At 72.0% G+C, this 57235-nt stretch carries 47 protein-coding genes and 2 pseudogenes (2 of these 49 running past the window's edge); 18 read left to right on the forward strand and 31 right to left on the reverse strand.

Annotation, left to right across the window (positions count from 1 at the left end):
* The 7 genes from LCH29_RS07110 to LCH29_RS07140 all read right to left on the reverse strand — a co-directional run.
* Positions 1 to 1429, reverse strand: the 5' portion of a protein-coding gene (locus LCH29_RS07110; RefSeq protein WP_446460839.1) for a sugar ABC transporter ATP-binding protein. Its footprint begins 59 nt before the window's first position; 1429 of the gene's 1488 nt are visible here — the first part of the coding sequence; the start codon lies at positions 1427 to 1429; the stop codon falls past the left edge of the window.
* A 34-nt stretch (positions 1430 to 1463) separates the two neighbouring features.
* Positions 1464 to 2441: a substrate-binding domain-containing protein gene (locus LCH29_RS07115; RefSeq protein ID WP_446460840.1), complete on the reverse strand. Its 978-nt coding sequence runs from the start codon at positions 2439 to 2441 to the stop codon at positions 1464 to 1466.
* Positions 2442 to 2505: 64 nt separating this feature from the next.
* Positions 2506 to 3528: an ABC transporter permease gene (locus tag LCH29_RS07120; RefSeq protein WP_446460841.1), complete on the reverse strand. Its 1023-nt coding sequence runs from the start codon at positions 3526 to 3528 to the stop codon at positions 2506 to 2508.
* A 34-nt stretch (positions 3529 to 3562) separates the two neighbouring features.
* A complete protein-coding gene (locus LCH29_RS07125) occupies positions 3563 to 4351 on the reverse strand; it encodes an SDR family oxidoreductase (RefSeq protein WP_446460842.1) in 789 nt (262 codons plus the stop codon).
* Entirely contained in the window at positions 4348 to 5910 is a 1563-nt protein-coding gene (locus tag LCH29_RS07130; RefSeq protein ID WP_446460843.1) for an FGGY family carbohydrate kinase, read from the reverse strand. Before LCH29_RS07130 ends, LCH29_RS07125 begins: the two co-directional genes overlap by 4 nt.
* Positions 5897 to 6868 (reverse strand): transketolase family protein, encoded by a 972-nt coding sequence (locus tag LCH29_RS07135; RefSeq protein ID WP_446460844.1) that lies wholly within the window; start codon positions 6866 to 6868, stop codon positions 5897 to 5899. The genes LCH29_RS07130 and LCH29_RS07135 overlap by 14 nt, the downstream gene beginning before the upstream one ends.
* Positions 6865 to 7746, reverse strand: a complete 882-nt coding sequence (locus LCH29_RS07140; RefSeq protein ID WP_446460845.1) for a transketolase — start codon at positions 7744 to 7746, stop codon at positions 6865 to 6867. Before LCH29_RS07140 ends, LCH29_RS07135 begins: the two co-directional genes overlap by 4 nt.
* A 175-nt stretch (positions 7747 to 7921) precedes the next feature.
* Here LCH29_RS07140 and LCH29_RS07145 point away from each other — a divergent pair, with 175 nt between their 5' ends.
* Positions 7922 to 8749, forward strand: a complete 828-nt coding sequence (locus tag LCH29_RS07145; protein WP_446460846.1) for an inositol monophosphatase family protein — start codon at positions 7922 to 7924, stop codon at positions 8747 to 8749.
* Between the two features lie 77 nt (positions 8750 to 8826).
* Positions 8827 to 10233 (forward strand): phytoene desaturase family protein, encoded by a 1407-nt coding sequence (locus LCH29_RS07150; protein WP_446461273.1) that lies wholly within the window; start codon positions 8827 to 8829, stop codon positions 10231 to 10233.
* Between the two features lie 31 nt (positions 10234 to 10264).
* On the opposite strand, the gene LCH29_RS07155 is transcribed toward LCH29_RS07150, so the two are convergent.
* The 6 genes from LCH29_RS07155 to LCH29_RS07180 form a co-directional block, all read right to left on the reverse strand.
* Positions 10265 to 10723, reverse strand: coding sequence for a hypothetical protein (locus LCH29_RS07155; protein WP_446460847.1), 459 nt, complete (start codon positions 10721 to 10723; stop codon positions 10265 to 10267).
* Between the two features lie 173 nt (positions 10724 to 10896).
* The gene (hemC, locus tag LCH29_RS07160; protein WP_446460848.1) at positions 10897 to 11832 is read right to left on the reverse strand and encodes a hydroxymethylbilane synthase; all 936 of its coding nucleotides are present in this window, start codon (positions 11830 to 11832) and stop codon (positions 10897 to 10899) included.
* Positions 11833 to 11862: 30 nt separating this feature from the next.
* Positions 11863 to 16095 (reverse strand): SAV_2336 N-terminal domain-related protein, encoded by a 4233-nt coding sequence (locus LCH29_RS07165; protein WP_446460849.1) that lies wholly within the window; start codon positions 16093 to 16095, stop codon positions 11863 to 11865.
* Between the two features lie 3 nt (positions 16096 to 16098).
* Positions 16099 to 17076, reverse strand: a complete 978-nt coding sequence (locus LCH29_RS07170; RefSeq protein WP_446460850.1) for an AAA family ATPase — start codon at positions 17074 to 17076, stop codon at positions 16099 to 16101.
* 52 nt (positions 17077 to 17128) lie between these two features.
* Positions 17129 to 19333 carry a VMAP-C domain-containing protein gene (locus LCH29_RS07175; RefSeq protein WP_446460851.1) on the reverse strand — a complete coding sequence of 735 codons (2205 nt, stop codon included), beginning with the start codon at positions 19331 to 19333 and terminating at the stop codon, positions 17129 to 17131.
* A 3-nt stretch (positions 19334 to 19336) separates the two neighbouring features.
* Positions 19337 to 19792 (reverse strand): CU044_2847 family protein, encoded by a 456-nt coding sequence (locus LCH29_RS07180; RefSeq protein WP_446460852.1) that lies wholly within the window; start codon positions 19790 to 19792, stop codon positions 19337 to 19339.
* 150 nt (positions 19793 to 19942) lie between these two features.
* Here LCH29_RS07180 and LCH29_RS07185 point away from each other — a divergent pair, with 150 nt between their 5' ends.
* The 4 genes from LCH29_RS07185 (at position 19943) to LCH29_RS07200 (ending at position 23771) form a co-directional block, all read left to right on the forward strand.
* On the forward strand, positions 19943 to 21415 hold the full coding sequence (locus LCH29_RS07185; RefSeq protein WP_446460853.1) for an AlkA N-terminal domain-containing protein: 1473 nt from the start codon (positions 19943 to 19945) through the stop codon (positions 21413 to 21415).
* Positions 21416 to 21456: 41 nt separating this feature from the next.
* On the forward strand, positions 21457 to 22008 hold the full coding sequence (locus LCH29_RS07190) for a methylated-DNA--[protein]-cysteine S-methyltransferase (RefSeq protein WP_446460854.1): 552 nt from the start codon (positions 21457 to 21459) through the stop codon (positions 22006 to 22008).
* 66 nt (positions 22009 to 22074) lie between these two features.
* A complete protein-coding gene (locus tag LCH29_RS07195; protein WP_446460855.1) occupies positions 22075 to 22620 on the forward strand; it encodes a SigE family RNA polymerase sigma factor in 546 nt (181 codons plus the stop codon).
* Positions 22617 to 23771 carry a WD40 repeat domain-containing protein gene (locus LCH29_RS07200; protein ID WP_446460856.1) on the forward strand — a complete coding sequence of 385 codons (1155 nt, stop codon included), beginning with the start codon at positions 22617 to 22619 and terminating at the stop codon, positions 23769 to 23771. The genes LCH29_RS07195 and LCH29_RS07200 overlap by 4 nt, the downstream gene beginning before the upstream one ends.
* A gap of 15 nt (positions 23772 to 23786) precedes the next feature.
* On the opposite strand, the gene LCH29_RS07205 is transcribed toward LCH29_RS07200, so the two are convergent.
* Positions 23787 to 24533: an SIR2 family NAD-dependent protein deacylase gene (locus LCH29_RS07205; RefSeq protein WP_446460857.1), complete on the reverse strand. Its 747-nt coding sequence runs from the start codon at positions 24531 to 24533 to the stop codon at positions 23787 to 23789.
* A 107-nt stretch (positions 24534 to 24640) separates the two neighbouring features.
* Here LCH29_RS07205 and LCH29_RS07210 point away from each other — a divergent pair, with 107 nt between their 5' ends.
* Positions 24641 to 25345, forward strand: coding sequence for a hypothetical protein (locus LCH29_RS07210; RefSeq protein WP_446460858.1), 705 nt, complete (start codon positions 24641 to 24643; stop codon positions 25343 to 25345).
* A gap of 107 nt (positions 25346 to 25452) precedes the next feature.
* A complete protein-coding gene (locus LCH29_RS07215; protein WP_446460859.1) occupies positions 25453 to 26181 on the forward strand; it encodes a hypothetical protein in 729 nt (242 codons plus the stop codon).
* A gap of 51 nt (positions 26182 to 26232) precedes the next feature.
* On the opposite strand, the gene LCH29_RS07220 is transcribed toward LCH29_RS07215, so the two are convergent.
* Positions 26233 to 27336: an ADP-ribosylglycohydrolase family protein gene (locus tag LCH29_RS07220; RefSeq protein WP_446460860.1), complete on the reverse strand. Its 1104-nt coding sequence runs from the start codon at positions 27334 to 27336 to the stop codon at positions 26233 to 26235.
* Positions 27337 to 27492: 156 nt separating this feature from the next.
* Here LCH29_RS07220 and LCH29_RS07225 point away from each other — a divergent pair, with 156 nt between their 5' ends.
* The 3 genes from LCH29_RS07225 to LCH29_RS07235 all read left to right on the forward strand — a co-directional run bounded on the left by LCH29_RS07225 (position 27493) and on the right by LCH29_RS07235 (position 29498).
* Positions 27493 to 28626 (forward strand): glycerate kinase, encoded by a 1134-nt coding sequence (locus tag LCH29_RS07225; protein WP_446461274.1) that lies wholly within the window; start codon positions 27493 to 27495, stop codon positions 28624 to 28626.
* Positions 28627 to 28860: 234 nt separating this feature from the next.
* A complete protein-coding gene (locus tag LCH29_RS07230) occupies positions 28861 to 29118 on the forward strand; it encodes a hypothetical protein (protein ID WP_063730730.1) in 258 nt (85 codons plus the stop codon).
* Positions 29115 to 29498: a hypothetical protein gene (locus tag LCH29_RS07235; RefSeq protein ID WP_446460861.1), complete on the forward strand. Its 384-nt coding sequence runs from the start codon at positions 29115 to 29117 to the stop codon at positions 29496 to 29498. Before LCH29_RS07230 ends, LCH29_RS07235 begins: the two co-directional genes overlap by 4 nt.
* 71 nt (positions 29499 to 29569) lie before the next feature.
* On the opposite strand, the gene pssA is transcribed toward LCH29_RS07235, so the two are convergent.
* The 8 genes from pssA to LCH29_RS07275 all read right to left on the reverse strand — a co-directional run bounded on the left by pssA (position 29570) and on the right by LCH29_RS07275 (position 40547).
* Complete coding sequence (gene pssA, locus LCH29_RS07240) at positions 29570 to 30424, reverse strand: CDP-diacylglycerol--serine O-phosphatidyltransferase (RefSeq protein WP_446460862.1); 855 nt, start codon at positions 30422 to 30424, stop codon at positions 29570 to 29572.
* Positions 30411 to 31058 (reverse strand): phosphatidylserine decarboxylase, encoded by a 648-nt coding sequence (locus LCH29_RS07245; protein ID WP_009714172.1) that lies wholly within the window; start codon positions 31056 to 31058, stop codon positions 30411 to 30413. The genes pssA and LCH29_RS07245 overlap by 14 nt, the downstream gene beginning before the upstream one ends.
* A gap of 179 nt (positions 31059 to 31237) precedes the next feature.
* A complete protein-coding gene (locus LCH29_RS07250; protein WP_446460863.1) occupies positions 31238 to 32440 on the reverse strand; it encodes an acyl-CoA dehydrogenase family protein in 1203 nt (400 codons plus the stop codon).
* A gap of 1 nt (position 32441) precedes the next feature.
* Positions 32442 to 32948 (reverse strand): MaoC family dehydratase, encoded by a 507-nt coding sequence (locus tag LCH29_RS07255; RefSeq protein ID WP_446461275.1) that lies wholly within the window; start codon positions 32946 to 32948, stop codon positions 32442 to 32444.
* Between the two features lie 5 nt (positions 32949 to 32953).
* Positions 32954 to 33928, reverse strand: coding sequence for an HpcH/HpaI aldolase/citrate lyase family protein (locus LCH29_RS07260; RefSeq protein ID WP_446460864.1), 975 nt, complete (start codon positions 33926 to 33928; stop codon positions 32954 to 32956).
* Positions 33925 to 35943, reverse strand: coding sequence for a protein meaA (locus LCH29_RS07265; RefSeq protein ID WP_446460865.1), 2019 nt, complete (start codon positions 35941 to 35943; stop codon positions 33925 to 33927). Before LCH29_RS07265 ends, LCH29_RS07260 begins: the two co-directional genes overlap by 4 nt.
* Complete coding sequence (gene ccrA, locus LCH29_RS07270) at positions 35943 to 37280, reverse strand: crotonyl-CoA carboxylase/reductase (protein WP_123107391.1); 1338 nt, start codon at positions 37278 to 37280, stop codon at positions 35943 to 35945. The genes LCH29_RS07265 and ccrA overlap by 1 nt, the downstream gene beginning before the upstream one ends.
* 390 nt (positions 37281 to 37670) lie before the next feature.
* Complete coding sequence (locus tag LCH29_RS07275) at positions 37671 to 40547, reverse strand: glycosyl hydrolase family 95 catalytic domain-containing protein (protein WP_446460866.1); 2877 nt, start codon at positions 40545 to 40547, stop codon at positions 37671 to 37673.
* Between the two features lie 161 nt (positions 40548 to 40708).
* On the opposite strand from LCH29_RS07275, the gene LCH29_RS07280 reads away from it, so the two are divergent.
* Complete coding sequence (locus LCH29_RS07280) at positions 40709 to 42568, forward strand: glycoside hydrolase family 97 catalytic domain-containing protein (RefSeq protein ID WP_446460867.1); 1860 nt, start codon at positions 40709 to 40711, stop codon at positions 42566 to 42568.
* 401 nt (positions 42569 to 42969) lie between these two features.
* On the opposite strand, the gene LCH29_RS07285 is transcribed toward LCH29_RS07280, so the two are convergent.
* The gene (locus LCH29_RS07285) at positions 42970 to 43776 is read right to left on the reverse strand and encodes a TetR family transcriptional regulator (RefSeq protein WP_446460868.1); all 807 of its coding nucleotides are present in this window, start codon (positions 43774 to 43776) and stop codon (positions 42970 to 42972) included.
* Between the two features lie 85 nt (positions 43777 to 43861).
* On the reverse strand, positions 43862 to 45697 hold the full coding sequence (locus LCH29_RS07290; protein WP_446460869.1) for a 3-hydroxyacyl-CoA dehydrogenase family protein: 1836 nt from the start codon (positions 45695 to 45697) through the stop codon (positions 43862 to 43864).
* A gap of 431 nt (positions 45698 to 46128) precedes the next feature.
* Here LCH29_RS07290 and LCH29_RS07295 point away from each other — a divergent pair, with 431 nt between their 5' ends.
* Positions 46129 to 46806: a HEAT repeat domain-containing protein gene (locus LCH29_RS07295; RefSeq protein WP_446460870.1), complete on the forward strand. Its 678-nt coding sequence runs from the start codon at positions 46129 to 46131 to the stop codon at positions 46804 to 46806.
* 25 nt (positions 46807 to 46831) lie between these two features.
* On the opposite strand, the gene LCH29_RS07300 is transcribed toward LCH29_RS07295, so the two are convergent.
* Positions 46832 to 47338 carry an N-acetyltransferase family protein gene (locus LCH29_RS07300; protein ID WP_446460871.1) on the reverse strand — a complete coding sequence of 169 codons (507 nt, stop codon included), beginning with the start codon at positions 47336 to 47338 and terminating at the stop codon, positions 46832 to 46834.
* A 68-nt stretch (positions 47339 to 47406) separates the two neighbouring features.
* Positions 47407 to 48243, reverse strand: a pseudogene (locus LCH29_RS07305) (radical SAM protein); the annotation flags it as partial.
* A 363-nt stretch (positions 48244 to 48606) separates the two neighbouring features.
* Between LCH29_RS07305 and LCH29_RS07310 the strand changes: the two are divergent.
* Positions 48607 to 49445 (forward strand): IS5 family transposase gene (locus LCH29_RS07310; RefSeq protein ID WP_446461276.1). Its coding sequence is split into 2 segments (ribosomal slippage): positions 48607 to 48985 and positions 48985 to 49445, totalling 840 coding nucleotides; the frame shifts between segments, so codons are not numbered across the junction.
* A gap of 81 nt (positions 49446 to 49526) precedes the next feature.
* On the opposite strand, the gene LCH29_RS07315 is transcribed toward LCH29_RS07310, so the two are convergent.
* The 3 genes from LCH29_RS07315 to LCH29_RS07325 form a co-directional block, all read right to left on the reverse strand.
* Positions 49527 to 49916 carry a hypothetical protein gene (locus LCH29_RS07315; RefSeq protein ID WP_446460872.1) on the reverse strand — a complete coding sequence of 130 codons (390 nt, stop codon included), beginning with the start codon at positions 49914 to 49916 and terminating at the stop codon, positions 49527 to 49529.
* Entirely contained in the window at positions 49913 to 50164 is a 252-nt protein-coding gene (locus tag LCH29_RS07320; RefSeq protein ID WP_446460873.1) for a hypothetical protein, read from the reverse strand. Before LCH29_RS07320 ends, LCH29_RS07315 begins: the two co-directional genes overlap by 4 nt.
* A gap of 452 nt (positions 50165 to 50616) precedes the next feature.
* A complete protein-coding gene (locus LCH29_RS07325) occupies positions 50617 to 50838 on the reverse strand; it encodes a hypothetical protein (RefSeq protein ID WP_446460874.1) in 222 nt (73 codons plus the stop codon).
* Between the two features lie 573 nt (positions 50839 to 51411).
* Here LCH29_RS07325 and LCH29_RS07330 point away from each other — a divergent pair.
* On the forward strand, positions 51412 to 52116 hold the full coding sequence (locus LCH29_RS07330; RefSeq protein ID WP_446460875.1) for a PE-PGRS family protein: 705 nt from the start codon (positions 51412 to 51414) through the stop codon (positions 52114 to 52116).
* 833 nt (positions 52117 to 52949) lie between these two features.
* Here the strand turns inward: LCH29_RS07330 and LCH29_RS07335 are convergent.
* Positions 52950 to 53171, reverse strand: a pseudogene (locus tag LCH29_RS07335) (Rv2578c family radical SAM protein); the annotation flags it as partial.
* Between the two features lie 165 nt (positions 53172 to 53336).
* Here LCH29_RS07335 and LCH29_RS07340 point away from each other — a divergent pair.
* The 3 genes from LCH29_RS07340 to LCH29_RS07350 form a co-directional block, all read left to right on the forward strand.
* Positions 53337 to 53792 (forward strand): SRPBCC family protein, encoded by a 456-nt coding sequence (locus LCH29_RS07340; RefSeq protein ID WP_123099541.1) that lies wholly within the window; start codon positions 53337 to 53339, stop codon positions 53790 to 53792.
* A 214-nt stretch (positions 53793 to 54006) separates the two neighbouring features.
* A complete protein-coding gene (locus LCH29_RS07345; protein ID WP_446460876.1) occupies positions 54007 to 56523 on the forward strand; it encodes an MFS transporter in 2517 nt (838 codons plus the stop codon).
* Positions 56524 to 56705: 182 nt separating this feature from the next.
* Positions 56706 to 57235 carry the start of a SpoIIE family protein phosphatase gene (locus LCH29_RS07350; protein ID WP_446460877.1) on the forward strand. 1912 nt of this gene lie beyond the right edge of the window, so 530 of the gene's 2442 nt are visible here — the first part of the coding sequence; the start codon lies at positions 56706 to 56708; the stop codon falls past the right edge of the window.

Genomic DNA, 57235 nt, shown 5'->3' on the forward strand with positions numbered 1-57235 from the left:
CGCGCTGCCGCCCCCGGCTGAGCACGAGCACCCGGTGGGACAGGCCCAGGACCTCGTCGAGGTCGGAGCTGACCACGATGACGGCCATGCCGGAGCGGGCCAGGTCCGCGATCACCTCGTAGATCGCGGCACGCGCCCCGACGTCGATGCCGCGGGTCGGCTCGTCCAGGATGACCACCTTGGGCTTGCGCTCCAGCCACTTGGCGATGACGACCTTCTGCTGGTTGCCGCCGGACAGCGTCCGCACCGGCTGCCCGGCCCGCCCCTTGACGGTCATCAGGTTGATCGCCTCACCGGCGACCGCCGCCACCCGGCGCGGGCTGAGCCAGCCGCGGTGGGAGATGCGGTCGAGGTTGGGCAGGGCCACGTTGTCGCCGATCGACAGGTCCAGGACGGCGCCCTGGCCCTTGCGGTCCTCGGGCACCAGCACCACACCCGCCTCGATGGCCTCCTTGGGCCCGCGCAGCCGCAGGGTCCGGCCCTCGACGGCCACCGTGCCCCCGGTCACCGGATCGACGCCCGCGACGGCCCGTACCAGTTCGGTGCGGCCCGCTCCCACGATGCCCGCGATGCCGAGGACTTCGCTCTCGTGGACGCTGAACGACACGTCCTGGAAGGAGGGCCCGGTCAGGTTCCGCACCCGGAGCACTTCCCGGGCGCCCGCGGTTCCGGTGTCGGGGAAGATGCGCTCGATGCTGCGCCCGACCATCTCCTCCACCAGCTGGACCACCGGCACCTGCGCGGTGTCGTGGGTGGCGACGAGCTGTCCGTCGCGCATCACCACGACGCGGTCGCAGATGCGGGCGATCTCCTCCAGCCGGTGGCTCACATAGATGAAGGACATGCCCTCACCGCGGAGGGCGTCGATCCGCTCGAAGAGGTGATCGGTCTCCTCGCCGCCGAGGGCGGCCGTGGGCTCGTCGAGGATCAGCAGGCGCGCGTCCAGGGTCAGCGCCTTGGCGATCTCGACCTGCTGCTGTTCGGCCACCCGCAGGGTGCGCACCAGCCGGGTCGGGGAGATGTCGAGGCCCAGCCGCCGCAGCTGCTCCCGCGCCCGCCGGTTCATCTCGCCGCGGTCGATCCGCCCGCCCCGGCGCAGCAGCCGCCCGAGGAACACGTTCTCGGCCACGGACAGGTCCGGCAGCAGGCGCATCTCCTGGTGGATCAGGCCGATGCCGTGGCTGATGGCGTCCCCGGGGGACTTCGGTTCGTACGGCTGTCCCTGCCAGGTCATCTCGCCGGTGTCGGAGGGGAAGGTGCCCGCGATGACGTTGGACACGGTGGACTTGCCCGCGCCGTTCTCGCCGAGCAGCGCCACCACTTCCCCGGGGCGCACTTCCAGGTCGAACCGGTCGAGCGCCTGGGTGACCCCGAACCGCTTGGATATCCCCCGGACGACCAGGCCCGGGTGCTTTCCGGCGTTCGTCATCGCCGCGGCTCCTCTCTGCCGTCCCTGCCGTCGTTTACGGGTGGGTGTTGATGAACTGGGTGGCCTTCTTCTTGTCCTTGCTGGTCAGGAGGAAGGCGGGCTGGAGCTGTTGGGCCGGGACCTTCTTGCCCTTGATGATGTCCACGGCGGTGTTGACCGACATCCGGCCCATCTTGCGCGTCTGCTGCACCATGGTGGCGTCGATGGTGCCCCGGCGGACGGCCTTGAGCCCGGCGATGTCGCCGTCGAAGCCGACGATGAGGTGCTTCTTCTTCGAGCCGGACGCCTTGACGGCCTGGGCGGCGCCGAGTGCCATCGCGTCGGCCTGGCCCCACAGGATGTCGATGCCGGGGTGGGCCTGGAGCATGTCCTGGGCGACGGAGTACGCCTTGTCCTGGGCCCAGTCGGCGGGCTGCTGGGACACCACCTTGATGCCGGGCGCGTTCTTCAGGGCCTGCCCGAATCCCTTCTGCCGGTCCACCTGCGGGGTGGTGCCGATCTGGCCCTGGAGGATGGCGAGCTGACCCTTGCCGCCGGACTCCTTGACCACGTAGTCCCCCAGCGTCCGCGCGGCCGCGACGCTGTCGCTGGCGATGAACGACTTGCCGGGCTCACCGGGTGGGTTGCGGTCCACGGTGACCACGGGGATCTTGGCGCGGTTGGCGGCCTTCACGGGGACGCCCGCCGCCGTGGCGCCGGCGGGGATGTAGATGATGGCGCTGACCTGACGGCTGATGAAGTCCTGGATCTGGTTGACCTGGGTGGCCGCGTCGCCGCGTGCGTCCGAGACGATGACCTTGATGCCCTTCTTCTTGGCCTCGGCGGTCACGGACTGTTTGATCTGGTTGAAGAAGTCGGCCTGGAGGTTGGCCACGGCCAGCCCGATGGTGATCTGCTTGCCGTCGGCGGTCTTCGCACCGTTGCCACCGCGTCCGCAGGCGGTGACGCCGACCACCATGGTGGCCGCGACTCCGGTGGCTATCACGATGCGTGTCGTCGCTCGTGTCTTCATGGGAACCAACTCCTTGGCGTGTGCCCGGGGGAGGAAGAGAGGGGGAGGGAAAAGAGGAGAAGAGTCAGCGCGCTTCGCGACGACGGAGCACGTCGAGCATGACGGCCAGCGCGATCACCAGGCCGATGACGATCTGCTGGATGAACGGCGAGACCCCCAGCAGGTTGAGGCCGTTGCGCAGAACCCCGATGATCAGCACGCCGATCAGGGTTCCGGTGATGGAGCCGACGCCACCGCTGAGGCTGGCCCCGCCGATCACCACCGCGGCGATGGTGTCGAGTTCGTAGCCGGTTCCCGCGCTCGGCTGGGAGGAGTCCAGGCGCATGGTCAGAAAGACCCCGGCCAGGCCCGCCAGCAGGCCGGTGACGGTGTAGACGAGCACGGTCCGCTGCTTGACCTTGATCCCGGCGAGCCGGGCGACCTCGGCGCTGCCGCCGATCGCGTACAGGGCGCGGCCGCCGCTCCGATAGCGCATGTACGCCCACCCCGCCACGTACAGCGCGGCGAGCACGGCGGTGCACGCGGTGAAGATGCCGACGTACCGGATGGTGGACAGGTTGTCGAACCAGTCGGGGAACCCGACGATCTGCTGGCCGTCGGTGATGACGTTGGCCAGGCCGCGGGCGATCGACATCATGGCCAGCGTGGCGATGAACGGTGGCAGCTTGGTGTAGGTGATGCCCAGCCCGTTGGCGAGCCCGCACGCACCCGCGACGCCGATCGCGGCCACCGCGCTCAGCCACAGCGGCCATCCCTGGTCGTGCGAGAGCCAGCCGACCACCATGGTGGCGAGGGCCAGCACGGCGCCGACCGAGAGGTCGATGCCGCCCATCACGATGACCGCGGTCATGCCGAGCGCGAGCAGACCGAGGACGGCCGTCTGGTCGACGATGTTGAGCAGATTGCTCTGGGTGAGGAAGTACGGCGTCGCGATGAAGAAGACGACGCACATGGCGAGCAGGCCGAGGGCGGGGCCGCGCGATCCGGTGAGGATGCCCGTCACCCAGGACGGCAGGCGGGCGCGGTCGGCGTCCGAGGGGGGTGGTGGTGCGTCAACGGCCGTTGCGGCGTTGCCGGTCGTGCTCATCGAAACCTCCGAGTGGTCTCCGACGTCGTCGGAGCTAGTTCATGAACATCCCGCCGTCGACGTTGATCGTCTGGCCGGTGATGTACTCCGCCTCCCGCGAGGCGAGGAAGAGCAGCAGGTTGGCGATGTCGTCATGGGTTCCGGCGCGCCCGAGGGGGATTCCCGCGATCCACTCGGCCATCAGTTCCCCGGGCGCGTAGTCGCCCAGCAGCCGGCCCCACGCGCGGTCGTTGTAGTCCCACATCTCGCTGCCGACGATCCCGGGGCAGTAGGCGTTGACGGTGATCCCGTCCCCGGCCAGCTCCTTGGCCAGGGACTGGGTGAGGCCGACCACCCCGAACTTGCTGGCCGCGTAGTGCGGTGTGTAGAGGAAGCCCTGCCGTGCCTGTCCGGAGGCCGCGTTGAGGATGCGTCCGCCGCGCCCGTACCGCCGCATGGCGGCCGCGGCGGCCTGGGCGCACAGGAAGGTGCCGGTGGTGTTGACCGCGAGGACCTTCTGCCAGTCGTCGTGGGTCAGGTCTTCGAGCCTGCTGATGGTGATGACGCCCGCGTTGTTGACCAGGACGTCCAGCCGTCCCCAGGTGGATTCGGCGAGCCCGACGGCGCGGGCCACGTCCTCGGGGGAGGTGACGTCCGCCCGGACGCCGAGGGTGTGGGTGCCGCTGTCGTCGGCCAGCTCCCGGGCGGTGTCCTCGACGGAGGCGTCCGTGTCCACCAGCAGTACGTCCGCGCCCTCACCGGCGAACCGGGCGGCGATGCCCCGGCCGATGCCGCGCGCGGCCCCGGTGACCATGACACCTTGTCCCGCGTATCGCGCTGTCATGACGCTCCTTGGACGGTCGAGGGTTCGGGAGTGCGGTGCGGTACGGCGGCGGTCCGCGGCGGGGGTTCCGGGGCCGGGACGCCGTCGCCGGAGGCGGGCTGGAGGCGGGCGCGGCGTACCGCCGTGTGCCAGTGCGCGAGCCTGCGGGCCCGGGTGGTCTCGTCGCCGTCCGGCGCGTAGCTCTCGCGGGGCCGGCCCAGCCGTTCCAGGGCGGCCCGGTCCCACACCCCGCGGGTCAGTCCCGCGAGATGGGCGGCGCCGAGGGCCGACAGGTCGCGGGCCAGGGCCCGTTCGACGAGCCGCCCGCTGGTGTCGGCCTGGAGCCGCATCAGCACCGGGTTGCCGGTCGGCCCGCCGTCCGCGAGCAGCCGGGTGACTGGGCCCGTCTCCCGCTCGACCGCCGCCACCACGTCCTCGACCTGGAACGCGATCGACTCCAGCGCGGCCCGTGCGAGGTGCCCGGCCCGGGTGCCCAGGGTGAGCCCGCTGATCAGCCCCACCGCGTTCTCGTCCCACCAGGGGGCGCCAAGCCCGCCGAAGGCGGGGACGACGACCACGCCCTCGCTGCTGTCGGCGGCCAGTTCCGCCAGTTCGGCGGGGCCGCGGCCGAGCACGCCCGCCAGCCAGTTCACGGTGGCACCGGTGGACCGGACGTTCCCCTCCACCGCCCAGGTCGGGTTCGCGCCGGTCTGCCAGGCGACGGTCAGGCACAGCCCGGAGGCGACCCGGGCCGCCGACGGGACCACCGCCATCACCGACGACCCGGTGCCGTACGTCGCCTTGACCGTCCCCGGAGCCCAGCCCGCGTGGGCGAACAGCGCCGCGTGGGAGTCACCGAGCACCGCGGTGACCGGCACCCCGTCGGCCAGCGGCGCCAGTCCGCGGGCGCTGGGGAACGGACCCTGCGACGGTACGACCTGGGGCAGCACCTCCAGCGGTACGTCGAAGATCTGGGTCAGCCGCCGGTCCCAGGCACACCGGCGCACATCGAGCAGCTGGGTGCGCGCCGCGTTGCCGACCTCGATGAGATGAGCGCCGCCGAGCTTGAACAGCAGCCAGGAGTCGACCGTGCCCAGGCACAGCTCGCCGGCGCGGCTGCGGCGGCGATCGGGGTCGTACCGGTCCAGCAGCCAGGCGGCCTTCGGGGCCGAGAACATCGGGTCCAGCGGCAGCCCGCTGACCTCGCGGACCAGCTCCGCGCGGGGCACGGCCCGCAGCAGCGCCGGATCGCCCGCGGTGCGCTTGTCCAGCCAGCTCACCAGCGGACTCAGCGGTTCCCCGGTCGCCCGGTCCCACAGCAGCAGCGATTCGCGCTGGGTGCTCAGGCCGATGGCGGCGACGCGCGAGGCGTCCCGGCCGTCGAGGCATGCGGCGACGGCCCGCCCGCAGCTCGCCCAGATCTCCTCCGCCGACTGTTCGACCCACCCCGGGGCGGGGGTGGACAGCTCCAGGGGGACCGAGCCGTGGGCGACGATGTCCCCGCGCCGGTCGACCAGGATCGCCTTGGTCGCGCTGGTGCCCTGGTCGATGGCGAGGACGAGCGGTTCAGCGGTGCTCATGGGACAGCAGCTCCCGGACGGCGACGGCGATGCCGTCGGCGGTCAGGCCGAAGTGTTCCAACAGGAAGGAGGCGCTGCCGGTGGGCGCGAACCTGCGGTGCACCCCCAGGATCCGCATGGGCACCGGACGGTTCTGGGCGACGACGGTGGCCACCGCCGCGCCGAGCCCGCCCGTGGTGGTCGCCTCCTCGGCGGTGACGATGCCGCGGGTCTCGCGGGCGGCCCGCAGCACCGCGCCTGTGTCCATCGGCTCGACGAAGGTCATGTTCAGCACGCGGACGCCGATGCCCTCGGTGCGCAGCGTCTCCGCGGCGGCGAGCGCCCGGGACACCATCGTGCCGACGGCCATCACGGTGATGTCGTCCCCGTCGGTCAGCTGGAGGGAGCGCCCGGGCTGGAACGGCGCCTCCTCCGGGGTGACGGCGGGGATCTTGAACCGGGGGATGCGCAGATAGACCGGGCCGTCGTGGGAGGCGGCCCAGCGGACGGCGGCGCGCGTCTGGGCCGGGTCGGCCGGGACCGCGACGGCCAGGTCCGCGATGGCCCGCATCCACGACAGGTCCTCGATCGAGTGGTGGGTGGGCCCCAGCTCCCCGTACGCCATGCCGGGGCTCTGTCCGCACAGGATGACGGGCAGCCCGTTGTAGGCGGCGTCGGTCTTGATCTGCTCGGTGGCCCGGCCGGTGAGGAACGGGCCCGCCGCGCTCACGAAGGGGATGAGACCGCCGTTGGCGAGCCCGGCCCCGACGCCGACGAGGTCCTGCTCGGCGATGCCGACGTTGATCAGGCGGTGGGGGTACAGCTCCCGGAAGCGCACCAGGTTGCTCGATCCCACCGAGTCGTTGCAGACGGCGACGATGCGCGGATCCTCGGCGGCCAGGGCGATCAGTTCCTCGGCGAAGGCCTGGCGGCAGTCGTAGGTCTGCGCGGCGTTCTCGGGTATGAGTCCTGCGGTCATCGGCTCAGCTCCTCGAGCGCGGTGCGTACCTGCCCGGCGTCGGGCACCTTGTGGTGCCACTCGACCCGGTCCTCGATGAACGACACGCCCTTGCCCTTGACCGTGTTCGCGATGACCGCGACCGGTCTGCCGGTGAGGGAGGGGCGCAGCGCCGACAGCAGCTGCGCGTGGTCGTGCCCGTTCACCTCGCGCGCCTCCCAGCCGAAGCTGGTCCACTTCTCGGCCAGCGGCTCCAGCCGCTTGGTCTCCTCGGTACGGGCGCCCTGCTGGAGGCGGTTGCGGTCGACGATCGCGGTGAGCGAGCCGAGGTCGTAGTGGGCGGCGGTCATGGCCGCCTCCCAGTTGCTGCCCTCCTGGAGCTCGCCGTCGCCGAGGACGACGTACGTGCGGTACGAGCGGTCCGCGAGCCGGGCGGCCAGGGCGCAGCCGACCGCGACGGGGAAGCCGTGGCCCAGCGGTCCGGTGTTGGTCTCGACGCCCGGGACCTTGGTCCGGTTCGGATGGCCGTTGAGCGCGGAGAGCGGGGCCATGAACGTGGACAGCTCGGATGGCGGGAAGTAGCCGCAGTGGGCGAGCGTGGCGTACAGGGAGGCCGCGCAGTGTCCCTTGCTGAGGATGAACCGGTCGCGGTCGGGCCGGTGGGGCTGGGCGGGATCCACGTCCAGCACCCGCCCGAAGAGGGTGACGAGGATGTCGGTCACCGACAGGTCGCCGCCGATATGGCCGAGTTGCGCCTCGTCGATCATGTGCACCACGGACCGGCGCACCTCGGCGGCCAGCTGCCGGAGCTCGCGGACCTGGGCGTCCGGGTCTTGGGTGGCGATGCGTTGACGGCGCGCCCGGAACTGTTCGGCGCCGACTGGGTCTGTGCTGAGCATCTGAACGTCCTTGACGTGAATATCTATTCACTAGTGAATTGTGGTGCTCGAAAAGTAGGTCGTGTTTCAGCCAGGTGTCAATGGATTGCGCAGCGGCCGGAGGCGTTCACGTCGATGCCACCCTCGGGCCGTGATCCGGTCACCTCATGTCGGCGGCGCGTGATTCGATGGCCGCATGTTCGATGACTTTCTTGCCAGTGATCTCTCCGAGGTGGAGCAGGCGGTGCGCTCGGCGGCCGCCGCGGAGATCATGCCGCGCTACCGGCAGCTCGCCGCCCACGAGATCGTGGAGAAGAAGGGCCCGCACGACCTGGTGACCACCGCCGACCGGCAGGCCGAGGAGCACCTGACCGCCTCGCTCACCGCGCTGCTGCCCGGTTCGGTCGTGGTCGGCGAGGAGGGCGTGCACGCCGATCCCGGCCTCCTCGCCCACCTCGGTGGCGACGCGCCCGTATGGATCGTCGACCCGGTCGACGGCACCCGGCAGTTCGTCCACGGCGACACGGGCTTCGCGACCCTCGTCGCCCTCGCCCACCACGGCGAACTCCTCGCCTCCTGGACCTACGCCCCCGCGCAGGACCTGATGGCCGTGGCGCGCCGCGGCGGGGGTGCCTTCCTCGACGGCGAGCCGCTGCGGGCCGGGGCCCCGGAGCCGGGCAAGCCGCTCGAAGTCGCCATATCCCACTACGACTTCACCACCGACCTGGAGAAGCGCGCCCTGGCCGGGCTGCGGACCGACGGCGTGGCGCCGCGCCCGTGCGGCTCGGCCGGTCTCGAATATCTGAACATCGCCCGCGGCCGTCTCGACGCGATCGCCTTCACCTGGGAGAACGCCTGGGATCACGCTGCCGGGCTGCTGCTGGTCGCCGAGGCGGGCGGTGCGAGCGCGACGCTGTCGGGCGAGCCGTTCCGTATCGTCGGAGGCAACGCGCTTCCCTTCACGGCGGCGCGGAACGAGGCGACCGTACGGCATATCCTGGGCCTGCTGGCCGCCGCCGGCTGAGTGGATCCACCGGCCCCGGAGGGCCGGTCCCGGGTGACGGGGACCTCAACGACGAGGAGGAGGCCGACGTGCCGTCGATGCTCGACGCGGTAGTGGTGGGTGCCGGGCCGAACGGGCTGACCGCGGCGGTCGAACTCGCCCGCCGCGGCTGCGCGGTGGAGATCTTCGAGGCCGCCGACGCGATCGGCGGCGGCTCCCGCACCGAAGAGCTGACCCTGCCCGGCTTCCGGCACGACCCCTGCTCCGCCGTGCACCCCCTCGCCGTCGGCTCCCCGGCCTTCGACCGGATGCCGCTCGGCCGCCACGGGCTGGAGTGGCTGCACCCCGAACTGCCGCTCGCCCACCCGTTCCCGGACGGCAGCGCCGCGGTGCTGGCCCGCTCGGTCGGCGAGACCGCCCGGTCGCTGGGCCCGCGTGACGCGGGTGCGTACCGCCGTCTCATGGCGCCCTACCTCGGCAACTGGGCCACGTTCGCCCCCGATGTGCTGCGCGCCCAGTGGGACGGCGTCCCGCGCGACCCGCTGACCTGGGCCCGCTTCGGGCTGAACGCCCTCCTGCCGGTCTCGCTTCTCGGCCGCCGCTTCCGCGGCGAGAAGGCACGCGCCATACTCGCCGGGCTCGCGGGCCACGCCATCGCGCCCACCAGCGCTCCGACCACCGCCGGTCCGGCCCTCATCTTCGCGATCGCGGCCCATGAGGTCGGCTGGCCGATGCCGCGCGGCGGCTCCCAGGCGATCGCGGACGCGCTCGGCTCGTACCTGCGCGAACAGGGCGGGGTCATCCACACCGGCACGGAGGTCAAGCGGCTCGACGAGCTGCCCCCGGCCCGCGCGTACGTCTTCGACACCTCACCGCGCGCCCTGGCCCGGATCGCGGGTCTTGGCAACGCGTACCGCCGCTACCACTACGGGCCCAGCGCCTTCAAGATCGACTACGCGCTGGACGGCCCGATGCCGTGGACCGCGCCGGAGGCCCGCCGCGCCGGGACCGTCCACATCGGCCCGACCGCGGGCGAGATCGGCACCGCCCTGCGCTCCGCCTTCGACGGCCGACCCCCGGCCGCCCCGTTCCTGATCTCCGCCCAGCCCAGCCTGATCGACCCGACCCGCGCCCCCGAGGGCAAGCACACCTTCTGGGTCTACGGCCACGCCCCCAGCGGCTGGACCGGCGACCTCACCGACGCCATCGAGCGCCAGCTCGACCGCTTCGCCCCCGGCTTCCGCGATCTGGTGCTGGCCCGTGCGACGGCCGGACCCCCCGAACTCGCCGCCCGCAACGCCAACTACATCGACGGCGACATCGCCTGCGGCGCCTTCGAGGGACTCCAGGCCGTCATCCGCCCCCGGCTCGCCCGCGTCCCCTACGCCACGCCCCACCCCGCGGTCTTCCTCTGCTCCTCCGCCACCCCGCCGGGCCCCGGCGTCCACGGCATGTCGGGCCACCACGCGGCCCGCGCGGTGTGGCGGCGGCTGCGGGGACGGTAGCGGGGACCCGCCGGGTAGCGTGTGCCGCGGCCTAGTACCAGGCGGTCGAGGCCAGGGTCTGGTTGTCGCAGATGAGGACGGCCCGGCTCTGGCGCCCGTCGGGGTTGTTGAGCACCTTGGTGTTCGCGGAGGTGCTGCCCGGGTCGACCGTCTCCAGCACCCACACGATCTTGGAGCCGTCGAGCCGGTTGCTGTGCGCCGCGCAGCCCTGCGGGGCGTTCTCGATGCGGGCGTACGAGCCGCAGCCGGAGTTGGAGAAGTACTTCAGGGTGACGGTGCGGCCCTGGTACACCGCCTTCTTCGTCGCCCCGCCGGGCATCTTCGGCTGGATGTAGTGGCCCGCGCACGCGGTCTGCTCGGGGTAGCGGCCCTCGTTGGGCAGATTTCCGTAGCTCGCGCTCTGCCCGGACGCGGCCTCGGCCGTGAGCGGGGTGAGGGCCGCCAGGCCGAACGCGAGGGCGGCGCCGAAGAGTGTGCGTCGCAGTGTCATGTCCGTCTTCCTCCCGGAGGTCGGATGGTACGAGTCCGCTGAAAGCGCCTCCAAGGCTGCCCAGTCGTGACCCGGTCCGCCATGACCTTCGGTGCGTGCCTCAATAAGCACGTCAGATCATAAAGTGAGGAAATTCGGTCGATCGGACGACTCTCCGGGCATGTAGCCGGAAATTAGTGCGGGATGGTGTCGATGACCTCGCGCGCGCCCTGCCGCAGCAGGGCCACCGCGACCGACGTCCCCAGGGTGGCCGGGTCCAGCGGGCCCGCCCACTCGTGCGCGTCCAGCACCGTCTTGCCGTCCGGGCTGAAGACCCGGGCGCGCAGCGACAGCCGCCCGTCCCGCTCGGCCTTGGCGTAGCCCGCGATGGGGGAGTTGCAGTGCCCCTGGAGCACGTGCAGCAGCATCCGCTCGGCGGTGATTTCCTTCCACACGTCGGCGTCACCGAGCCCGGCGACCGCCTCGATCGTGGTGGTGTCGTCCTCCCGGCACTGGAGCCCGAGCACCCCGGCGCCGATCGGCGGGCACATCGTCTCCACGGGAAGGATTTCGCTGATCACGTCGGTGCGGTCGATCCGCTCCAGACCCGAGACGGCCAGCATCAGCGCGTCGCAGTCGCCCGCCGCCATCTTCTCCAGCCGCCGGTTGGCGTTGCCGCGCATCGGAACGCACTCCACATGCGGGTGAGTGACGGCCAGTTGGGCGACGCGCCGCACGGACGAGGTGCCGATCCGGGTCCCCTCCGGCATCTGGTCCAGCGTCAGCCCCTCGGGGTGGATCACCGCGTCCCGGATGTCGTCCCGCTTGAGGTAGGCCGCGAAGACCGTGCCCGCGGGCAGCGGCCGGTCGGCGGGCACGTCCTTGATGCAGTGCACCGCGAGATCCGCCTCGCCCGCCAGCAGCGCGGCGTCCACCTCCTTGGTGAACGCGCCCTTCCCGCCCAGCTTCGACAGATCACCCATCCAGCGGTCGCCGGAGGTGGTGACCGGCACGACCTCCGTCCGGATACCGGGCCGCAGCGCGGCCAGCTCGGTGCGAACCCGCTCGACCTGGGCGAGGGCCATGGGCGAGGAACGGGAGACGATGCGGATCAGATCGGCGGACGACATGGCGTAGAGGATAGGCCCTCCGCGGGGCCGCTATTGCCCGGCCCCGGGGAACCGTTCCGCGACCAGCGCGGCAAGGTCGACGTACGCGTCGAGGGTCTTGGGGGCGAGCCGGTCGAGGTCGATGTCGCCAGGGGTGGCCACGTAGTCGTCGTACGGCACGACCACCACGCCACGGCACCGGTTCCGGAACCCCTCCGCCAGCTCGTCGTCCGTCCGGGCCTCGGTCTCGGACGACCTCTTGACCACGGTGATGGCGTCGCGCACCAGCTCCGCGTGACCCTCGTCGTCCAGCTTGTCCAAGACCTCGTGCACACTCCACCTGTGCTCCACGGATGTGGTGGTGACGAAGATCAGCTGGTCGGCGAGGTCGAGGATTTCCCGTCTGTCGTTGTCGAACGTACCGAGGTCGGCAAGGATGACCGCGTAGCGGCTGCTCAGGTCGGCTATGACGCGGCGGCGATCCTCGGTGGTGGCCGGGCCTGTCGGGGTTGTGAGGTCACTCGGTGTGGAGATCCCGGCGAGGACCTCAAGCCCGGACGGGGTCCGCGTGGTGCGAGCCGGATGGTTACGGAACGGGCTCGCCTCGAACGCGATGACCTTGTCCTCGCGTTCGCTCGCGAGGATCGAGCCGAGCACGAGCGTCGTCGCCCTTCGCCCGACCTCCACCAGGTGGCCGATCACCATGATGCGGTGGGTGGACGTCAGCGGTGTACGGATGAGGTCGAGTTTGCGCTGTCGCTGCGCCTTTCCGCCCTTTCCGCCGAAGCGGAAGAGGGAGGCCAGTCGGCGGGGCCGGGCGGTGCGGGCGGGCGCGGGCTGTTCGGGCTGTTCCGGCATCGGCACCTGGGGGCCGGGGAGGGGTTCGTCCGGGGGGAGGACGTACGCGTACTCGCCGTCGTGGACGGCGGTCGGCGCGGACGGCAGACACTGCACGAAGACATCCGCCACCTGACCCGCCGTCGGGCGCCGCTCGGGACGGCCGCTCAGACAGGCGCTGATGATCGCCAGCAGTCGGGGTTCGCGCCACAGCGCCCCCGTCTGGTCGAGCTGGGCGGTCGGCTGGGCGTCGCACAGGGCGCGGAGGATCTCGCCCAGGGCGTAGACGTTGTCCGCGGGGGTGGGAGCCTTCGGGCCGAGGCCGTCGAGGGCCACGTCCGTCCAGCCGGTCAGCTTCACCGTACCGTCCACGACGAGCACGCTGTCCGGCGTCAGCTTCCGCAGCACGATGCCCTTGAGCCCGCACATGTTCACCGCCTCGGCGAGGCGCAGACCGATCGTGGCGGCATGGACGGCGTCCAGCCGGGGTGTGCCGCCGGTCAGGAACGAGGACAGCGGCGGGGCCGGGGAGCCGTCGGGGAGGCCGACGAACTCCGTCACGATCCAGGGCGGGGCGAGATGGGTCGCGTCGGCGATCCACCGTGGTGCGTAGTGCCCCGCCATCCGCCGCAGCGCCTCCACCTCGGCCCGCAGTTGCCGCGTGGCGTTCGGGGCGGTGCGGATCACCACATCGCCGGAGCCGCGTCCCCTACGGGCGTGGTAGACGTCGTACCCCGCGCTGCCGCCGAGCCTGTGGTGGGCCTGGTACTCCCCGAACGACGGCAGGCCGCTGCCCGGTTCGGCCTCCTGGACGGAGGGCGGCGACTGCGGCGGTGTCGTGGCCAGGTCCACGCCGCACCCGCCGCAGTAACGGTCGTCCACCGCCAGAGGGGAGGAGCAGAGCGAGCAGACGTTGCCGGGCGCGAGGAGCCGGCCGCGCGCCCTCCGCGCGCCGGTGTCCGGCTGGAAGTACGTGACGAATCCCCAGACGTAGCCCGCGGTAGGGCGGCCGCGTCTCTCCAGGCAGGCCATGACCAGGGAGCGGAGGGGTTCCCAGACCGCGCCGTCCCAGCGTGGCATGTCGTAGACGTCATGGCCGCGTCGATGCGAGCGCCCCCCGCCGCCGAGGCACAGCAGGATGTCTCCCAGCGCGCCGACCATGTCCACGGGGTGCCGTCTCCCGGCGGCCGCCGGGGACGGCACATCATCGATACTGGCTGACGACCAGCCGGTCAGAAGGATGTCCTCACCGGCGACATGCACCGTGCTCGTGGTGAGATCGCCGTGCGTCATGTCCGCGTCCCCGCACAGGCGCACCGCGTCCACCACCTTGCGGGCGAGCGCGAGGGCGGCATGCCCGTCCCATCGCTCGGCGTCGCGTTGGAGGACGTCGTCCAGCCTCTCGCCGACGAGGGGCTCCTCCGCGAGCCACGGAACGTCATCGTCTAGCCCCTCGCGCAGCAGACGGCGGACGTAGCGCCCGTCCATCCGGCGCAGCGCCTCCGCCTCAACGGCCAGAAGCTCGGCGGGATTCTGCCATCGTGCCTGGTGGGCGATCTGGACGACGGCCTCCGTGCCGTAGGCGTCCTGGCCCAGATAGGGGATGAGCCGCGCTCCCGGCGGACCGGCCATCGTCAGGCGGTACGGGCCGATCGTCCGGGGATCGCCGGGCAGCAGGCGGCGCCACGGCTGCGCCGCCGTACCGGACACGAACGCCGCCGGCTGCGGCGGCGCCCCCAGGCGGGCCGCGAGCCGTCGTTCCACGGTGCTGAAGGGCCGGGCGCCGGGTGGGAGGCGGTCGGTGCCCGCCGTGTGGGCGAGCCAGGCCGGGAAGTCGGGGGAGCGGCCCGCGAGTTCCTCCAGGCGGCGGCCGATGGTGCGGCTCGTCGCGACGAGTTCGGCCAGCGGCACCGCGCCCAGCAGCGCCTGCTGGGCGGCGTCGGTGAAGGCGAAGGGCCGGTGTTCGGGCGGCAGCGGGTCGGGGCCCGCCGAGGCGGGCGGCTCGACCGGGCGCATCAGCCCGCCGAGGAACACCTCGGCCAGCCGACCGGTGTCGGACCGCCCGTCCACCGCCTTCTGCACCATCCGCATCACCGGCACCGGCAGCGGGGCGACCGCCGACAGATGGGCCGCCAGCCGGTACGCCTCCGGGGACGCCGCGTCCCGGAACAGCTGGACCCGGCCCAGCTCATCGGCCGGAGAAGGGGAAGGGGATGAGGCCGGGCGGGTGGCGGCGGGAGCGCCGCGCGGCGGGGCGAGCAGCGGCAGGACGGCCGTGCCGCTCGCGGAGGCGATCAGCCGCGCCCAGTCCGCCAGCGGCCCGGCCTCCGGTTCCAGTACGGGCACGGGCACCCCGTCGAACCGGGCCAGGGCGGTGGGCAGCACCGGATCGGCGACCGACCAGTCCGCGTTGGCCGAGCCGGGCCTGCGGGTCCTTACCTGCCAGCGCCGCGTCCGGATCCCGGAGCTGTCCCACAGCCGGGGCGGCAGGGCGTGCACGACCGCGGTGGGCCCCACCCCCGCCCAGCGCGCCAGCACCTGGCCCATCCGCCCGTCGCGCCACGCTGCCCCGACCCCGTCGCTCACCACCAGCACCAGCGTGTGCCCGGACGGGTCCGACAGCGCCGTGGTGGGGAGGTGGGGCGCGTCCGGGTCGTAGGGCCGGGTCCGCAGCGCGGGGGCGTCGCGGCCGCGCGTGTGCAGGCCGAGCACCCGTACGACGCGGAAGGCGCCCGAGCGTTGCAGCACCGTGCGCAGCTCGACGGCCAGTCGCCGCCACAGCAGCATCGACGTGCCGTCGTCGACGACGAGCGCGAGGTCGAGCCAGCGCTCGCGGGCGGGGCGGGTGACCACGTCCGGCAGACCGGTCTCGGCGAGCGCCGCCGCGGTGGCGACCTCGTCGAACTCCCGCTTCAGCGGGTTGGGGCGGTGCTGCTTGAGCGGGCGCAGGGCACGGCCGATGGAGAGTTCCTGGCGCAGCGCCTTGTCCTCGGGCACACGCAGCGGCAGCCCGCGCCCCGCGCCGGGCGACTCGGCGTCCGTAGCGGGAGCGCCGGGCGTGTGGCCGCCGCCGTAGAGGCCGTGCGGTGCGCGGGCGGCGGGGCGACGGTCCGGGGCCGGTTCCTGGCGCGCAGGGGCAGGACGCGGAGGTGCCTCTCGTTTCGGCGGCGGGGGCGGAACGCTCGCCGGGGCGGGCCGTACGGCGGGGGAGGCGGGCGCGGCCGGGGTGGCGGGGCGCGCGGCGGGCAGGGGCAGCCCGGTGCGCGCCGCCGCGCGCTCCAGGGGCGCCCCCGCGGCGTCACGCTCGGGCAGCCGCCCGGCCAGCCAGAGGGCGTCGAGCAGCTCTTCCCGCGACAGATACGCGCCGCCGGACGCGAGGACCGTGATCGCCTCGTCGAGCCGTTCAAGCCGTTCCGACCGCCCCTGGTCGCCGCCCCCTTGGGCCATGCGTCACACCGCCCCGCCCAGCCGGTGCAGCACCGCTTCCAGCAGCTCCTGCGCCGTCACGTCCACCCCGCCCGACCGCAGGAACACGGCGTTCAGCAGCTGGTCGGTGGCCAGCTCGCGCGCCGCGCGCCGCCGCAGGAAGACCTCCAGGAGCTGATCGACCTCCTCCAGCGCCTCCTCGCCCAGATGCGCGGTGACGATCGCCCGCAGCCGCTCCTCGTCGGGGGTGGGCAGCTCCAGCCGTACGCAGCGGCGGAGGAAGGCGGGCGGGAAGTCGCGCTCGCCGTTGCTGGTGATCACCACGACGGGGAACTCCTCGCAGGCCAGCCGCCCCCGTCGTACCGTGGCGCGTTCGCCCGCCCGCTCGGTGAGCACCTCCACCACCGACTGCTCCTCCGGCAGCCGGGCCAGCTCGGGGATCTCGAACTCGCCCTCCTCGAAGACGGTCAGCAGGTCGTTCGGCAGATCGACATCGCCCTTGTCGAGTTCGTCGACGAGCAGCACCCGGGGCCGGTCGTCCGGTACCAGAGCGGTGCCCAGCGGGCCGAGCCGCACGAAGCTGCCGATGTCGGGTTCGGCCTCGCCGCGGTCCCGCATCAGGGTCGTCTCGCGCAGCCGCCCGATCGCGTCGTAACGGTAGAGCGCGTCCTGCACGGTGGACCGGCTGTTGACGGGCCAGCGCAGCACCTCGCCCAGCCCCAGTTCGTGCGCGATCGCCCGCGCGAGGGACGACTTGCCGGTGCCCGGGCTGCCGGTGACGAGGAGCGGGCGGCGCAGATGCAGGGCCGCGTTGACCACGTCCGCGTGCTCGGGCGAGATCAGATACGGCGACGGGCGGGCGGCGTCGGAAGCCGCTGGATCCGGGTCACCCGCAGCGCCGTCGAAGCGGCGCCACGGCGGGGCGGGCGGCATCTCCACCTGCCGGGGTACGCCGTCCCCCCGGAACAGCCGCCAGCCGCCGTGCTGTTCCCGTGCGTTCATCGGGGATCCTCCCTTTCGGTCCGCGTCAGCGGACATCGCGCGCCTCTCACCGTCACTCCGTGGGGTCCACGAGGTCCAGCCGGGGCAGCGCCCGCCCGGCGTCGGCCCACGCGAGGACCGGCCGCCCGGGGTACTCGGCAGGCCGCTGGAGGGTCTTCGTGCGGTACATCCGTATCGCCTCGGGCAGTTCCCGCGCCCGCACCTCGGTCGTGTGCCGTACTGCCGGGGACCCCGGCTGTCCGCTGCGGTCCCACAGGACCACCGGAACGCCCGCCGCCAGACACATCTGGACGACCTCCGCCCGCCGGTGGGCCGCGACATCGACCGTGACATGGGCGGTGAGCCGCTCCATGAGCAGACCGCACACCGCCTCCGGGTCGGGGGCCGTGGCGTCGTCGATGTGCACCGGCTCCTCGGAGTCCAGCCGGGCCCAGCGCTCCCGCCACTGGTCGAGCATCGCTTCCCCGTTCAGCTCCCGCAGCTCGGGGCAGTTGACGACCAGCGGATACGGGGCGCCGAGCGGTACGGGGAGCAGTGCCCCCGCCCCGGCCGGTCTCCAGGAGTCGGCGGGCACCTCCAGGGCATCCCGGTCCACGATCAGTTCGATGACGAAGCGCGGGCCCGCCGGGTCCGGTCTGCGCAGCGAACCGACCGCGTCCAGGATTTCCTGGGCGGCCTCTTCCGCGCTGCGCGGCCGCTCGCTGTCGTCCGACACCTGGCGCAGCCCGTCCCCGTCGTCGCACCACAGCCGCAGCCGGTAGCGCTCCGGCTGTTCTCCCGGGTCCGTTACCGCCGCGCTCCCGCAGGACGACAGCGACGACAGCGACGACAGTGACGACAGCTTCGCCACGACCCGGGGCGGCGCGGAGCCCCGGGACGCGCCCCGGGCCCACTGCTTGGCGTCGTGGCGGCGGTCCTTCAACGCCGCGTCATGGATGCCGAGACGGCGGGCCACGGCCTCGTTCCACTGCCACAGCTCGGCCTGCTGCTCCGCCGTCGGGGAGCAGCCCGCGGCCACGAACTCCACGGCGCGCAGCAGCCCCGGGACGGCCAGGCGGCCGTCCTCGGTCGGTGTGCTGTCGCCGTACAGGCCCTCCAGATGGGCGATCAGCGCCTCGAAGCGCCCGTTGCCGTTCCCCTCGTGGCCGTCCTGGGGGACGTCGGCGCCGAATCCGGCCAGGAGCGCGCCGGGCAGGGGTGCCGCCAGCGACAGCGCCGCCCGTACGGCCCCGGGGACACCGGCGGCCGCGGCCGGGGGCAGGGCACGCAGGTGCCGCAGCAGCGCCCCGTGCTCGCCCGGGGTGAGCAGCTTGGGCAGACCGTAGCGGCGCCCCAGGACGAGGAGTTCGTCGGCGATCGGCCCCGCCGTCGGGCGCACGGCCTCGACCAGCGCCGGGAGGGCGCGCCCCCGGGTGAGCAGCAGCCGGGCGAACTCGTCGGCGGAGGGCGCGCCGTCCGCGCGGTGGTCCAGGCCGCACTGGCGGGCGACCGCGCGGCAGTACCGCACCCAGCCGTCGGTCAGTGACAGCCGCCCGTCCAGCAGGGTGGTCAGTTCCGCGTAGCCCGGGTGGTCGCGTACGTCCTCGTCGGGCCGGGGGAGGAGGTGGTCCACTCCGGCGCTCCGCAGCTCCCGCGCCACCCGCTGCCAGGGAATGCCCCAGGCGCGCCGCAGCTCGCCCCGGACGCGCAGCTTCGCCGTCACGAGCCCGACGACGGCGCTCTCCTCGTTCGACCACAGCGGGCCGCCGCTGTAGGCGGGTTCGATGTCCAGGGTGCGTTCGGCCCCGTCGAAGTAGCCGAACCGCCCGTCGCATGCGCTCACTTCGGCGTCGGCGAAGACCCCGGGCTCGCCGCTGCCGTGCCAGGCGCGGACGAACTGCCGCCGGGCCATGGGGTGCCAGCGCGGCGGCTCGAACGCGGGCGGCAGCGCCCCGGCCAGCCGCAGTACGGCCAGGTCGCCGTTCCACTCGAAGGCGCCGAGGCCGCCGTCGTCCCTCCGGGGCGGGATCCAGGCCGTCAGCTCGGCATCGGCCTCGACGGTGTGCTCCGGCCCGTGGATCCGAACCGAAACGGCGACCGCCCCCGGGTGGTCCGGGGCCAGCATGTCCTTGCCGAGGGCGCTGTTGACCACATGGGCACAGGTCAGCAGGTGCTGGCGGGGCAGCAAGACCCCCGCGCCCGCCGGTCTTCCGTCGTCCTTGGCCAGGATGGACACGGCGGGCCGTGGCGCGGACCCGCGCGGGTGGAACCAGCCCATGGCTCAGCCCGTGGGGCCGGGCAACGGGGGCTGCTGCGGCGGCTGTTGCGGGGGCGTGGGCCCGCCCGGTGGGGGCTGGTCCGGCGGGCGCTGGTCCGGGGGCGTCTGGTCCGGCCGCCAGGTGGCCGAAATGGTGAGGCTGGCGTTCCCGTTCGCTCCCACGATGCCGAGCTTGAGGTCCTGGCCCACCTGCACCCCGAACTGCACGGTGAACTCCTGCGGCGGGTGGGGCGCCGAGCGGACCGCGTCGTGCACGTCCTGGAGCACCGAGCCGAGACCCTGGAGGACGACGCCGAGACCGGCGTCGGCGAGCGCGGCCGCGGCCCGCGTCCCGCGCCCGACCGGGGTCACGCCCCCCACGCCGCCGTAGGTATCCGTGAGGGAGGCGTCTCCCACGGGGGCGAGTTCCAGCCGTACGGACGTGCCGTCTGCCAGGGGTATCTCTCGGTGTTCCGTCACCCCTTCATCATGCCGATCGTCAGGCCTCCGGTCTGCTGTTTCGTCGCAAAATCCCCGGAAGGGGAGCCGGTTGCCCAGCGGTGGCCGCGCTCGGACGTCGATGTCGGATTCCCGCGAGCCCGGGGGCGCGCGGTGGCCGATGCTGGAGCCATGTACACCGATACCGACCGGTGCCTCAGGGCCGCACGGGCCAAGGACGCCCGCTTCGACGGATGGTTCTTCATCGCCGTCGTCACCACCCGCATCTACTGCCGTCCGAGCTGTCCGGTCGTCGGTCCCAAGCCCGAGAACATGCGGTTCTACCCGAGCGCCGCGGCCGCCCAGCAGGCCGGGTACCGGGCCTGCAAGCGGTGCCGCCCCGACGCCAGCCCCGGATCGCCGCAGTGGAACGAGCGGGCCGACCTCGTCGCCCGCGCCATGCGGCTGATCGCCGACGGGGTGGTCGACCGGGAGGGCGTGCCGGGGCTGGCCGCCCGGCTCGGCTACAGCACCCGGCAGATCGAGCGGCAGCTGCTGGCCGAGCTGGGCGCCGGGCCGCTCGCGCTGGCCCGGGCGCAGCGGGCGCAGACCGCGCGGCTGCTGATCGAGACCAGCGGGCTGCCGATGGCGGACATCGCGTTCGCGGCCGGGTTCGCCAGCATCCGGGCGTTCAACGAGACCGTACGGGAGGTGTTCGCGCTCTCCCCGACCGAGCTGCGGCAGCGCGCCGGGCGCGGGCCGCGGCCCGCCGTGCCGGGGGTGCTGACGCTGCGGCTGCCGTTCCGGGCGCCGCTGTGCCCGGACAACCTCTTCGGCCACCTCGCCGCCACCGCCGTACCCGGGGTGGAGGAGTGGCGCGACGGGGCGTACCGGCGCACCCTGCGGCTGCCGTACGGGCCCGGGGTCGTCGCCCTCGCCCCGCGCCCCGACCACATCGCCTGCCAGCTGTCCCTGGCCGACCTGCGGGATCTGTCCGGGGCGATCAGCCGCTGCCGGCGGCTGCTCGACCTGGACGCCGACCCGGCCGCCGTGGACGACCTGCTGCGCACCGACCACCAGCTCCAGCCGCTGGTCGACAAGGCGCCGGGGCGGCGGGTGCCGGGGGCGGCGGACGCGGAGGAGTTCGCGGTGCGGGCGGTCCTCGGGCAGCAGGTGTCCACGGCCGCGGCCCGCACCCTCGCGGCTCGGCTGGTGACCGCGCACGGCGACCCGGTCACCGACCCCGGCGGCGGGCTCACCCACCTCTTCCCGACCGCCGGGGCCCTCGCCGCGCTGGACCCCGAGGCGCTGGCCATGCCGCGCGCCCGCCGCGCCACGCTCACCGGGCTGGTCGACGCGCTCGCCGGGGGGCGGGTCGCGCTCGGCGTCGGCAGCGACTGGGACGCGGCCCGGGCGGGCCTCGGCGCCCTGCCCGGGCTCGGGCCCTGGACCGTCGAGGTCATCGCGATGCGCGGCCTCGGCGACCCGGACGCCTTCCTCGCCACCGATCTCGGCGTCCGCAAGGCCGCCACCGAGCTGGGGCTGCCCGCCACGCCCGGCGCCCTCACCCGGACTTCCGCGCGCTGGCGGCCCTGGCGCGCGTACGCCGTCCAGTACCTCTGGGCCACCGACGGCGGCCACGCCATCAACCGCCTGCCCGCCTGAACCGCCTGCGCCAGGCCCGCCCGAACCAGGAGAATCCACCCGTGACCCGCACCCACACCACCGTCGACAGCCCGTACGGCCCGCTCACCCTGGTGGCCACCGGCGCTGCACTGTCCGGCCTCTACATGACCGAGCAGCGCCACCGCCCGCCCGAGGAGACCTTCGGCGCCCCCGGCGACCCCGACGACGCCCCCTTCGCCGCCGCCATCCGCCAGCTGGCCGCCTACTTCGCGGGCGAGCTGACCGCGTTCGACCTGCCGCTCCACCTCGACGGCACGCCCTTCCAGCGGCGCGTCTGGGACGAGCTGCGCCGCATCCCGTACGGCGAGACCTGGACGTACGGCCAACTCGCCGACCGCATCGGGCAGCCCACCGCCTCCCGCGCCGTGGGCCTGGCCAACGGCAAGAACCCGGTCGGCATCATCGTCCCCTGCCACCGCGTCGTCGGCTCCTCGGGCAGCCTCACCGGCTACGGCGGCGGCCCGGACCGCAAGCGGCGGCTGCTGGACTTCGAGGCCCGCACGTTTTCCCGCGACCTTTCCCGCGACCTTTCCCGCGACTTTTCCCGCGACTTTTCCCGCGACACGGCATAGCGGCGCGGCCCCGCACACGTCCAAGGAGGTGACCGACCACCGACAGACGACCGATCACGGGGAACCATGGATGACGAGGAAGAGCGGAGTTTCCGCGCGTTCGTCGCGGCCCGCTCGCCCGCGCTGATGCGCTCCGCCACCCTGCTCAGCGGCGGCGACACCCACGCCGCCGAGGACCTGCTCCAGACCGCCCTGGCGAAGACGGCCGGGCGCTGGAAGCGGCTGGAGAGCCCCGAGGCGTACGTACGGCAGGTGCTCTACCGCCAGCAGGTCAGCCTGTGGCGGCTGCTGCGCTCGCGCCGCGAGACCACCGTGGCCGAGCTTCCGGACACCCCGGCCCGCGAGGACGGCACCGGCGCGGCGGAGCTGCGGATCCTGGTGCGGCGGGCGCTGGCCCGGCTGACCGCCCGTCAGCGGGCCATGCTGGTGCTGCGCTATTTCGAGGACTGCCCGGAGCGTGACGTGGCCGAGCTGCTCGGCTGCTCGGTGGGGACGGTCCGCAGTACGACACACCGCGCCCTGGCCCGGTTGCGCACCCTCGTGCCCGAGCTGGACCCCGCCGCAGCGTGCGGCCTGGGCGTCGGCAACTCACCCGTGGAGGCGCGCCAGTGAACCCCGATCAGCTGCTGAGGGACACCCTTCGGGAATGGTCCGAGGAGACGTCGGCCCCGGCGGGGCGCGATCTGGCGAGCCGCGCGCTGCGCCGCCGCAGCCGCCGCCGTACCGCCACGGCGACGGGCGCCGCGGTGCTCGCCCTGCTGGCGGGCGGTGCGGCGGTGGTGGTGCCGATGATGGAGGAGCCCCAGAACCTCCATCTCTCGGGTCCGGCCTACGAGCCGCGCCCCGACCGCGTACTCGCGCACCCGGACGAGTCGCCGCCGCGCCACCTGATCGCCGCCGGTGATCTCGCGGTGTCGGCGTACCGGACGGGCGGGACGCCGGAGAAGGGCGGCGGGTCCGAGCGGCTCACCTACGACTGGTACCTGTACGACACCGGGAAGCAGCGGTACGCGAAGACACCCTGGGGCGATCTGGACGTGGTTCCCGGCATGAAGGCCGCGGCCGTCCTGGAGAAGACGCTGCCCACGTCCCGCGTCGGGATCCTCGACCTGAGGACCGGCAAGGTCGTCCAGTGGATTCCGCTGGACCACGAGGCGGGTGGGGTGTCGTGGTCCCCCGACGGCACGCGGCTGGCGGTGACCACGTACAGCGGCGATCCGGACGTCGAAGCGACCCCGGCCAACCGCGGGACCGCGCCCCGCAGGACCGGCTACTACGTGATCGACATCGAAACCGGCGACAATCGCTACCGCCCACTGCCCGCCTCCCTCGGAGGCCGCACCGACATCCGGTGGAGCCGGGACGGCACGCGGCTGGCCGACCCGGCCCCGACGCACGGCTACCTGGCCTATTACGACCTCCAGGGCCGACCGGCCCCCACCCCGCCGTATGAGGGCGCGGGCACGCTGGACCTGGGCCGCTCGCCGGACGGCCGCTACTACGCCACCGGCGACGGGCGGACGGGCGAGGTGAAGGACGCACGCACCCACCGCACGGTCGGCGACGGGTTCACCGGGTCCCCGCTCGCCTGGACCAGCGACGGCCGGCTGCTGCGCTGGGAGGACTGCGGCGACGACTGCACCGACGACCGCTACGAGCGGCTGGTGCTGACCGATCCGGAGGGCCGTACCACCGTCCCGCTCACCGGCTTCCGGGCGTCCGAGGGCCGCGGGGCGTGGGAGCCGGTGATCACCCGCCGCTGAGGGCGACCGCGGGGGTCAGACCCCCTCGGCGATCCGCTCCAGCAGCGCGGGCAGCGCCGTACCGATGGGCTCGCGGACGACCTCGTCCGCGAGTTCGTCGTACGGCGTCGGCTCGGCGTTGACGATGATCAGCCGGGCACCGCTCTCGGCCGCCATCCCGGCGAGCGACGCCGCGGGCTGCACCTGGAGGCTGGTGCCGACCGCGATGAAGACCTGGCACGCCCGCGCCACCGCGACCGCCTCGGTCAGCACCTCCGGGTCCAGACCCTGCCCGAACATCACCGTCGCCGACTTCAGGATCCCGCCGCACTCCCGGCACGCCGGGTCCGCCTCGCCCGCCGCGACCCGCTCCAGCGCCTCGTCCATCCCGGAGCGCTCCTCGCAGTGGGTGCACTGCACGACGCGCGCGGTGCCGTGCAGTTCGAGCACCTTGCGCTCGGGCATCCCGGCCAGCTGGTGCAGCCCGTCCACGTTCTGCGTGATCACGCGCACCGGGATCCCCGACCGCTCCAGCCGCGCCACGGCCTCGTGCGCGCCGTTCGGCCAGGCGTGCAGCGCCTTGCTCTCCCGGCGCATCTGCCAGGAGCGGCGCCGGATGTCCGGGTCGGTCATGTAGTAGTCGTACGTCACGAGCTTCTCGGCCTCGGGATCGCGCCGCCACAGCCCCTGCGGGCCGCGGTAGTCGGGGATGCCGGAATCCGTCGAGATGCCCGCCCCGCTGAGGATCGCGACGAGGGGCCGCCGCGTCGTCTCGCTGCTCATGCGGCGAGCCTACGCACGGCGTGCGGGCGGCGGCGAGCGCGTTGATCCGGACCGATAGAGTCCGCTCCGGCACCAGGTCGAACACGGCGTGACGGGGAGAGTGCACGATGGGCCGGTTCCTATGGCTGAGCGAACCCACCCTGGGCAAGGGGGAACAACCACCGCAGGACGGGCGCGCCACCCGGGAGATACGGATCTCCGACACAGCCCCCCAGCCCGACCGCGCCTTCGGCCCCCTCGCCTTCCCCGAGCGCCGCGACCCGCCCGGCGGCGACCCGAAGGCCTACCGCACCGCCCGCAAGGACGGCACCCGCGCCTTCACCCTCTGGGCCGATCAGTACCGGCAGCAGGTGTTCGCGCACGTCGTGACAAAGTCGGCGGTCAAGGGCGGCGCGGCCACGTACGAGGTGCTGGGCGCAGCCCATGAGCCCCTCGCCCTCATCACCCGCGATCCGGCCATGAAGGGCGGCCGGATCCGCACCCGCTGGACCGTCCAGCAGGCGGGCGCGCCGACCGCGGTCGGGCTGAAGGGGCGGGCCTTCTGGTGGTTCGTGTGGTGGCTGATCTCGCCCATCCAGCTGGCCATCGCGATCGGCAGCATCATCGGCGGCGGCGACATCGCCCGCACCCCGCGCCGCACCAAGTGGCGCGTCGACGGCCGGGTGGTGCTCGACTTCCAGAACGGCGTCGGCGCCTTCGAGCTGGAGGTCCTCGAGGACTGGTGGGACGACCGCGTCACCGCCGCCCTCGTCGCCCTCCTCGGCTCCCACGACAGCTGGCTGGGCAACGCGTGGGACCTGGCGAACGACTGACGGGTGCGGGCAAGGGCGAGCGCCCTCAACTGGAGGCGAGCGCCCTTAACCGGAACGGTAGGGTCCGGTCGGGCGTAAGATCATCGCCGCGGACGGGGAGAACACGGATGAGGAAGTTCCTACGGCTGGGCGGGTCGACCCCGGACGAGGGCGGGCCGGAGGGGTGCGTGGCCCACACGATATGGACGTCCGGCGAGCGCACCGCGCACCACCGCACCGAGACGCCGCTGGCCTTCCCCGAGTGGCAGGACCCGTCCGGCGGCGGCTTGGACGAGTACCTCGCCGCCCGCAAGGACGGCACCCGCGCCTTCATCCTCTGGGCCGATTCCCGTCGCGAGCGCGTGTTCGCGACGGTGGCCACCACCTCGGCGCGGAAGGGCGGTCCGGCCACGTACGAGGTGCTGGGCGCCGCGGGTGAGTCCCTGGCCGTCATCACCCGCCACCCGGCCATGAAGCGCGGACTCCGCACCCGCTGGACCGTCCGGCAGACCGGGGCGCGGCGAGCTGTCGGTGTGAAGGGCCGGCTCTTCTGGTGGCTCGTGTGGTGGCTGACCCTGCCCCTCCAGGCCGTCATCGTCGTCGCCGGCGCCGTCCAGAGCGGCATGGCCGACGAGGCCGCCCAGGCCCCGCGCCGCACCAAGTGGCGCGCGGGCTGGCGCGTGGTCCTCGACTACCGCCGCGGCCCCTCGAGCAGCTTCGAACTGGAGGCACGCGCGGACTGGTGGGACGACCGCGTCACCGCCGCCCTCATCGCCCTCCTGCGCAGCCACGGCGGCTGGCTGGGGGCCGACTGGGACACGACGGGGAGACGACGGGAATCGCCGGGCCGCCGGTGACCTCGTCGGCTCGCCCTTCCGCCGGGCGCGTGGCGCGGCCAAACCACACGGTCAGCCGGGACGGCCGGCCCCGGAAGGCCGTAGCGCCAGACGGTGAGTGCGGGCCGCGAGGTCGCTGATGCGGGCGGCGTCGAAGCCGAAGACGGCGCTGCGGATCCGGTCCTCCAGCGGCTCGGTCCACTGCGGCGGGATGGCGGCCGCGCCGCACAGGACGCCCGCGACGGAGCCCGCGGTGGCGCCGTTGGAGTCGGTGTCCAGGCCGCCGCGCACCGTCAGGGTGATCGTGGCGGTGAAGTCGCCCGCGCCGTGGAGGAGCCCGGCGGTGAGGACGGCGGCGTTCGGGACGGTGTGGATCCAGGGCAGGCCGCTCGTCTCGCGCTCCAGCTGGTCCAGCGCGTCCTGCCAGGCCACGCCCGCGTCGTACAGGGACGCGGCGCGGCGGACCGTACGGGCCAGGCGGCAGCGCGGCTGGATGCGGTCGAGGGCGGCCTCGACCGCCGTACGCGGGCCGTCGGCCGTGAACGCGGCGGCGATCAGCGCGGCCGCCCACATCGCCCCGTACACCCCGTTGCCGGTGTGGGACAGCACGGCGTCGCGGCGGGCCATGGCGGCGGCGCGGTGCGGATCGCCGGGGTTGACCCAGCCGTGGATGTCGGCGCGGATCAGGGCGCCGATCCACTCCTGATAGGGGTTGTCGACGGTCGCGGTGAGCGGCGGCCGCACGCCCGCCGCCAGATTGCGGTACGCGGCCCGCTCGGCGGTGAACGTCTGGAGGTACGGCAGCCGCAGCAGCCACATCTCGCCCACCTGCTCGGTGGTGAAGCCGAAGCCGTGGGTCTCCAGGAGGTGCAGGCCGAGGACGGTGTAGTCGATGTCGTCGTCCCGTGCGCTGCCGTGGATCCGGCCGCGTACGCACTCCTGCCACTCGGGGCGCAGCTCGAACTCCACCGGGTCCGGTGGCGGCTCCAGGGCGGGGAGGTAGTCGGTGAGCGGGAGGGCGTCGGCGCGGCGCAGATAGCGGTCGATGCGGTCGCGGGTCCAGACGTCGCCGCGCTCGATGGGCTTGCCGAGCATGTTCCCGGCGACGCGGCCGAGCCAGCCGCCGAGGATCTGGTCCGCGGTCCGGGTCGCGCGTGCGCTGCCGCTGTGGCCCATGTGTCAGGTGTACCCGGATGATGTGGGTGTACCGGGTGGCCGCCCCAGCGGATAAGGTCGGGGCGGCTTCGACCGCCTGAGCGAAAAGCAAGGGGTACCAGGGTGACGGCAGAAGTGAAGACGTGGGCGCAGGGGCAGGCCACGCCCCCGACGCGGGTGCTGATCGCCGCCGACAAGTTCAAGGGCTCGCTCACGGCCGTCGAGGTCGCCGAACGGGTGACGGCCGGGCTGCGGCGCGGCTGGTCCGGCGCGGCCGATCTGCTCCGCGTCGACGCGCTGCCGGTCGCCGACGGCGGGGACGGCACGGTGGACGCGGCGGTCGCGGCCGGGTTCGAACGGCGCGAGGCGCGGGTGACCGGGCCGCTGGGCACCCCCGTCACCGCGGCGTACGCGCTGCGCGACGGGACGGCCGTGGTGGAGATGGCCGAGGCGTCCGGGCTGCGGCACCTCCCGGACGGGGTCTTCGCGCCGCTCACCGCCACCACGTACGGCAGCGGCGAGCTGCTGCGGGCGGCGCTCGACGCGGGCGCCCGCACGATCGTCTTCGGCGTCGGCGGCAGCGCCACGACCGACGGCGGCGCCGGAATGCTGAGCGCGCTCGGCGCGCGCTTCCTGCGCGGCGACGGCACGCCCGTCGCCGCGGGCGGCGGCCCGCTGGGCGAACTGGCCACGGCGGACCTGTCCGGACTGGACCCACGGCTCGCCGCGACGGAGGTCGTGCTCGCCAGCGACGTCGACAACCCGCTGACCGGGCCGAAGGGCGCGGCGGCGGTGTACGGGCCGCAGAAGGGCGCGAGCGAGGCCGATGTGGCGGCCCTGGACGCCGCCCTCGCCACGTACGTCCGCGTCCTGGAGCGGGCCGTGGGGGTGCGTGCCGCCGAGTACGCGGCCGCGCCGGGCGCCGGTGCCGCGGGCGGCATCGGCTTCGGCGCCCTGCTGGGCCTCGGCGCGGCGTTCCGCCCCGGGATCGACGTGATGCTCGACGTCCTGGGGTTCGCCGCCGCGCTGGAGGGGGCCGACCTGGTGATCACGGGGGAGGGCTCGCTGGACGAGCAGACCCTGCACGGCAAGGCCCCCGCGGGCGTCGCGGCGGCGGCGCGGGCGCGGGGCATCGACGTGGTCGCGGTCTGCGGCCGACTCGCCCTCTCCCCGGCCGCCCTGGGTGGCGCGGGGATCCGCCGCGCGTACGCCCTGACCGACTTGGAACCGGACCCCACCCGCTGCATCGCCGAGGCCGGCCCCCTCCTGGAGCGCGCCGCCGAACGCCTGGCGGCGGATTTCCTCGGCTGACGCCGCACTGTCCCCCGGACGCCGGGTGGGCGGGGGCGGCTTGTTCTCCACCCCGCCCCTTCCCGAAACCGGGGGCAAGCCCCCGGCCCCCCACCGGGGCTCCGCCCCGGGGCGCCCCCGGACCCGGACCCACGTGCGGCCTTCCTGGCCTGCCTTCGGTACATCTGCCGAATTCGGGTACGGGTACGGGTGCGTACCCGTACCCTGGTGGTCACGAGTGGAGGGAGCATCACCGTGTCCGATGCCAATGTCCGAATTCCCACCGAGGCACGAGATCGGCTGGCCGAGATAGCGGCTTCGGAAGGGCTTTCCCTGCGGGCGTATCTGGCCCGCCTCGCCGACACCCTGCTCACCCCCGCCGAGCGGGCAGAGCGCGCTGAGCAAGCTCGCGCCGTGCTACAGGGGTGGAACGGCTACAACCCCAGCGAAGCCGAGGTGGCCGATCTGGACGCCGAGCTGGACCGGCGTCTCGCCGAGGCGGACGCCCGGTGACCGAAGCTCTGCACGTCGTGCTGGACGACACGGCCATGGTGGCCGCCGGGCGCGGCAATGTCCTGCTCTCGCGGCTGATCCACCGTGCTCACGCCGAACCGGGCTGGTTCCTCTACGCCCCGGCCTGTGCCCTTGTGGAGGCGGACCGGGCCCGCCCTGGAACGGCGGAGCACATCGCCGCCCTGCCCAGCCTCACCGTCCTCGACCTCGACCTGCCCGCCGCCTTGGCGGTGGCCCGCGACGCCGGCGGCTGGGCGGCTGCCCACACCGCGTACGTGGCTCAGCCAACGCTTGAGCGCCCTGCCGGGGCGGTGGTCGCGACGGCTGCGGCGGACGGGTGGAAGGGGCAGCCGGTGCGCATCCTCGACGTCGGGGAGTAACGCCGGCCGCAACCCGGAAACGCCGTGGGCCCCGAGCGGGAAGCTCGGGGCCCACGGCGTTTCGCGTGTGGCTACGGCAGCTGCGCCGCCCTCGCCTCGCGGCGGTTGTCGCGGAAGGCGTTGACGCGGCGGGCGGTGGCGAAGAGGGGGATCACCGCGCCCATGACGACCTGGAGGGCGCACGCCGACTGGAGCAGGAGCTCACCGCCGGGGGCCTCGAAGGCCCAGGCGGCCAGAAGCGCCATGCTGGTCACGATCCAGCCGAGCATGGCCACGGCGAGGCGGCCGCGCGGCTTGGGGTACTCGACGCGGCTCACCATCAGCCACGCCACGCCGATGATCGCCAGCAGGGTCGGCACGAAGGGCAGGCCCAGCAGGACGACCGAGACGACGGTGAGCGCCCCGAAGGGGCTCGGCATGCCCTGGAAGACGCCGTCGCGCAGGGTGACGCAGGAGAATCTGGCCAATCGGAGGACGACCGCCAGAAGCACCACGATCGCGCCCACCACCGAGACCCGCTCGTAGGGACTGTCGGCGACCATGCCCCAGACGAGGACGAAGTACGCCGGGGCGAGCCCGAAGCTGATCAGGTCGGAGAGGTTGTCCAGCTCCGCGCCCATGGCCGAGCTGCGCAGCTTCCGCGCGACGAGCCCGTCGAAGAGATCGAAGACGGACGCCAGCAGCATGAGCATGACCGCCGAGGCGGCGCTGTGGCGGGTCATGCCGCCGTCCTCGCTGCCCGTGAGGTGCGGGATGAGGACGCCGGTGGTGGTGAAGTAGACCGCCAGGAAGCCGCACGTCGCGTTGCCCAGGGTCAGGGTGTCCGCTATCGACAGCCGGGTCGACAGCGGCATGTCGTCCGTCTCGTCGGCGGCGTCCACCTCGGCCTCGGGCACCCAGGGGGTGTCGGGATCAATCACGGTCAAGGCGAGTCACCCCCGCGGTGGTGGCCTGGCCGACCTCGACCGCGACGTCGACGCCCTCGGGAAGGTAGACGTCCACGCGCGAGCCGAAGCGGATGAGACCGATCCGCTCACCCTGTTCGACCTTGGTGCCCTGCGGCACGTACGGAACGATGCGGCGGGCGACGGCGCCCGCGATCTGGACCATCTCGATGTCGCCCAGCTCGGTGTCGAAGTGCCAGACGACCCGCTCGTTGTTCTCGCTTTCCTTGTTGAACGCGGGAACGAAGCCGCCCGGGATGTGCTCGACGGAGGTCACGGTGCCGGCCAGCGGAGCCCGGTTCACGTGCACGTTGAGCGGGCTCATGAAGATCGCGACGCGGGTGCGCCCGTCCTTCCACGGCATGATGCTCTGCACCACGCCGTCGGCCGGGGAGATGACGCGGCCCTGAGTGATCTCTCTCTCGGGGTCGCGGAAGAACCACAGCATGCCCGCCGCGAGCGCGGTGGCGGGCACGGCGACTGCCGCCCACCGTCCGGAGCGACGGGCGCGGGTGAGGCTGACCGCCGCCGTGGCGACGGTCGGGAGGAGCCACGGCGACGCTCCGCGCGCGAGGCGGACGCGGCCGCGTTGTGCAGAGGATTGGCTGTGGGGCATGGATGACCTTCGTAGCGGAGGATGCCGCGACGCAAGACTGGGGACGGCGGCTTTCCCGGATGGTATCGGTTGCGAGCGGTAACTGGGCAAGCGCCAGGGCCTGTCGGTGGCTTGTCAGTGGCCGAAGACCCATGGCGCGGTGTGACCTTCTTCTCTCGGATACCACCCCAAAAGGGACATCAGCCGTGGCTTCGGTAATCCTCCAGTAGTCGTCGTCCAATAATCATTTTCTGAATCTCAGCGGTGCCTTCGCCGATGAGAAGCATCGGTGCCTCACGGTAGAGGCGCTCGATCTCGTATTCCTTGGAGAAGCCGTACCCGCCGTGGATGCGGAAGGCGTCCTCCACGACCTCTTTGCAGTACTCGGACGCCAGGTACTTCGCCATTCCCGCTTCGAGGTCGTTGCGCGCACCCGCGTCCTTCTTGCGGGCCGCATTGACCATCATCGCATGAGCTGCCTCGACCTTTGTTCCCATTTCGGCCAGTTTGAACTGGATGGCCTGGTGCTGGGCGATCGGCTTACCGAAGGTATGCCGCTGCTGTGCGTACGCAACGCCCAGCTCGAATGCGCGCTGTGCCACGCCACAGCCGCGCGCGGCCACATTGACCCGGCCGACCTCCACTCCGTCCATCATTTGGTAAAAACCGCGGTTGGTCGTTCCGCCGAGCACCCGATCGGCCGGAATGCGTAGTCCGTCCATGATGAGCTCGGTGGTGTCGACCCCCTTGTAGCCCATCTTCTCGATCTTGCCGGGAATGGTCAGTCCGGGCCGGACCTCGCCGAAGCCGGGCTCCTTCTCGACCAGGAAGGTCGTCATGGACTTGTGCGGGGGGACGCCCTCCTGCTGGTCGCCGGTCCGGCACAGGACCGCCACCAGGGTGGACGTGCCGCCGTTGGTCAGCCACATCTTCTGGCCGGTCAGCACGTACTCGTCGCCGTCCGGCACCGCCTTGCTGGTGATCGCCGACACATCGGAGCCCAGCGCCGGCTCCGACATCGAGAAGGCGCCGCGGATCTCGCCGAGGGCCATCTTGGGCAGGAAATAGTCCTTCTGCTCCTGGGTGCCGTGCTGCTTCAGCATGTACGCCACGATGAAGTGCGTGTTGATGATGCCGGACACGCTCATCCAGCCGCGCGCGATCTCCTCCACGCACAGTGCGTACGTGAGCAGTGACTCGCCAAGGCCGCCGTATTCCTCGGGGATCATGAGCCCGAAGAGGCCCAGCTCCTTCAGGCCCTCGACGATCCGGGTGGGATATTCGTCGCGGTGCTCCAGCTCGGTGGCGACCGGCAGGATCTCCTTGTCGACAAACTCCCTGACCGTGGCGAGGATCTCCCGCTGGATGTCGGTCAGCCCCTCGGTCTGTGCCAGACGGCCCATATCACTGCCCTCCCAGCTCCGGGCGGCCCGGCTGCTCGCCGCCCCGCTCCTTGATGTACGCGGCGGTCGGCACCATCACCTTGCGCCGGAAGACGCACACGAGGGTGCCGTCCTGCTTGTAGCCCTTCGTCTCCACATACACGATTCCGCGGTCGGTTTTGGACTTCGACGGCGTCTTGTCCAGCACCTCGGTCTCGCCGTAGATGGTGTCGCCGTGGAACGTCGGCGCGACGTGCTTCAGCGACTCGACCTCCAGGTTGGCGATGGCCTTTCCGGAGACGTCCGGAACGGACATGCCGAGCAGCAGGGAGTAGATGTAGTTCCCGACGACGACGTTCTTGCCGAAATCGGTCGTCTTCTCGGCGTAGTTGCTGTCCATGTGCAGCGGGTGATGATTCATGGTGAGCAGACAGAAGAGATGGTCGTCGTACTCGGTGACCGTCTTCCCCGGCCAGTGCCGGTAGACGTCGCCCACCGCGAACTCTTCGTACGTGCGGCCGAACTGCATCGTGCTCATGCCTCCGGGGGCTCGAAGGTGGACGTGCGGGCCATCCCGGCCGCACGGCCCTTGCCCGCGATGACCAGCGCCATCTTGCGGCTGGCCTCGTCGATCATCTCGTCGCCCAGCATCGCCGAGCCCTTCATGCCGCCCGCCTCGGACGTGCAGTACTCGTACGCGTCCAGGATCAGCTCGGCGTGGTCGTAGTCCTCCTGCGACGGCGAGAAGACCTCGTTCGCCGCCTCCACCTGGCCCGGGTGCAGCACCCACTTGCCGTCGAAGCCGAGCGCCGCCGCGCGCCCGGCCACCTCGCGGTAGCCGTCCAGGTTCTTGATCTGGAGGTACGGGCCGTCGATGGCCTGGAGGTCATGGGTGCGGGCGGCCATCAGGATGCGCATCAGGATGTAGTGGTACGCGTCCGCCGGGTAGCCGGGCGGCTGCTCGCCCACGACCAGCGACTTCATGTTGATGGACGCCATGAAGTCGGCCGGGCCGAAGATGATGGTCTCCAGCCGGGGCGAGGCACCGGCGATGTCGTCGACGTTGACCAGGCCCTTGGCGTTCTCGATCTGCGCCTCGATGCCGATCCGCCCGACCTCGAAGCCCATCGTCTTCTCGATCTGGGTGAGCAGCAGGTCCAGCGCCTGCACCTGCTGGGCGTCCTGCACCTTGGGCAGCATGATGCAGTCCAGGTTGGGGCCCGCGCCCTCGACGACCGTGATGACGTCCCGGTACGTCCAGTGGGTGGTCCAGTCGTTGACCCGCACCGTCCGGGTCTTGCCGGTCCAGTCGCCCTCGTTCAGCGCCTTGACGATGGAGTGCCGGGCGTCCTCCTTGGCCAGCGGCGCGCACGCGTCCTCCAGGTCCAGGAACACCTGGTCGGCCGGGAGGCCCTGGGCCTTCTCCAGGAAGCGCGGATTGGAACCGGGCACGGCCAGGCAGGAGCGGCGCGGCCGCAGCACGCGGTCTGCGGGGGCGGGCGTGGTCATGCGGGAACCTCCAGTGCGGGAAGCGTGTTCGCGGAACGGATCTCGTCGACGATACGGCCGATGATCTCCGTGATACCGAAGTCCTTGGGGGTGAAGACGGCGGCGACACCCGCGGCGCGCAGTGCGGCGGCGTCCGCGGCCGGGATGATGCCGCCCACGATGACGGGAATGTCCTGCGCCCCGGCCAGCCGCAGCCGCTCCAGGACGTCGGGCACCAGCTCGGCGTGCGAGCCGGAGAGGATCGACAGGCCGACGCAGTGCACGTCCTCGTCGACGGCGGCCATGACGATCTGCTCAGGAGTGAGCCGGATCCCCTGGTAGATCACCTCGAACCCGGCGTCCCGGGCCCGTACGGCGATCTGCTCGGCGCCGTTGCTGTGTCCGTCCAGGCCGGGCTTGCCGACCAGCAGCCGCAGCCGCCCGCCGCCCAGCTCGGCCGCGGTCTTCTCGACCTTCTCCCGTACGGCGGCGAGCTGGCTCCCCGCCTCCGCGGTGACGGCCAGCGGCGCCCCGCCGACCCCGGTGGGGGCCCGGAACTCGCCGAACACATCGCGCAGCGCCCAGGCCCACTCGCCCGTGGTGACCCCGGCGCGGGCGCACTCCACCGTCGCGGTCATCAGGTTGTCGGTGCCCGCGGCGGCCTTGCGGAGCGCCGAGAGGGCGCTCTCGGCGCGGTGCGCGTCGCGCTGCTCGCGCCAGGCGTGCAGGGCGGAGACCACCCGGGCCTCGTTCGCCGGGTCCACCGTCATGATCGCGGTGTCCAGGTCGGCGGTGAGCGGATTGGGTTCGGTGGACTCGTAGCAGTTGACGCCGACGATCTTCTCCTCGCCCGCCTCGATCCGGGCCCGCCGCGCGGCGTGCGAGGCGACCAGCTGCGCCTTGAGGTAGCCGGACTCGACGGCGGCCATGGCCCCGCCCATCTCCTGGATGCGCTCGATCTCGGCCTCGGCCTCCCCGGTCAGCTCGCTGACCTCGGCCTCGATGACGCGGCTGCCCGCGAAGATGTCGTCGTACTCCAGCAGATCGCTCTCCTGCGCCAGCACCTGCTGGATGCGCAGCGACCACTGCTGGTCCCAGGGCCGGGGGAGCCCCAGCGCCTCGTTCCAGGCGGGGAGCTGGACGGCGCGGGCGCGGGCGTCCTTGGAGAGGGTGACGGCGAGCATCTCCAGCACGATGCGCTGGACGTTGTTCTCCGGCTGGGCCTCGGTCAGCCCGAGCGAGTTGACCTGGACGCCGTAGCGGAAGCGGCGGTGCTTGGGGTTCTCGATGCCGTACCGCTCCCGGGTGATGCGGTCCCAGATGCGGCCGAAGGCGCGCATCTTGCACATCTCCTCGATGAACCGGACGCCCGCGTTCACGAAGAAGGAGATCCGGGCCACCACATCGCCCTTGCGCTCCTCGGGCACCTGCCCGGAGTCGAAGACCGCGTCGAGGACGGCGATCGCCGTCGACATGGCGTACGCGATCTCCTGCACCGGGGTGGCCCCGGCCTCCTGGAGGTGGTAGCTACAGATGTTGATCGGGTTCCACCTGGGGATGTGGTGGACCGTGTACGCGATCATGTCGGTGGTCAGCCGCAGGCTGGGCCCCGGCGGGAAGACGTGCGTCCCGCGCGACAGGTACTCCTTGACGATGTCGTTCTGCGTCGTCCCCTGGAGCGCCGCCGGATCGGCGCCGTGCTCCTCCGCGACCACCTGGTACAGCGCCAGCAGCCACATGGCGGTGGCGTTGATGGTCATGGAGGTGTTCATCTGCTCCAGCGGGATGTCCTGGAACAGCCGCCGCATGTCGCCCAGATGGGAGACCGGGACCCCGACCCGGCCCACCTCGCCGCGGGCGAGGATGTGGTCCGGGTCGTAGCCGGTCTGGGTGGGCAGGTCGAAGGCGACCGAGAGACCGGTCTGGCCCTTGGCCAGGTTGCGCCGGTACAGCTCGTTGGACGCCTCGGCGGTGGAGTGCCCGGCGTACGTCCGCATGAGCCACGGGCGGTCCTTGGGGCGGGGTTCGCCACTCATCAGATGTCCCGGAAGCGATTGATGGCGTCGATGTGCTGGTCGCGCATCTCCTGGTCGCGCACGCCCATGCCCTCCTCGGGCGCCAGGCACAGCACGCCGACCTTGCCCTGGTGGAGGTTGCGGTGCACGTCGTACGCGGCCTGGCCGGTCTCGTCCAGGTGGTACGTCTTGGACAGCGTCGGGTGGATCTTGCCCTTGGCGATGAGGCGGTTGGCCTCCCACGCCTCGCGGTAGTTGGCGAAGTGCGAGCCGACGATCCGCTTCAGTGACATCCACAGGTAGCGGTTGTCGTACTCGTGGGTGTAGCCGGACGTCGAGGCGCAGGTGACGATCGTGCCGCCCTTGCGGGTGACGTACACGCTCGCGCCGAAGGTCTCCCGGCCCGGGTGCTCGAAGACGATGTCCGGGTCCTCGCCGCCGGTCAGTTCGCGGATCTTCTTGCCGAACCGCTTCCACTCGCGCGGGTCCTGGGTGCGCTCGTCCTTCCAGAAGCGGTAGTCCTCGGCGGTGCGGTCGATGATCGCCTTCGCCCCCATCTTCCGGCAGATCTCGGCCTTCTGCGGGGAGGAGACGACGCAGATCGGGTTCGCCCCGCCGGCCAGCGCGAACTGGGTGGCGTAACTGCCGAGTCCACCGCTCGCGCCCCAGATCAGGACGTTGTCGCCCTGCTTCATCCCGGCGCCGTTGCCGGAGACGAGCTGCCGGTACGCGGTCGAGTTGACCAGGCCCGGCGCGGCCGCCTCCTCCCAGCTGAGGTGGGCGGGCTTGGGCATGAGCTGGTTGGTCTTGACGAGGGCGATCTCGGCGAGCCCGCCGAAGTTGGTCTCGAAGCCCCAGATGCGCTGCTCGGGGTCGAGCATGGTGTCGTTGTGGCCGTCGGCGCTCTCCAGCTCGACCGACAGGCAGTGCGCGACGACCTCGGCGCCCGGCTGCCAGGCGTTCACGCCGGGGCCGGTGCGCAGCACGACGCCCGCGAGGTCGGAGCCGATGATGTGGTACGGCAGGTCATGGCGCTTGGCGAGCGGGGACAGCTTGCCGTACCGCTCCAGGAAGCCGAAGGTGGGCAGCGGCTCGAAGATCGAGGTCCACACGGAGTTGTAGTTGACCGAGCTGGCCATGACGGCCACCAGGGCCTCGCCGGGGCCGAGTTCGGGCACCGGGACCTCGTCCACGTGCAGCGACTTACGGGGGTCCTTCTCCTTGGTGGTGAGGCCGGCGAACATCTCGGCCTCGTCCTTGCGCACGGTCACCGCGCGGTACGACTCGGGGACGCGCAGGGCGGCGAAGTCCTGGGGGCTGGTGTCCGACGCCAGGATCGCGTCAAGTATCTCGTTCATCGGTGCCTCCGGCGAAGCGTCCACGAGGGGACGCCTGAGGGAACGCTGGGCTCGTGACGGGGGTGAAAGCTGCTGGCTGGCTGCTGCTGTGCCGTCGGTTCGGCGGAGGTTCTTCGGCCGTGGGGCGCGGGTGAGCGCCGTGGGCCCGCCTGGTGACGCAGGCGGTGTCCGGGCGCGCAAGGCGGCTTGCGGGGACAGCCGACGCGCGAGGTGTGCAGCGCGCCGGCCGCCCGGACACCTTCACCGTATGGCACGGTGTGCCACCTCGCAAGACACTGAGTGCCAACAATTTCTCTCAGTTGTCATCTCGGCTGCACGCATGAGCAAGAAACGGCCGCCCTGGGAGGGGCGGCCGTTGCGGGTGGTGTTCGGTTGTGTGGTTTTGGTGATTTAGCTCTTCTTCTCCAGGGTCAGTGCGAAGACGTGGGCGCGTGCGGTGCCCGAGGCGGGTGCGGTCAGGGTGATCGAGGACAGCTCCTTGGCCGGGTCCAGGGCCACCGTCTGGTGGAAGATCGCCGCCTTGGTGCCCACCGGTCCGCCGCGGGCGTGGATCTGGCTGGTCCGCACCGCCTCGGTCTCCCCGTACGCCGGACCCGACAGCCACGCCGTCAGCCGGATGTCCGCCTTCGCGGTCGAGCCGTCCGCGTACGTGGCCACCGCCGGGATCGTCACGTTCCCGGTGTCGCCCGCGCCCAGCACATGGAGCTTCGCGTAGCCGCCCGCCGGAACGTCGATCTCCTGGCCCGCCGCGATCACGTTGTTGTGGGAGCCCTCGCTGCCGTTGGTGAACGCGAACGTGATCCCGTCGTCCTCGGTCTGCCCGGTCTGCGGGAGCTGCGCCATCGGGTACGTGCGCCCCGTACCGTCGAAGTCCCCGTCGCCGTAGTACATCTCGGTGGTGATGGCGTCGTTGTCGAAGACCCCCACCAGGTCCACCTGGATGCCCTGGCCCGTCTGCGGCAGCTCCGGCAGCCCCCACCGGTCGGCGGGCTCGGTCACCTTCACCGGGGCGATCCGGAAGTCCGGGCGCGGCCCCGCGGCCGGGTACACCACCGCCTCCTCGTCCCGGCCCAGGTCGATCTCGATCACGCCGTCTCCGAGGTCGCGCCACTTCGGGGCCGGGCCGCGCACCCCGGCGACCCTGATCCGCCCGGTCAGCGAGTGCCGCACCCGGCACGGCTCCCCGGCCAGGCTCCGCACCCGCACCCAACACGTCCTGCCGCCCGTGCGCACTCCGCTGACCAGGAACGCGCCCTCGGTGCGGAAGTCGTGCAGCGCCACGTCCTTCCACTCACCCGGCACCCCGGGGAAGAAGCGGATGATCCCGCCCCAGCTCTGGCAGAGCATGTCGTGCATGGCCTGCGCGCCCGACAGCGGGGTCTCGATCACCGGACCCGCCTCGTAGTAGTGCGTATTGGGCTGGATGAAGCGCGCCACCAGCTCGCGCAGATACGTCAGCGCGTCGTCGCCCCGCCCCATCTGGGTCGAGATCGAGGCCGCGCCGGAGAAGCTGTAGCCGCGCAGGGCGCCCTCGAAGCCGATCCAGTGCTCCAGCGAGCGGGTGATCAGGTCGCGGTTCTCCTTCTGGTCCCAGTTGACCAGGTAGAGCGGGTAGACGGAGAGCATGTGCGAGTAGTGGCGGTGCGACTTGGCGAACGGGACGCCGGTGCCGACCATGAAGCCGTTCTCGTCCACCGGGTACGGGACGAGCTTGTCCAGCACCTCTCGCCACTTGGGCGCCAGCGGATCGTCTTGGCCCAGCAGTTCGGCCGATTCCAGCAGCGTCCGGCACGACCAGCGCAGCAGCGCCAGGTCGTAGTTGCAGTCCGGGGCCGGGCCGTACTCGGGCGAGAAGGTCTTGGGCAGGTGCAGCTTGCCGTCCGGGCCCTCGGTGAGGAAGTGCAGGTAGTAGTTGGTGGAGCGGCGCAGCAGCGGATAGAGCACGTCCTCCAGCAGGCCCCGGTCCATCGAATGCCGGTAGTGGAGCCACACGTTGTGCAGCGCCCAGGGGAGGTTGCCGACCTCCGCCTGGTCGCCGACGCCCGGGACCGGCACCGTGCCGTTGTCCTCGCACTGTGCGTCGGTGGAGCGGCGCAGCGCGGCCGAGTCGGCACGGTACTCCGGTTTGAGGGCGCTGATCAGGACGTCGGTGTTCTCGGCGAGGGTGCGCGGAATCGCGTCCAGCTCCAGGTGGTTGGAGCCCAGCACCGGCCAGTACTCCAGCTGGACGTTGAGGTTCCACCACACCCCCGGCCAGGGGGTCGGCTCCACCCAGGGGCCGGTGGTGGCCATCACGGGGGCGTGCTCCCGGGCCGCGCACGCGAGCTTGTAGAGCTGGATCCAGTAGAAGCTCTGGAGCATCGCGTCCGGGACCGACAGGAAGCTCTTGCGGTAGAACCGGTGCCACCAGTCGCGGTGCGGGCGCAGCAGGCTGGAGACCGGCAGCGCGGACGCCTTGCGGACCGTCGTGACGGCCCGGCCCTCGGCGTCCAGGCCCGGGTACGAGTGCGCCACGCACAGGTAGTACGTACGCTCCCGGCCCTTTCCGCGCTCCTTGTACGCGGTCACCGTCTGCCCGCCCGCCACCATGGACTGCACGGTGATGCCGAGCCCGCCCTCGGTGCGGCTGACCGGCTTCGGGTTGGGCTCGAATCCCTTCGGCGGGTCCTCGCGGACGATGCGCGGGCTGACGGCGGGGGAGGGGCGGAACTCCCAGCGGAACCCCTCCTCGCCCGCGCTCGCCTCGACGGTCGCCAGCAGCATCGTCCGGTCGTTGTGGACCAGCGCGCGGAGGGTGAGACGGCCCTTGTCGGTGGTGATCGTGCCGCGCACCTCGGCGTCCCACAGGTCGAGCCGCAGATCGACGCCGGTGATCTTCCCGACCGGGCGCAGCAGCAGATTGCCGACCGGTAACCGCGCCACGCCCCAGTCGCTGCCGCCCTGGGTGGGGCGGTGGTCCTGGACCTCCCCGTGGTGGACGGTGAAGCGCAGGGCGTTCTCGCCGGGCTCCTGGTAGACCATCGAGCCGAGCAGGCCGTTGCCCAGGAACGGGCCCTCGTACCACGTGCGCGGCATCCGCTTCCAGACCAGGTCCTGCCCGGAGAGAAAGCGCTGCCATTCCGAGTCCGTCCGCATGCCGCTCAGGACCACGGAAGGCCCGCTTCCGGCCGCCTCCGCTTCCGGTGCGGGGAGGGCCACCCCTGCCGTCGACCCCGCGGCCGCGCCGGCGGCCACCCGGCCCAGGAAACCGCGTCTGCTCACTGCCATCGTCGATCAGCTCCGTCCGAGAAGACGTCGAGATTGGTCCGATGATTTGGCTAGACGGGAGCGTAGGAAGCGACTAATGATGCGTCAAGGCACCGGATAGATCTGATGTATTGCTCTGCCGTCACGCCGTCATATCGCCACATGTCCCGCGGGAGGGAACGATGCGCGTCATTCGGTCCAGGGTCACCAGAGCCGCGGCGGGCATCGCCTGCACGGCGGCCGCCCTCGTACCACTCCACGCCGAAGCCGCAGGTCAGGCGGATGGATCGGAGGGGCGCAGCTGGCGGCTCACCGGGCAGGGCCAGGTCAGCGGGCAGCTCGGTCTCACCCGCGACGGCGGCCTCACCCTCACCGCCCGGCACGGCTCCACCACCGTCCTGCAACCCTCCGCGCTCGGCATCCGCACCGCCGACACCGACTACGGAAAGGGCTTGCGGTTCGCGGGGCGCAGCGACCGCGCCATCCACGAGACGTACACGACCACCACCGGCCGCCGGACCCGGCACACCTCCGATGCCTCCGAGTCGACCTTCACCTTCCGCAAGGACGGACGCACGCTGAAGGTGATCGTCCGCGTCTCGGCCGACGGACTGGCGTACCGCTACGCCCTGCCGGGCAAGGACACCGTCACCGTGCTCGGCGAGGACTCGGAGTTCGCCGTGCCGCCGACCGCCGATTCGTATCTGCTGCCGTACGACAACGGGCGCTCGGACTACGAGTCCGTCCACGACCGCGGGAGCGTCGCCGACGCCGAGGCGGGCGACTACGGCTACCCGTCGCTGTTCCACATCGGCAAGAGCTGGATGCTGGTCGAGGAAGCCGACCTCAACAGCTCCTACGGCGGCTCCCGGCTCACCCTCGACGCCGCCACCGACCGCTTCCGCCTCACCCTCCCCGACCCCGCCGAGGTCAGCAGCCCCGGACTCACCACCCCGTGGCGCACCCTGGTCATCGGCGACCTCGCCACCGTCACCGAAAGCGACCTGCCCACCGACCTCGCCGCCCCGTCGAAGGTCGCCGACACCTCATGGATCAAGCCGGGCAAGGCGGCCTGGTCCTGGTGGTCGGACGGCAGCAGCCCGGCCGGCCTCGCCGCCCAGAAGAAGTTCGTCGACTTCGCCGCCCGGGAGGGCTGGGAGTACGTCCTGGTCGACTCCGGCTGGAGCAACGACTGGATGCCCGAACTGACGGCGTACGCGAAGGAGAAGGGCGTCGGCATCTGGGCCTGGGTGCGCTGGCAGACCATCGACCAGCAGAGCGAACGGGACCGGCTGTTCGCGCAGTACACGTCCTGGGGCGTCGTCGGGCTCAAGGTCGACTTCCTGGAGTCCGACGGGCAGGACCGGATGCGGTGGTACGACGCCGTGTTCAAGGACAGCGCCAAGCACCGGCTGATGCTGAACTTCCACGGCGCGACGATTCCGCGCGGGCAGGAGCGGACCTGGCCGCAGATGATGAGCGTCGAGGCGGTCAAGGGCGCCGAGGGCACCCGCCCCAAGCCGGGCCGCGAGCCCTTCCCGGCCGCCCACTACACGACGCTGCCGTTCACCCGGAACCTCATCGGGCCCATGGACTTCACCCCCGTGACCTTCACCGGGGTGCGGCCCAATAGCGACGCCGCCGAGCTGGCGCTGTCCGTGGTGTACGAGTCGGGGGTGCAGCACTTCGCCGACAGCGTCGAGTCGTACGCGGCGCACCCGGAGGCGCTGAAGTTCCTGGACCAGGTGCCCACGGTGTGGGACGACACCCAGCTCGTCGACGGCGACCCGGGCGACCGCGCGGTCCTCGCCCGCCGCTCCGGCGACGACTGGTACCTGGGCGCGATCACCTCGGGCGAGGCCCGCACCCTGGACGAGCCGCTGACGTTCCTGGGCCGCGGGACGTGGCGGGCCGAGCTGTACAAGGACGGCCCGGACGGCAAGATCGTCACCGAAACCCGCGAGGTCACGGCATCGTCCCGCCTCTCGGTGCCCGTCCCGAAGAACGGCGGCTACGCGGCCCGCTTCACCCCGGCGAACTAGGGGCCTTTTGTTCCCCACCCCACCCCGCCCCTCCCCGAACCCAGGGGCTGCGCCCCCGGACCCCCGCTGCGGTGGCTGCGCCCCTGGGCACCGACTTCGGGGCTGCGCCCCCGACCCCCCGTCCCAGGGGCTGCGCCCTTGGGCCCGGCTGAGGGACCGGTCCGGATCCGCGGGCTGCGCGCTTGGCTCCGGCTGAGGGCTCGGCCCGGTCGGCGGATTCGGGGCTGAGCCTCTGAGCTCCGGGCCAGGGCTGCGTCCGGGCTCCGCGCGCCCTCCGGGCGTGGGTTCTCAAGCGCCGGACGGGCTGGAAATCCAGCCCGTCCGGCGCTTGAGGACCGGGGTCCGGGGCGGAGCCCCGGGGTGGGGAGGGGCGGGGTGGGGGACTTGCCGCTCCGCCGGAGCTACCGCTTCAGGGCTCGTTCGATCGTCCGCATGACCTCGCCCAGCGGGGCGTCCGTGCGGGCCACCATCACCATCACGTCCTCCTCCTCGGACGGTGTGGACACGCTCACCGCGGGGCGGCCCGCGCCGATGCCCGTGCCGAAGGTTTCGCGCACGATGGCGAAGGCGTGGTCCAGCTGGGCCTCGACGTCGCCCTCGCCCCGAGCCCGCAGCCAGCGGCGCAGTACGTGGTTGTGGGCCGTGACCACGGCGGAGGCGGCGACCTCGGCCAGCAGGGGGTCGTCGTCGCCGTCGTGGTGGGCGCCCTCGTCGAAGTGGCCCAGGAGGTAGCGGGTGAACAGCCGCTCGTAGCGGGCCACCGAGGCGATCTCGCGCTCGCGCAGGGCGGGGACCTCACGGGTCAGCCGGTAGCGCTCGACGGAGACCGCCGGGGAGGCCGCGTACATGCGCATGACCTCCTTGATGCCCCGGCACACCGTGTCCAGCGGGTTCTCATGGGCCGGTGCCGCGTCCAGCACCGCGGCGGCCCGCACCAGCGTGTCGTCGTGGTCCGGGAAGATCGCCTCTTCCTTGGACCGGAAATGGCGGAAAAAGGTGCGTCGGGCCACGCCCGCTCTGGCCGCGATCTCGTCGACCGTGGTCGCCTCGTACCCCTGTGTCGCGAACAACTCCATGGCGGCTGCCGCGAGTTTGCGGCGCATGGTCAAGCGCTGGGCGGCGGCGCGGCGACTGCCGGCCGTCTCTCCGCCGTCGGAGGAATTCGAGCGGTTACGCTGCGTACGAGTGGCCTTTACGGGCTGGGACATGTGGGGAACGTAACACGCTTGTGAGTGCTGGTGCGGGGGCGGACCGAAGGACGGTTCCAGCAGTCCGCCCCAGCCCAGCGGATGCTCAGGCCTTCGCATACTCGCGGAAGCCGCGCCCCGTCTTGCGGCCCAGGCAGCCCGCCGCGACGAGGTGTTCCAGCAGCGGCGCGGGCGCCAGGCCCGGGTCGCGGAAGGCGCGGTGCAGGACCTTCTCGATGGCCAGCGAGACGTCCAGCCCGACCACGTCCAGCAGCTCGAAGGGGCCCATCGGATAGCCGCCGCCGAGCTTCATCGCGGCGTCGATGTCATCGGGCGACGCGTAGTGCTCCTGGACCATCTTCACCGCGTTGTTCAGATACGGGAACAGCAGGGCGTTGACGATGAACCCGGCCCGGTCGCCGCAGTCCACGGGGTGCTTGCCGACCTCCCGGCACACGGTGTGCACGGTGGCCCGCGCCTCGTCCGAGGTCAGCACGGTGCGCACCACCTCGACCAGCTTCATCGCGGGGGCCGGGTTGAAGAAGTGCATGCCGATCACGTCCTGCGGGCGCGACGTGGCGCGGGCGCACGCGATGACCGGCAGCGAGGAGGTGGTGGTGGCGAGCACCGCGCCCGGCTTGCAGACCTTGTCGAGCACGGTGAACAGCTCCTGCTTGACGGCCAGGTCCTCGGCCACCGCCTCCACCACGAGGTCCGCGTCCGCGAACGCGTCGAGGGAGTCGGCCGGGGTGATCCGGGCCAGCGCCCGCTCCCGCACCTTCTCCGTCATCCGCCCCTTGGTCACCGATCGCGCCAGCGACTTGGCGATACGGGCCTTCGCCGTCTCCGCCTTCTCCTGGGTACGGGCGGCCAGCACCACCTCGTGGCCCGCCTTGGCGAAGACCTCGGCGATACCGCTGGCCATCGTGCCCGAGCCCGCGACGCCGACCGTGCGCACCGGACGGCCCAGGTCCGGGGACGGCGCCTGCGGGGCCGCGCCGTCCGGGACGGCGGTGCCGCTGCCGGGTGCCTCGTACGTATAGAAGCCGCGGCCCGCCTTGCGGCCGGTGAGCCCGGCCTCGGCCAGCTGGCCCAGGATCGGCGCGGGCGCGTGCAGCCGGTCGCCGGAGGCCGCGTACATGGCCTCCAGGACGGTACGGGCCGTATCGATCCCGATCAGGTCCAGCAGCGCCAGCGGGCCCATCGGCAGCCCGCAGCCGAGCTTCATCGCGGCGTCGATGTCCTCGCGGGCCGCGTACCGCGACTCGTACATCGCCGCGGCCTGGTTGAGGTAGCCGAACAGCAGCCCGTCGGCGATGAATCCGGGCCGGTCGCCGAGCGCGACCGGCTCCTTGCCGAGATCGCGGGCGAGCGCGGTGACCGCGTCGACGGCGGCGGGCGCCGTCAGCACGCTGGAGACGATCTCCACCAGCTTCATGGCGGGCGCCGGATTGAAGAAGTGCAGCCCCAGGACGCGTTCGGGGTGGGCGGATTCGGCCGCCAGCCGGGTCACCGACAGGGCGTTGGTGCCGGTCGCCAGGATGGTGTCGGGCCGGACGACGGCGTCGAGGGCGGCGAAGACGTCGCGCTTGATGCCGTAGTCCTCGGGCACCACCTCGACCACCAGGTCCGCGTCCGCCGCGGCCGAGACCTCCGTCGAGATGCGGAAGCGGTCGAGCGCGGCCGTCCGCTCGCGCTCGGTCATCCGCCCGCGGCCCACCGCCCGGGCGGTGGCCACCTCCAGTGCGGTGACCGCCCGGCGGCAGGCGCTCTCGCTGATGTCGATGCCGATCACCCGACGCCCCGCACGGGCCAGGATTTCGGCGATGCCGGTGCCCATCGTGCCGAGCCCGACGACCGCAACAGTAGTGAGCGGGGCCCGGGAGGGGGAGAGATCAGAGGAGGACGTGGTGCTGACGCCGGTCTGTGGGAGACGGTCCATCGCGGACTCCAGAGGGTGTTCCCCGGAAGACGGGGATGAAGTGACGACTGGGACGATCGAGGGGAGCCTTCGGTGAAGAGCGGAGGAACGGCACCGCGATGCGGGCAATCCGGACGGGCGTCCGGCGCCTGCCGCGGGATCTCCTCCGGCTGTGACGAAAACTCCGACGGAAGGGCTTGCACGCTCCCTGGCGGACAGCGCCGCACGGAGGAAACTGCCCGTGGGAGACACACGGCGGGCCCTGTCCCGGGGCCATGCCGCAACTCTGCTGAAACTGCCGAACCGACGTCACACAAGGCGGCTGCGTCACCAGGCCGCCCGAGCAGGGGTGCTGCTCGTGTCGCCATATTAACTCGCGGGTAACCAAGACGCCAGAGCCGACTGTGAGTCCTGCGCGATGGCGCGGATCACCGGGGAGGGGAGACCTCGACATGGACGACGAATTCCGGACGCTGACGGAGCGGGTACGGGCCTCGCTCACATCACAACAGGAGACCGCGGCACACGCCTCGCTGCTCGCGCTCGTACGCCAGGGCACCCCCGCCGCGCGCGAACAGCTCGCCCGCATCCTCGTCGCGCCGGAGCAGCCGCTGTGGGCCCGCGAAACCGCCGCCTTCGTGCTGGGCAGCGCGGGCGACCGGCGGGCCTTCGAAACGCTCGTCCTGCTCCTCAACTACCGCGAGCCCGCGCGCTGCGCGACCGCCGCCCGGGTGCTGGCCCGGCTCGGCGACCCGCGCACCGCCCGCGCCGCCGCCGCCCTCGCCACCAACCCGCTGCGCACCGCGTACTCCCTGCACCCCATCCGGCTCCTCGTCGAACTCCGCGCCCCCGAATCCGTACCGGCCCTGGTCGCCGCCCTGGAACGGCAGTTGGCCGCCCGCGACCGGCACTGGGCCATCGCGCGCGCCTGCGTCGAGGGGCTGGGCGCGATCGGCGACGAACGCGCCATCCCCGCCCTGAAGGCGGCGGGCGAGCACATACGGCTCAGCGCCGCGGCCGCCGCCGCCCTGGCCCGCATCAGCGTCGGCGGCTCCCTGGACCCGGACACCCCCGCCCCGCCCGCCCCCCGATCCGGCCGGGCGGGCACGGGCCGCGCGGGCGTGCGGTGACGGGTGCGGCGGTTCCGGACGTGCGCTACGCCGCCGGCAGCCGCAGGGCGTAGCGCACTTCCGGCACCGCCGCACCGTCCACCCTGTACGTCTCCGCGCCCCCGTCCGTCACGAAGCCGGCCCGTTCGTAGAAGCGGCGGGCCCGTCCGTTCCCTTCCAGCACCCACAGCCGCAGATGCGGGAAGCCGCGCTCGGCGACCCGGTGGCGCGTCTCGTCGAGGAGGGCGCGGCCGATGCCCGTGCCCAGGAGCGAAGGGTGTACGTAGAGGGCGTACAGCTCGGCGTCCCCGGCCGGCAGATCGCGGTCCCGGTACGGGCCGAAGCACGACCAGCCGACCACCTCGCCGGTGCCGTCCTCCGCCACCAGGTTGACCACGTCGCCGAGTCCGCGGGAGAAGAACTCCCTCCGTCGCTCGGCGTCCTCCTCGACGCTCAGGCCGTCCAGATACGTCTGCGGCATCAGTCCCGTGTACGCCTTCTGCCACCCCCGCACCCGCACCGCCGCCACGGCGTCGATGTCGGACTCGGTCATCTCCCTTACCAGCACCCCGTTCATATGCCTCCACCGTAGGTGGCGTGGCCCGGACACCGGTGGAAGGGTCACAGCAGCGACAGCTGGGCGGGGCCCGGGGAATCGGCGGGACCGGGCGCAGGGTCGGGGACGGCGCGGTGGGCCCCGGGCTCGTACGGGCCGATGCCGTACTCGGCGGCGAGGTCGTGCACCATGCCGGTGATCCGCCGCTGGTACCACTTCGGTGCGTACGAGCCGCCGTCGTAGAGGGCGTCGTAGCGCTTCAGCAGCCGCGGGTGGTGCCCGGTGAGCCAGGCCGTGAACCATTCGCGGGCGCCGGGGCGCAGATGCAGCACGAGCGGGGTCACGGAGGTCGCCCCGGCTTCGGCGATGGCGCGGACGGTCGCGCGCAGCTGCTCGGGGGAGTCGCCGAGGAAGGGGATCACCGGGGCCATCAGCACCCCGCAGGGGACGCCGTGCCCGGACAGGGTCCGTACGGCGTCGAGGCGCCGCTCGGGGGAGGGGGTGCCGGGTTCGACGCTGCGCCACAGCGCGCTGTCGGTGAAGCCGACGGAGACCGAGACGCCGACGTCGGTGACGCGGGCCGCGCGGCGCAGCAGCTCCAGGTCGCGCAGGATCAGGGTGCCCTTGGTGAGGATGGAGAAGGGGTTGGCGCGCTCGACGAGCGCGCCGAGGATGCCGGGCATGAGCTGATAGCGGCCCTCGGCGCGCTGGTAGCAGTCCACGTTGGTGCCCATGGCGATGTGCTCGCCGCGCCAGCGCGGCGCGGCCAGCTCGCGCCGCAGCAGCTCCGGGGCGTTGACCTTGACCACGACCTGGGTGTCGAAGTCGCGCCCGGTGTCGAGGTCGAGATAGCTGTGCGTCTTGCGCGCGAAGCAGTAGACGCAGGTACTGCGTCTCCCGCGGCGTCTTCTCGTGCCTGACGCGGGACGCTTGAGGCAGGGTCGTTTCGAAGTCCTGTTTGCGGGTGATCGTGCAGGTCAGGCGATGCCGCGTAGGTCGAGCGGCCTGTTGAAGGGGTCGTGGCCGCCGAGGTCCGGGCTCTGGGCCTGAGCTGGGGGTGCTTCACGTCGAGCTGCGGCTGACGGCGAGCGGTCCCCGCGTGATCGAGGTCAACGGCCGGCCGCCGGCGACTCGCGGGCCGTACCGTCGCACGACGCAGGGGGTTCCGGGATGGTCGCCGGCTAAGGAATCACCACCGCGCACGCGGCAGGCGTCGGCGAGCTGCCAGGTCCGCCCCCGGTCCGCCTGGATCAGCACCAGTTGCTCTGAGCCTCGCTCTCGCCCGGGAGCACGATGGATCATCCTGGCGTACCAGCCCGGTGACTCTCAGCCGCATCCTTAATCCTGCAGGTCACAGCCTACGGATGAGGTTTTCGGCACCCACAACGGCCCCGGTTGATGAGCGAGCGGTGTTCACGGCCGTCGTGTACGTGCTGACCAGCGGCTGCGCCTGGCGGCATCTACCGGAGTCGTTCGGTGTCTCGCCGGCGACCGCACATCGCCGGTTCGCCGCATGGACCGAGGCTGGGCTGTGGCGTCGCCTGCACCGGGCTGTCCTGGACGAGCTCGGAGCTCGCGGTGAGGTGGACTGGGCCTCGGCGATCGTGGATGCGGCCTCGGTTCGTGCGAAAAAAGGGGATCACTGACCGGGCGCAATCCGGTCGACCGGGGCAAGAAGGGCAGCAAACTGCACGTCCTGTCCGACGCGCAAGGCTTACCTCTCGCCCTCGGCGTCTCCGGCGCCAACGTCCACGACAGCCAGGCACTCCTTCCGCTGATCGTGGGCATACCCGCTATCCGCTCCCGCCGTGGACCGCGACGCCGCCGCCCGGGAAGGCTCCGCGCCGACAAGGCCTACCACTCCACCGATCGACTCTCGTGGCTGCGCGGCCGCGGCATAGTCCCACGCATCGCCCGACCCGGCATTGAGTCCAGCGAGCGCCTCAGCCGACACCGCTGGAAGATCGAGCGGTCGATCTCCTGGCTCTTCGGCTACCGTCGCCTGACCGTGCGATACGAGCGAAAAGGGAACCACTTCCTCGCCTTCCTCGGGCTCGCGGCAGCCCTGACCTGCTACAAGAAGCTCGCCAAACTCACCACGTGAGACAAGCTCTAAGTCCGCGCACTTGGGGAAGTGCTGGGATCACATCCACTGGGGAAGTCCGCCTCAACCCGGGTGGATCGCTCAGGGAGAGAGGTCGAGCACCCGGACGTTGGCCCCGTCCCAGGCCTTGGGTTGGACGGTGGCGACGCGTGCCCCATCCAGGCGCTCGGGGCCGGGCATGGCCACATGGTGGGTGTGGCACCAGCCAAGGGACCGCTCGTGGCCCGAGGCGGCCAAGACGGCGGCGAGATCGAGCGGATGAAAAACCACCTGGTCGAGCATGCCGAGGTGGCCGGCGAGTCCGGTGCGTACCCGGTCCGCTTCGGCGAGTGCGGCCAGCGCGACGTGGACGCGCCAGGCCCCGGTCTCGGCGGCCTGGTACAGAAGGCGGGAGGCCAGGACGTTGCCTGAGCCCAGGGCGAGCAGCGCGCTGTCGTCGAGGACTGCATCGACAGGGGCGACAGGGTTCATGCGGCGCTGCTGAGCCGGCGCGTGAGCTCATCGTCCGCTGCGCGGTCCTGCTCGGGATCCGGGGCGTAGCCGGAGAGCGCGTGCAGGACTTCGAGGGTCTTGGCGACCTGCTCGTCCCGTTCGCTCTGTGTAAGGGTGTGGGTGGCGAATTCGCCGACGAGCCCCGCGATCGTGGTGTCCTTCTCGGCGGCCAGGATCGCCAGCCGGTCACGGATGCTGCTCTCGACCTTGATCGTTGTGTGTGTCATGCCTGACAGAATACATCGGGTATACCCACCCGGGAGGCGATTGAGGTAGCTGTTTGCGCCTCCTCGGTCAGGGCGTACAAGACCAGGCACTGCCACTCGCCCATCCAGTCCTCATGCTGATTGCCTAGGCTCTGAGCGCGGGCGAGGTAGTGGCCTTCCCCTCGTAGCGTTGAGGCTGTGACTGCAGGGGAAGTTGAGAGTCATGGCGGAGAAGCGACAGTCGTACGATGCCGAGTTCCGTGAAGGGGCGGTGCCGTGGTCCCTTCTGTTGCCGCGGACGACGGCGGGCAACTGGTCGTACGGCTGCCAGGTGGGCAGCACTCGGTAGCCGTCGCCTTCGCCAACGCGGTCGACGTGGAGGTCGAGGGCGGCGGGAGGTCGATGTCGGCGTTGCGCGCCAGCACCAGCCCGAGGACGAGCTGTCCCTGCGGGCCAGTCTCCTGCAGGGACAGCTAACGCTGGGCGGTGGCCCCGCTCAGGCCAGCGCGGACCACCTTGAGGTCGAGGGTGCGGATGGCCGCGAGGGCGGGAGCGATCTCCAAAGAGACGCGTTCGGATTCGAGCTCCGTCGGCATCTCGTCCTGTCCCAGGAGCCACCTCAACTCCAGAAGCACCGGCCCGAGCAGATCAGGCGGCAGGTCCACCGCCAGGAACAGGTTGTAGTAGTCACTCACTACACGGACCCTATTCCCGCCCGCAGACACCATCGGACGGCCGGCCCTGCGGAGCCCAGCGCTGGCCCGGCTACTGCTGGTCGCTGCGCGCCGGGGGCCGGATAACCTGCACGTTCGAGACGCCGCCCTGATTCACGCAGTCTTGAGCGAGGTCGGAACGTGCCAGTGGTAGTCCAATGGGGGCTCCACCGCGTTCACAGTGGTCTCAACAGGCGTGTAGCGATACAGCGGGGTCGAGACGCCGTCATAGGTACGCCCGAAATTATCCGTAGTGAGGGTCGTGAGCGGTTCCTGGCCAGCCCATTCGATGGCGGCGGGCTGGGCGTCGCATGCCGGCCCGCTCGCAGCCGGACCGCGCCCGTACTGGCCGGGCTGCGGGGCGGTCGGCAACGGGGACGAGTGGCGTCGAGCCGACTGCGGGCGGGGACAAGCCCTGAGCAGCGGCAGGCCCTGGGGGCCGAGCAGCTGCCCGGCGGCCTACATCGGGAGGCCGCGCTGCACCGCCACAGGCTCCCGGCGAGAGTCGCCCCAACACCCACCGATGACGGGGAAAGGAGCGCCAGACTGTCCGCTATGGACACTTCCTCAGCCCACCAGGACCGTGAAGAAGCAGAGCGGCTGAGCACCGCCGTGGGGGTCCTCGCCGACTTCCTGAGCCGACAGCCGCTCACCCAGGCCCTGGCCTCGCTGGAGCACCAATTGGAGGGCGCCGACGGGATGAATGTCATACGGGTCGCCGAGGACGGCCACGTCGTGCCGGAGTTGCTTGCCTCAGCGCTCACGGTCCGCGAGAGCCTGGGCCGGATCAACGACTTGATCCACGCCTGCGGCATCCTCCTCGTACTGCCCCACATTCTCGGGGATGAAGAACGCATCACTGTCCGCCCCTCCCTCGGCGCCGGCAACGACCCGAGCCGCCCGTACGACCTGGAGACAGACCAGCGCATCGCGGAGTTCAAGCTTGCTCGTTGGCGCGGCGCGGACGCCATGCGCAAGCGCCAGACCTTCAAGGACCTCGTGATGCTCGCCGCCGACACCTCCGGCCGCCCGGCAGAGCTGTTCGTGATCGGCCCCGAGCCCCGCCGCTTCCTGACCACCAGCACTTCAACCGCGGCCTGGGCTCTGGACCGCACCCCAGGGGCACTGCGGACCTTCACCACCGTCTTCGGCACACCGAGCATGTCCGTTGCCCAGTTCACCGCGACCCATGCCGCCCACGTTCAGATCACCGATCTGCGGGATCTTCTCCCCGCGTCCGTCGCAGCCCTCCTCCATTGAGATGTCCTCGGCATGAGGCGCCAGCCTTGCGAAGAGCCCCACACTCTCGCCCCCCAAGCCGCGGTGGCGCGTTCCGCCACTAGCGGCGCCAGTGAACAGGTGGCGATGCGGCGTTTACCTGGTCACAGGGGGACCGCATGCGAGGTATCACCAGTCACTTGCGCTAGCCACCCGGGGTCGACAAGACCATGCTGTCCGTCGCGCTCGGGCGGGTGGCCCTGCCCATGCCCGCCCGTCCTCCCGTCGGCGCACCAAGGTCGCCTGCGCAGACCCCCCGAGGTCGCCAGCGCTGTGACGATCACCCGGCTCTACCTAGTGCCGCGTCAGCCAAGGTTCACCCCGCTCGCCGCCCTGGCACGGCCATCTGCGGCGTTGCCGAATCGACCGAGTAGGCCCACTACGAGGCCGACCTCGCTACCGGGCAAACCTTGACTGACGCGGCACTAGGAGACGATGGGTGACGTGGCGTTCGGCTCATTGGGCGGTCCGACGACGGCCGGATCACAGGCTTCATTCGGCCAGCGCATCGCACGCAGAGGTGTCCTGGGCGACTGACGCGTTCCTGAAGTGTGGCTGCTGCTGGTGCGTCGGTTACAGGCGCTTCGCTGTGCGGTCGCGCAGCAGCAGCCATTGGCTCGCGTCGGTGTCGCCTGGGCGCGCAGCCGGTCCATGCAGCAGCACGGCGTAAGCCGTCCTCTCCGCCTTGTTCGCGGCGGCATACTGGCCTGGCGCCTCCGGAGTCGGTAATGACCTCGTCATGCCTGTCCAGGCCTTGTGCGCGTTCGGAGTGCTGAGCATCGGACCTCCCGGGCTCAATAGGGTCATGCAGCGAAGTACAAGCAGGCGTGGGTGCAGCCGCGGTACGGGTTCACGGTCCATTCGAACGGCATCCGGGAGGCCCCGGGCACCCGGTTCACGATCGAACGTGCGCGGATCTCGTGAAAGGTGATGCCGCGGAATTCGGGGGTCTCGAACGTGCGGCGGACCACCGCGTCCGTGGAGAAGAGGGCCGGGGCGGCCGCCTCGCCGTCGCCTGTCAGGTTGTCCCAGCGCATGGCCCGCACCTCCGGAGTCTCGCCCATTCCCTTAATAGAACACATGTTCCCTTCGTTTGCGTCAACCCCGAATTTGGGCGGGTGACCCGCAGGTGGTTGGCTTGCCCGCGCAGGGCAACGGCGCCGCAGCGCACCAACGCAACGCAAGCATCGGAGGACAGAGCAATGGGCCAGGTCGAGGCCACCACGGAGCGCATCGTCACGGGCAAGCCCGAGGACGTGTTCGACGCGCTCGCCGACTACCGCGAGGTCCGCCCCCGGCTGCTCACCGAGCAGTTCAGCGAGTACGAGGTCCGTGAGGGCGGCGACGGCGAGGGCACCCTCGTCCACTGGCGGCTCCAGGCGACCAGCAAGCGGGTGCGCGACTGCCTGCTCGAGGTCTCCGAGCCGAGCGACGGTCAGCTCGTGGAGAAGGACCGCAACTCCTCCATGGTCACCACCTGGACCGTCACCCCGGCCGGGGAGGGCAAGGCGCGGGTCGTCGTGACCTCGGTGTGGAACGGCGCGGGCGGCATCGGCGGCTTCTTCGAGCGCACCTTCGCGCCCAAGGGCCTCGCCCGCATCTACGACGGCGTGCTGGAGAAGCTCGCGGCCGAACTCCCGGCTCAGAGCGCCCAGTAGCCTCCCGGACGCCCGGCCGCCCCCGTCTCGGTCTCGGCGTCGCGGTCACCGGTTCGGGTGGTTTTCTCCGCGGTGCGCTCCCTGGGCGCACATGCTCTCACTTGCGGTAAAGCCGCCCGAACCCGTCTCTTTGTCGATTCGTCGCGCTTGCCCCTTGTTGTTGCGTAATGCGAGAAAAGGGCGGCGGCGCAGGCGTGACGATGGGGAGACAGACGTGGGCGGGATCACCGAGACCACCTTCGCGAAGGGCCAACGGCCGGCAGGCGCACCCGCCCGCGCCTCCGGCGACAACGGACCCGGAGCCCAACCCGGAGACGGGGACGGCACCGGCACGGCGCGACCACGCGCCGACGACGGCCCTGTCGGGGCCGGGCTCAGCCCGGCCCGGGTGCGGACGGTCTTCCTCGGGCTGATGCTCGCCCTGCTGCTGGCCGCCCTCGACCAGACGATCGTCGCGACCGCCCTCCCCGAGGTCGTCGGCGAACTGCACGGCCTGGACAAGATGTCCTGGACCGTCACCTCCTACCTCCTCGCCGTCACCATCGTGCTGCCGGTCTACGGCAAGCTCGGCGATCTCATCGGCCGCAAGAGCGTCTTCATCTTCGCGATCGTCGTCTTCGTCGTGGGCTCCGCGCTCGCCGGATGGTCGCGCACGATGGACGAGCTGATCGTCTTCCGCGCGGTGCAGGGCGTCGGCGCGGGCGGGCTGATGATCGGCGTCCAGGCGATCATCGCCGACATCGTGCCGCCGCGGGAGCGCGGCCGCTACATGGGGCTCATCTGGGCCGCGTTCGGCCTGGCGTCGGTGGCCGGGCCGCTGATCGGCGGCTTCTTCACCGACCGTGCCTCATGGCGCTGGTGCTTCTACGTCAACGTCCCCTTCGGCCTGGTCACGCTCGCCGTGGTGGCGGGCGTCCTCAAGGTGCCCGAACCGCTGCGGCGGCCGCGCTTCGACTTCCTGGGCGCCCTGTTCCTCACCATGTTCTCCACCTGCACCATCCTGCTGACGAGTTGGGGCGGTACGGAGTACAGCTGGCACTCGCGCGTCATCCTCGGGCTCGCCCTGGGCGCGGCGGGCTCCGCGATCCTCTTCGTCGTCGTCGAGTGCGTCGTCCCCGAACCGCTCATGCCGATGCGGATGTTCCGCGACTCGGTCTTCTGCGTCTCCGGACTCATCGGCGCGGTCATCGGCGTCGCTCTGTTCGGCGCCGCCAGCTATCTGCCGACCTTCCTCCAGATGGTCGACGGGGTCTCCGCCACCGAGTCGGGGCTGCTGATGGTGCCCATGATGGGCGGCATGGTGCTGGCCTCGATCGCCGCCGGCCAGCTCATCAGCACCACCGGCCGCTACAAGGTCTTCCCCGTGGTCGGCGGCCTCATCTCGATCGGCGGCATGTGGCTGCTGTCCCGGCTGGAGGAGGACACCTCCCGCCAGGACTACAGCCTCTGGATGGGCGTCCTCGGGCTGGGCATCGGGCTCGTCCTGCCGGTGCTGATCCTCTCCGTGCAGAACTCGGTGTCCCCCGACGACCTCGGCTCGGCCACCAGCGCCAACAACTACTTCCGGCAGATCGGCGGCAGCGTCGGCGCGGCCATCTTCGGCACCCTCTTCGCCCATCGGCTCGCCGACCGCCTCGCCGAGGAGTTCCCCGGCGGCACGGGCGTCCGTACCGTCGGCGGACCGGAGCTGCCCGACCCCGACTCCATCACCCCGCAGATCGTGCACGCGATGCCGCGCGCCCTGCGCGACGGCTACATCACGGCGTACGCCGACGCCATACCGCGGATCTTCCTCTACCTCGTGCCGGTGCTCGTCCTGGGCTTCCTGCTCGCCTTCCTGCTGAAGGAGAAACCACTGGTGTCCCACACCGACTTCGCCGTACAGCCAGACCCCGGCGTGCAGCCGGATCCCGTCGTACCGGCGGCGCGCTCGGTGCCCCGGCACGCCGCCCCGCCCCCGCCGCCGCCCGTGGCGGGCATCCCGGTCTGCGGCACCGTCCAACACCACGACGGCACCTCCGTCCCGCGGGCCGCGCTGACCCTCATCGACATCGGCGGCCGCCAGATCGGGCGCGGCGCCACCGGCGAGGACGGGCGGTACGCGCTGAGCACGCCCGGCACCGGGTCGTACGTCCTGATCGCGGCGGCCGGCGGCCACCAGCCGCGGGCGGTCAGCGTCACGGTCGGCGACCGCCCGGTCGAGCTGGACGTGGTGCTGGGCGGCGCGGGCCGCCTCGCCGGTTCCGTGCTCACGGCGGACGGCACGCCCGTACGGGACGCGACGGTCACCCTCACCGACGTACGCGGCGAGGTGGTCGCCTCCACGCGCAGCGGGCGCGAAGGGGGCTATGTGATGACCGAGCTGGTCGCCGGGGAGTACACCCTGGCCTCCAGCGCACCCGCCTTCCGCCCCGCCGCGCTGCCCGTCACCGTGCAGGCCGCCCGCGAGACCCGCCAGGACATCGAACTGGCCGGGGGCGCGGTGCTGCGCGGCGTCGTACGCGCCGGTGACGGCCGCCTCGTCGAGGACGCCCGGGTCACGCTGCTGGACGCGGCGGGGAACGTGGTCGACACCGCGACGACCGCCGCCGACGGGGCCTTCCGCTTCATCGACCTGTCGGCGGGGGAGTACACGGTGATCGCCGCGGGCTACCCCCCGGTGGCGACCGTGCTCCAGGTGGCGGGCGGCGGCCGTACGGAACGCGATCTGCACCTGGGCCACGAGGACTGACCACCGGCCGCCCCGCCCCGGCCCCCGCCTTCCGCCGGGGGCCGGGGCGCGGGCTTCGCACACGTGCCCGCAGCCTCGTACAAGATGACACCTATTCGGGTATTGGCCCACGCCGTGACCGGCCCCCGCCGTACCGTTGAAGACGGTGGTGCGGGTCGTGCGTGCGAAGGAGTCTTCCGCCTATGGAGCATGGCACGGAGGTGTCCGGCCGGATCCCGCTCGCGGTGGTCGTCGTCGACGCCGACGGGCTGGTCACCCACTGGAGTTCCGGCGCCCGCAAGCTCTTCGGACGCACCCGCGAGCAGGCCATCGGCGTCCCCGCGGTCGATCTGATGCCGGTCTCGGGCGCACTGCGCGGCGAGGACTTCCCGGACGCGGCGGACGGCGCTCTCGGCGGCCCGCGCTCCTACCCCACCTCGGGCCGCGCCCGGATGGCCCTCCCGGCCGACACCGACCGGGGCGCCGCCCAAGCCGACGTCCTGTGGTGGGCGTACCCCCTCGTCGGACCGGGACCCGAGCGGCTGCTGGTGCTGGCCGCCGACGCCGCGGGGCTCACCGGGGGCGCCCCGGACGAGCGCTTCGCGCCGGGTTTCGCGCTGCACACCGAGTTCCCCGGCGCCGAACTGCTGGCCGGACGACTGCCCGACATCCTGCCGAACATGGGCCCGGCCACCGCCGGCCGGATCGTCGCCCAGGTCCTCGAACTCGGCTA

The organism is Streptomyces sp. BRA346 (assembly GCF_052851135.1).

Bases quoted from the DNA above. Each gene is read 5' to 3' on its own strand.
- LCH29_RS07115 (WP_446460840.1), bottom strand. From the start codon at position 2,441: ATGAAGACACGAGCGACGACACGCATCGTGATAGCCACCGGAGTCGCG.
- LCH29_RS07120 (WP_446460841.1), bottom strand. From the start codon at position 3,528: ATGAGCACGACCGGCAACGCCGCAACGGCCGTTGACGCACCACCACCC.
- LCH29_RS07125 (WP_446460842.1), bottom strand. From the start codon at position 4,351: ATGACAGCGCGATACGCGGGACAAGGTGTCATGGTCACCGGGGCCGCG.
- LCH29_RS07130 (WP_446460843.1), bottom strand. From the start codon at position 5,910: ATGAGCACCGCTGAACCGCTCGTCCTCGCCATCGACCAGGGCACCAGC.
- LCH29_RS07135 (WP_446460844.1), bottom strand. From the start codon at position 6,868: ATGACCGCAGGACTCATACCCGAGAACGCCGCGCAGACCTACGACTGC.
- LCH29_RS07140 (WP_446460845.1), bottom strand. From the start codon at position 7,746: ATGCTCAGCACAGACCCAGTCGGCGCCGAACAGTTCCGGGCGCGCCGT.
- LCH29_RS07145 (WP_446460846.1), top strand. From the start codon at position 7,922: ATGTTCGATGACTTTCTTGCCAGTGATCTCTCCGAGGTGGAGCAGGCG.
- LCH29_RS07150 (WP_446461273.1), top strand. From the start codon at position 8,827: ATGCTCGACGCGGTAGTGGTGGGTGCCGGGCCGAACGGGCTGACCGCG.
- LCH29_RS07155 (WP_446460847.1), bottom strand. From the start codon at position 10,723: ATGACACTGCGACGCACACTCTTCGGCGCCGCCCTCGCGTTCGGCCTG.
- hemC (WP_446460848.1), bottom strand. From the start codon at position 11,832: ATGTCGTCCGCCGATCTGATCCGCATCGTCTCCCGTTCCTCGCCCATG.
- LCH29_RS07165 (WP_446460849.1), bottom strand. From the start codon at position 16,095: ATGGCCCAAGGGGGCGGCGACCAGGGGCGGTCGGAACGGCTTGAACGG.
- LCH29_RS07170 (WP_446460850.1), bottom strand. From the start codon at position 17,076: ATGAACGCACGGGAACAGCACGGCGGCTGGCGGCTGTTCCGGGGGGAC.
- LCH29_RS07175 (WP_446460851.1), bottom strand. From the start codon at position 19,333: ATGGGCTGGTTCCACCCGCGCGGGTCCGCGCCACGGCCCGCCGTGTCC.
- LCH29_RS07185 (WP_446460853.1), top strand. From the start codon at position 19,943: ATGTACACCGATACCGACCGGTGCCTCAGGGCCGCACGGGCCAAGGAC.
- LCH29_RS07195 (WP_446460855.1), top strand. From the start codon at position 22,075: ATGGATGACGAGGAAGAGCGGAGTTTCCGCGCGTTCGTCGCGGCCCGC.
- LCH29_RS07205 (WP_446460857.1), bottom strand. From the start codon at position 24,533: ATGAGCAGCGAGACGACGCGGCGGCCCCTCGTCGCGATCCTCAGCGGG.
- LCH29_RS07210 (WP_446460858.1), top strand. From the start codon at position 24,641: ATGGGCCGGTTCCTATGGCTGAGCGAACCCACCCTGGGCAAGGGGGAA.
- LCH29_RS07215 (WP_446460859.1), top strand. From the start codon at position 25,453: ATGAGGAAGTTCCTACGGCTGGGCGGGTCGACCCCGGACGAGGGCGGG.
- LCH29_RS07220 (WP_446460860.1), bottom strand. From the start codon at position 27,336: ATGGGCCACAGCGGCAGCGCACGCGCGACCCGGACCGCGGACCAGATC.
- LCH29_RS07245 (WP_009714172.1), bottom strand. From the start codon at position 31,058: ATGCCCCACAGCCAATCCTCTGCACAACGCGGCCGCGTCCGCCTCGCG.
- LCH29_RS07250 (WP_446460863.1), bottom strand. From the start codon at position 32,440: ATGGGCCGTCTGGCACAGACCGAGGGGCTGACCGACATCCAGCGGGAG.
- LCH29_RS07255 (WP_446461275.1), bottom strand. From the start codon at position 32,948: ATGCAGTTCGGCCGCACGTACGAAGAGTTCGCGGTGGGCGACGTCTAC.
- LCH29_RS07260 (WP_446460864.1), bottom strand. From the start codon at position 33,928: ATGACCACGCCCGCCCCCGCAGACCGCGTGCTGCGGCCGCGCCGCTCC.
- LCH29_RS07265 (WP_446460865.1), bottom strand. From the start codon at position 35,943: ATGAGTGGCGAACCCCGCCCCAAGGACCGCCCGTGGCTCATGCGGACG.
- ccrA (WP_123107391.1), bottom strand. From the start codon at position 37,280: ATGAACGAGATACTTGACGCGATCCTGGCGTCGGACACCAGCCCCCAG.
- LCH29_RS07275 (WP_446460866.1), bottom strand. From the start codon at position 40,547: ATGGCAGTGAGCAGACGCGGTTTCCTGGGCCGGGTGGCCGCCGGCGCG.
- LCH29_RS07280 (WP_446460867.1), top strand. From the start codon at position 40,709: ATGCGCGTCATTCGGTCCAGGGTCACCAGAGCCGCGGCGGGCATCGCC.
- LCH29_RS07285 (WP_446460868.1), bottom strand. From the start codon at position 43,776: ATGTCCCAGCCCGTAAAGGCCACTCGTACGCAGCGTAACCGCTCGAAT.
- LCH29_RS07290 (WP_446460869.1), bottom strand. From the start codon at position 45,697: ATGGACCGTCTCCCACAGACCGGCGTCAGCACCACGTCCTCCTCTGAT.
- LCH29_RS07295 (WP_446460870.1), top strand. From the start codon at position 46,129: ATGGACGACGAATTCCGGACGCTGACGGAGCGGGTACGGGCCTCGCTC.
- LCH29_RS07300 (WP_446460871.1), bottom strand. From the start codon at position 47,338: ATGACCGAGTCCGACATCGACGCCGTGGCGGCGGTGCGGGTGCGGGGG.
- LCH29_RS07315 (WP_446460872.1), bottom strand. From the start codon at position 49,916: ATGAACCCTGTCGCCCCTGTCGATGCAGTCCTCGACGACAGCGCGCTG.
- LCH29_RS07320 (WP_446460873.1), bottom strand. From the start codon at position 50,164: ATGACACACACAACGATCAAGGTCGAGAGCAGCATCCGTGACCGGCTG.
- LCH29_RS07330 (WP_446460875.1), top strand. From the start codon at position 51,412: ATGGACACTTCCTCAGCCCACCAGGACCGTGAAGAAGCAGAGCGGCTG.
- LCH29_RS07340 (WP_123099541.1), top strand. From the start codon at position 53,337: ATGGGCCAGGTCGAGGCCACCACGGAGCGCATCGTCACGGGCAAGCCC.